Annotated in this window: 60 protein-coding genes and 1 tRNA gene (1 of these 61 running past the window's edge); 29 read left to right on the top strand and 32 right to left on the bottom strand. The window is 56.8% G+C overall.

The genetic code is table 11. The features are described 5' to 3' along the window. Window positions 1-171: 171 nt before the first annotated feature. The gene (locus KO498_RS03510) at window positions 172-705 is read left to right on the top strand and encodes a peroxiredoxin (protein ID WP_215958492.1); all 534 of its coding nucleotides are present in this window, start codon (window positions 172-174) and stop codon (window positions 703-705) included. Window positions 706-816: 111 nt separating this feature from the next. Here the strand turns inward: KO498_RS03510 and KO498_RS03505 are convergent, their stop codons facing one another. After that, on the bottom strand, window positions 817-1,170 hold the full coding sequence (locus KO498_RS03505) for a hypothetical protein (protein WP_215958491.1): 354 nt from the start codon (window positions 1,168-1,170) through the stop codon (window positions 817-819). 411 nt (window positions 1,171-1,581) lie between these two features. Further along, the gene (gene ettA, locus KO498_RS03500; protein ID WP_215958490.1) at window positions 1,582-3,237 is read right to left on the bottom strand and encodes an energy-dependent translational throttle protein EttA; all 1,656 of its coding nucleotides are present in this window, start codon (window positions 3,235-3,237) and stop codon (window positions 1,582-1,584) included. 559 nt (window positions 3,238-3,796) lie between these two features. On the opposite strand from ettA, the gene KO498_RS03495 reads away from it, so the two are divergent. The 3 genes from KO498_RS03495 (at window position 3,797) to KO498_RS03485 (ending at window position 6,928) form a co-directional block, all read left to right on the top strand. Next, window positions 3,797-4,411, top strand: coding sequence for a nicotinate-nucleotide adenylyltransferase (locus tag KO498_RS03495; protein WP_215958489.1), 615 nt, complete (start codon window positions 3,797-3,799; stop codon window positions 4,409-4,411). A 55-nt stretch (window positions 4,412-4,466) separates the two neighbouring features. Then, window positions 4,467-5,990, top strand: coding sequence for a D-alanyl-D-alanine carboxypeptidase/D-alanyl-D-alanine endopeptidase (dacB, locus tag KO498_RS03490; RefSeq protein WP_215958488.1), 1,524 nt, complete (start codon window positions 4,467-4,469; stop codon window positions 5,988-5,990). Window positions 5,991-6,322: 332 nt separating this feature from the next. Continuing rightward, window positions 6,323-6,928 (top strand): methyltransferase family protein, encoded by a 606-nt coding sequence (locus KO498_RS03485; RefSeq protein WP_252731250.1) that lies wholly within the window; start codon window positions 6,323-6,325, stop codon window positions 6,926-6,928. Window positions 6,929-6,933: 5 nt separating this feature from the next. Here the strand turns inward: KO498_RS03485 and KO498_RS03480 are convergent, their stop codons facing one another. Then, the gene (locus tag KO498_RS03480; RefSeq protein WP_215958486.1) at window positions 6,934-7,359 is read right to left on the bottom strand and encodes a tellurite resistance TerB family protein; all 426 of its coding nucleotides are present in this window, start codon (window positions 7,357-7,359) and stop codon (window positions 6,934-6,936) included. A gap of 119 nt (window positions 7,360-7,478) precedes the next feature. On the opposite strand from KO498_RS03480, the gene KO498_RS03475 reads away from it, so the two are divergent. From KO498_RS03475 to KO498_RS03465, 3 genes are all read left to right on the top strand, one after another. Beyond that, window positions 7,479-9,122, top strand: coding sequence for a lysine--tRNA ligase (locus tag KO498_RS03475; RefSeq protein WP_215958485.1), 1,644 nt, complete (start codon window positions 7,479-7,481; stop codon window positions 9,120-9,122). After that, the gene (locus KO498_RS03470) at window positions 9,119-9,868 is read left to right on the top strand and encodes a DUF4336 domain-containing protein (protein WP_215958484.1); all 750 of its coding nucleotides are present in this window, start codon (window positions 9,119-9,121) and stop codon (window positions 9,866-9,868) included. Before KO498_RS03475 ends, KO498_RS03470 begins: the two co-directional genes overlap by 4 nt. A gap of 63 nt (window positions 9,869-9,931) precedes the next feature. Beyond that, window positions 9,932-10,348 carry a DUF4864 domain-containing protein gene (locus KO498_RS03465; RefSeq protein ID WP_252731249.1) on the top strand — a complete coding sequence of 139 codons (417 nt, stop codon included), beginning with the start codon at window positions 9,932-9,934 and terminating at the stop codon, window positions 10,346-10,348. Here the strand turns inward: KO498_RS03465 and KO498_RS03460 are convergent. The 4 genes from KO498_RS03460 to blaOXA form a co-directional block, all read right to left on the bottom strand. After that, window positions 10,323-10,814 (bottom strand): DUF2244 domain-containing protein, encoded by a 492-nt coding sequence (locus KO498_RS03460; protein ID WP_215958483.1) that lies wholly within the window; start codon window positions 10,812-10,814, stop codon window positions 10,323-10,325. The two genes, KO498_RS03465 and KO498_RS03460, sit on opposite strands and share 26 nt — an antisense overlap. A 1-nt stretch (window position 10,815) precedes the next feature. Further along, complete coding sequence (locus KO498_RS03455; RefSeq protein WP_215958482.1) at window positions 10,816-11,382, bottom strand: hypothetical protein; 567 nt, start codon at window positions 11,380-11,382, stop codon at window positions 10,816-10,818. An 82-nt stretch (window positions 11,383-11,464) separates the two neighbouring features. Continuing rightward, window positions 11,465-13,135, bottom strand: a complete 1,671-nt coding sequence (locus KO498_RS03450; protein WP_215958481.1) for a cytochrome c oxidase subunit I — start codon at window positions 13,133-13,135, stop codon at window positions 11,465-11,467. A gap of 178 nt (window positions 13,136-13,313) precedes the next feature. Continuing rightward, window positions 13,314-14,081 carry a class D beta-lactamase gene (gene blaOXA / locus KO498_RS03445; protein WP_215958480.1) on the bottom strand — a complete coding sequence of 256 codons (768 nt, stop codon included), beginning with the start codon at window positions 14,079-14,081 and terminating at the stop codon, window positions 13,314-13,316. A gap of 232 nt (window positions 14,082-14,313) precedes the next feature. Between blaOXA and KO498_RS03440 the strand changes: the two genes are divergently transcribed. Both KO498_RS03440 and KO498_RS03435 read left to right on the top strand, forming a co-directional pair. Then, window positions 14,314-14,670: a DUF1428 domain-containing protein gene (locus tag KO498_RS03440; RefSeq protein WP_215958479.1), complete on the top strand. Its 357-nt coding sequence runs from the start codon at window positions 14,314-14,316 to the stop codon at window positions 14,668-14,670. After that, window positions 14,667-15,203 (top strand): GFA family protein, encoded by a 537-nt coding sequence (locus KO498_RS03435; protein WP_215958478.1) that lies wholly within the window; start codon window positions 14,667-14,669, stop codon window positions 15,201-15,203. Before KO498_RS03440 ends, KO498_RS03435 begins: the two co-directional genes overlap by 4 nt. Window positions 15,204-15,308: 105 nt before the next feature. Here KO498_RS03435 and KO498_RS03430 read toward each other — a convergent pair whose 3' ends face one another. The 3 genes from KO498_RS03430 to KO498_RS03420 are packed head-to-tail and all read right to left on the bottom strand — an operon-like array spanning window position 15,309 to window position 17,409. Next, complete coding sequence (locus tag KO498_RS03430) at window positions 15,309-15,773, bottom strand: c-type cytochrome (protein ID WP_215958477.1); 465 nt, start codon at window positions 15,771-15,773, stop codon at window positions 15,309-15,311. 58 nt (window positions 15,774-15,831) lie between these two features. Continuing rightward, window positions 15,832-16,527: a lipoyl(octanoyl) transferase LipB gene (gene lipB, locus KO498_RS03425; RefSeq protein WP_215958476.1), complete on the bottom strand. Its 696-nt coding sequence runs from the start codon at window positions 16,525-16,527 to the stop codon at window positions 15,832-15,834. A 9-nt stretch (window positions 16,528-16,536) separates the two neighbouring features. Then, window positions 16,537-17,409, bottom strand: coding sequence for a LytTR family DNA-binding domain-containing protein (locus tag KO498_RS03420; RefSeq protein WP_215958475.1), 873 nt, complete (start codon window positions 17,407-17,409; stop codon window positions 16,537-16,539). 12 nt (window positions 17,410-17,421) lie between these two features. On the opposite strand from KO498_RS03420, the gene KO498_RS03415 reads away from it, so the two are divergent. The 3 genes from KO498_RS03415 to KO498_RS03405 all read left to right on the top strand — a co-directional run bounded on the left by KO498_RS03415 (window position 17,422) and on the right by KO498_RS03405 (window position 18,918). Then, complete coding sequence (locus KO498_RS03415) at window positions 17,422-17,898, top strand: DUF2306 domain-containing protein (protein WP_215958474.1); 477 nt, start codon at window positions 17,422-17,424, stop codon at window positions 17,896-17,898. Window positions 17,899-17,993: 95 nt separating this feature from the next. After that, a tRNA-Leu gene (locus tag KO498_RS03410) sits at window positions 17,994-18,080 on the top strand. Between the two features lie 157 nt (window positions 18,081-18,237). Next, window positions 18,238-18,918, top strand: coding sequence for a hypothetical protein (locus tag KO498_RS03405; protein WP_215958473.1), 681 nt, complete (start codon window positions 18,238-18,240; stop codon window positions 18,916-18,918). Here the strand turns inward: KO498_RS03405 and KO498_RS03400 are convergent. The 3 genes from KO498_RS03400 to KO498_RS03390 form a co-directional block, all read right to left on the bottom strand. Further along, window positions 18,868-19,590, bottom strand: a complete 723-nt coding sequence (locus KO498_RS03400) for a helix-turn-helix domain-containing protein (protein ID WP_215958472.1) — start codon at window positions 19,588-19,590, stop codon at window positions 18,868-18,870. The two genes, KO498_RS03405 and KO498_RS03400, sit on opposite strands and share 51 nt — an antisense overlap. 120 nt (window positions 19,591-19,710) lie before the next feature. After that, a complete protein-coding gene (locus KO498_RS03395; protein ID WP_215958471.1) occupies window positions 19,711-20,046 on the bottom strand; it encodes a hypothetical protein in 336 nt (111 codons plus the stop codon). Window positions 20,047-20,367: 321 nt separating this feature from the next. Continuing rightward, window positions 20,368-22,542, bottom strand: coding sequence for a hypothetical protein (locus tag KO498_RS03390; RefSeq protein WP_252731247.1), 2,175 nt, complete (start codon window positions 22,540-22,542; stop codon window positions 20,368-20,370). Window positions 22,543-22,683: 141 nt separating this feature from the next. On the opposite strand from KO498_RS03390, the gene KO498_RS03385 reads away from it, so the two are divergent. Next, window positions 22,684-23,376, top strand: coding sequence for a thiamine diphosphokinase (locus KO498_RS03385; RefSeq protein ID WP_215958470.1), 693 nt, complete (start codon window positions 22,684-22,686; stop codon window positions 23,374-23,376). Here the strand turns inward: KO498_RS03385 and KO498_RS03380 are convergent. The 3 genes from KO498_RS03380 to KO498_RS03370 form a co-directional block, all read right to left on the bottom strand. Continuing rightward, window positions 23,291-24,232, bottom strand: coding sequence for a DMT family transporter (locus KO498_RS03380; protein ID WP_215958469.1), 942 nt, complete (start codon window positions 24,230-24,232; stop codon window positions 23,291-23,293). The genes KO498_RS03385 and KO498_RS03380 overlap by 86 nt on opposite strands. A 152-nt stretch (window positions 24,233-24,384) precedes the next feature. Next, window positions 24,385-25,761: an L-serine ammonia-lyase gene (locus KO498_RS03375; RefSeq protein ID WP_215958468.1), complete on the bottom strand. Its 1,377-nt coding sequence runs from the start codon at window positions 25,759-25,761 to the stop codon at window positions 24,385-24,387. Beyond that, complete coding sequence (locus KO498_RS03370; RefSeq protein WP_215958467.1) at window positions 25,761-26,459, bottom strand: glutathione S-transferase family protein; 699 nt, start codon at window positions 26,457-26,459, stop codon at window positions 25,761-25,763. Before KO498_RS03370 ends, KO498_RS03375 begins: the two co-directional genes overlap by 1 nt. A 244-nt stretch (window positions 26,460-26,703) precedes the next feature. Between KO498_RS03370 and rpiA the strand changes: the two genes are divergently transcribed. The 6 genes from rpiA to KO498_RS03340 all read left to right on the top strand — a co-directional run bounded on the left by rpiA (window position 26,704) and on the right by KO498_RS03340 (window position 32,817). Next, window positions 26,704-27,492: a ribose-5-phosphate isomerase RpiA gene (gene rpiA / locus KO498_RS03365; RefSeq protein ID WP_215958466.1), complete on the top strand. Its 789-nt coding sequence runs from the start codon at window positions 26,704-26,706 to the stop codon at window positions 27,490-27,492. A 10-nt stretch (window positions 27,493-27,502) separates the two neighbouring features. Continuing rightward, on the top strand, window positions 27,503-28,858 hold the full coding sequence (gor, locus tag KO498_RS03360) for a glutathione-disulfide reductase (protein WP_215958465.1): 1,356 nt from the start codon (window positions 27,503-27,505) through the stop codon (window positions 28,856-28,858). 83 nt (window positions 28,859-28,941) lie between these two features. After that, window positions 28,942-30,099 carry an FtsH protease activity modulator HflK gene (gene hflK, locus KO498_RS03355; RefSeq protein ID WP_215958464.1) on the top strand — a complete coding sequence of 386 codons (1,158 nt, stop codon included), beginning with the start codon at window positions 28,942-28,944 and terminating at the stop codon, window positions 30,097-30,099. Further along, window positions 30,099-30,989 (top strand): protease modulator HflC, encoded by an 891-nt coding sequence (hflC, locus tag KO498_RS03350; protein WP_215958463.1) that lies wholly within the window; start codon window positions 30,099-30,101, stop codon window positions 30,987-30,989. The genes hflK and hflC overlap by 1 nt, the downstream gene beginning before the upstream one ends. Next, a complete protein-coding gene (locus KO498_RS03345; RefSeq protein ID WP_215958644.1) occupies window positions 30,989-31,186 on the top strand; it encodes a DUF2065 domain-containing protein in 198 nt (65 codons plus the stop codon). The genes hflC and KO498_RS03345 overlap by 1 nt, the downstream gene beginning before the upstream one ends. Window positions 31,187-31,338: 152 nt before the next feature. Then, a complete protein-coding gene (locus KO498_RS03340) occupies window positions 31,339-32,817 on the top strand; it encodes a Do family serine endopeptidase (RefSeq protein WP_215958462.1) in 1,479 nt (492 codons plus the stop codon). Between the two features lie 66 nt (window positions 32,818-32,883). Here the strand turns inward: KO498_RS03340 and KO498_RS03335 are convergent, their stop codons facing one another. From KO498_RS03335 to KO498_RS03325, 3 genes are all read right to left on the bottom strand, one after another. Beyond that, on the bottom strand, window positions 32,884-33,333 hold the full coding sequence (locus KO498_RS03335) for an RDD family protein (RefSeq protein WP_215958461.1): 450 nt from the start codon (window positions 33,331-33,333) through the stop codon (window positions 32,884-32,886). Between the two features lie 94 nt (window positions 33,334-33,427). Then, complete coding sequence (locus KO498_RS03330) at window positions 33,428-33,868, bottom strand: DUF2852 domain-containing protein (protein WP_215958460.1); 441 nt, start codon at window positions 33,866-33,868, stop codon at window positions 33,428-33,430. A gap of 118 nt (window positions 33,869-33,986) precedes the next feature. Beyond that, window positions 33,987-34,448: a YbaK/EbsC family protein gene (locus KO498_RS03325; protein WP_215958459.1), complete on the bottom strand. Its 462-nt coding sequence runs from the start codon at window positions 34,446-34,448 to the stop codon at window positions 33,987-33,989. Window positions 34,449-34,516: 68 nt separating this feature from the next. On the opposite strand from KO498_RS03325, the gene KO498_RS03320 reads away from it, so the two are divergent. From KO498_RS03320 to KO498_RS03300, 5 genes are all read left to right on the top strand, one after another. Further along, a complete protein-coding gene (locus KO498_RS03320; protein WP_215958458.1) occupies window positions 34,517-37,309 on the top strand; it encodes a glutamine-synthetase adenylyltransferase in 2,793 nt (930 codons plus the stop codon). Then, window positions 37,299-37,574, top strand: a complete 276-nt coding sequence (locus KO498_RS03315) for a hypothetical protein (RefSeq protein ID WP_215958457.1) — start codon at window positions 37,299-37,301, stop codon at window positions 37,572-37,574. Before KO498_RS03320 ends, KO498_RS03315 begins: the two co-directional genes overlap by 11 nt. Window positions 37,575-37,745: 171 nt before the next feature. Further along, the gene (locus KO498_RS03310) at window positions 37,746-38,405 is read left to right on the top strand and encodes a DUF6778 family protein (RefSeq protein WP_215958456.1); all 660 of its coding nucleotides are present in this window, start codon (window positions 37,746-37,748) and stop codon (window positions 38,403-38,405) included. A gap of 39 nt (window positions 38,406-38,444) precedes the next feature. Continuing rightward, complete coding sequence (locus KO498_RS03305; RefSeq protein ID WP_215958455.1) at window positions 38,445-39,641, top strand: RSP_2647 family RNA methyltransferase; 1,197 nt, start codon at window positions 38,445-38,447, stop codon at window positions 39,639-39,641. After that, window positions 39,638-40,186 carry an RSP_2648 family PIN domain-containing protein gene (locus tag KO498_RS03300; protein ID WP_215958454.1) on the top strand — a complete coding sequence of 183 codons (549 nt, stop codon included), beginning with the start codon at window positions 39,638-39,640 and terminating at the stop codon, window positions 40,184-40,186. Before KO498_RS03305 ends, KO498_RS03300 begins: the two co-directional genes overlap by 4 nt. On the opposite strand, the gene KO498_RS03295 is transcribed toward KO498_RS03300, so the two are convergent. Then, window positions 40,183-40,869: a M48 family metallopeptidase gene (locus KO498_RS03295; protein WP_215958643.1), complete on the bottom strand. Its 687-nt coding sequence runs from the start codon at window positions 40,867-40,869 to the stop codon at window positions 40,183-40,185. The genes KO498_RS03300 and KO498_RS03295 overlap by 4 nt on opposite strands. 164 nt (window positions 40,870-41,033) lie before the next feature. Here KO498_RS03295 and KO498_RS03290 point away from each other — a divergent pair, with 164 nt between their 5' ends. Further along, window positions 41,034-41,765 carry a maleate cis-trans isomerase family protein gene (locus KO498_RS03290; protein WP_215958453.1) on the top strand — a complete coding sequence of 244 codons (732 nt, stop codon included), beginning with the start codon at window positions 41,034-41,036 and terminating at the stop codon, window positions 41,763-41,765. Window positions 41,766-41,775: 10 nt separating this feature from the next. Here KO498_RS03290 and KO498_RS03285 read toward each other — a convergent pair whose 3' ends face one another. The 6 genes from KO498_RS03285 to KO498_RS03260 all read right to left on the bottom strand — a co-directional run bounded on the left by KO498_RS03285 (window position 41,776) and on the right by KO498_RS03260 (window position 47,342). Then, window positions 41,776-42,957 (bottom strand): vWA domain-containing protein, encoded by a 1,182-nt coding sequence (locus KO498_RS03285; protein WP_215958452.1) that lies wholly within the window; start codon window positions 42,955-42,957, stop codon window positions 41,776-41,778. 10 nt (window positions 42,958-42,967) lie between these two features. Further along, window positions 42,968-43,132: a hypothetical protein gene (locus tag KO498_RS03280; RefSeq protein WP_215958451.1), complete on the bottom strand. Its 165-nt coding sequence runs from the start codon at window positions 43,130-43,132 to the stop codon at window positions 42,968-42,970. Window positions 43,133-43,157: 25 nt separating this feature from the next. Then, window positions 43,158-44,525 (bottom strand): DUF2927 domain-containing protein, encoded by a 1,368-nt coding sequence (locus tag KO498_RS03275; RefSeq protein ID WP_215958450.1) that lies wholly within the window; start codon window positions 44,523-44,525, stop codon window positions 43,158-43,160. A gap of 353 nt (window positions 44,526-44,878) precedes the next feature. Further along, the gene (locus KO498_RS03270; protein ID WP_252731246.1) at window positions 44,879-45,781 is read right to left on the bottom strand and encodes a lysophospholipid acyltransferase family protein; all 903 of its coding nucleotides are present in this window, start codon (window positions 45,779-45,781) and stop codon (window positions 44,879-44,881) included. Window positions 45,782-45,943: 162 nt separating this feature from the next. After that, window positions 45,944-47,029, bottom strand: coding sequence for a flagellar motor switch protein FliG (locus tag KO498_RS03265; protein WP_252731245.1), 1,086 nt, complete (start codon window positions 47,027-47,029; stop codon window positions 45,944-45,946). A 160-nt stretch (window positions 47,030-47,189) separates the two neighbouring features. Beyond that, window positions 47,190-47,342, bottom strand: coding sequence for an adenylosuccinate lyase (locus KO498_RS03260; RefSeq protein ID WP_215958448.1), 153 nt, complete (start codon window positions 47,340-47,342; stop codon window positions 47,190-47,192). A 181-nt stretch (window positions 47,343-47,523) separates the two neighbouring features. Between KO498_RS03260 and KO498_RS18325 the strand changes: the two genes are divergently transcribed. Next, on the top strand, window positions 47,524-47,652 hold the full coding sequence (locus KO498_RS18325) for a hypothetical protein (RefSeq protein ID WP_289847819.1): 129 nt from the start codon (window positions 47,524-47,526) through the stop codon (window positions 47,650-47,652). A 39-nt stretch (window positions 47,653-47,691) separates the two neighbouring features. Here the strand turns inward: KO498_RS18325 and KO498_RS03255 are convergent, their stop codons facing one another. Together KO498_RS03255 and purB are read right to left on the bottom strand one after the other, a co-directional pair. Then, window positions 47,692-48,672 (bottom strand): hypothetical protein, encoded by a 981-nt coding sequence (locus tag KO498_RS03255; protein WP_215958447.1) that lies wholly within the window; start codon window positions 48,670-48,672, stop codon window positions 47,692-47,694. Window positions 48,673-48,690: 18 nt separating this feature from the next. Next, complete coding sequence (gene purB, locus KO498_RS03250) at window positions 48,691-49,998, bottom strand: adenylosuccinate lyase (RefSeq protein ID WP_215958641.1); 1,308 nt, start codon at window positions 49,996-49,998, stop codon at window positions 48,691-48,693. Between the two features lie 172 nt (window positions 49,999-50,170). Between purB and KO498_RS03245 the strand changes: the two genes are divergently transcribed. The 3 genes from KO498_RS03245 to KO498_RS03235 all read left to right on the top strand — a co-directional run bounded on the left by KO498_RS03245 (window position 50,171) and on the right by KO498_RS03235 (window position 51,501). Beyond that, on the top strand, window positions 50,171-50,320 hold the full coding sequence (locus tag KO498_RS03245; protein WP_215958446.1) for a hypothetical protein: 150 nt from the start codon (window positions 50,171-50,173) through the stop codon (window positions 50,318-50,320). 86 nt (window positions 50,321-50,406) lie between these two features. Then, window positions 50,407-50,835 (top strand): DUF6314 family protein, encoded by a 429-nt coding sequence (locus KO498_RS03240; RefSeq protein WP_215958445.1) that lies wholly within the window; start codon window positions 50,407-50,409, stop codon window positions 50,833-50,835. A 66-nt stretch (window positions 50,836-50,901) separates the two neighbouring features. After that, on the top strand, window positions 50,902-51,501 hold the full coding sequence (locus tag KO498_RS03235; RefSeq protein ID WP_215958444.1) for a biotin transporter BioY: 600 nt from the start codon (window positions 50,902-50,904) through the stop codon (window positions 51,499-51,501). Between the two features lie 239 nt (window positions 51,502-51,740). Here the strand turns inward: KO498_RS03235 and KO498_RS03230 are convergent, their stop codons facing one another. The 4 genes from KO498_RS03230 to KO498_RS03215 all read right to left on the bottom strand — a co-directional run. Then, a complete protein-coding gene (locus tag KO498_RS03230; RefSeq protein WP_215958443.1) occupies window positions 51,741-52,259 on the bottom strand; it encodes a CarD family transcriptional regulator in 519 nt (172 codons plus the stop codon). Window positions 52,260-52,437: 178 nt separating this feature from the next. Beyond that, window positions 52,438-52,776, bottom strand: coding sequence for a ferredoxin FdxA (gene fdxA, locus KO498_RS03225; protein WP_215958442.1), 339 nt, complete (start codon window positions 52,774-52,776; stop codon window positions 52,438-52,440). Window positions 52,777-52,872: 96 nt separating this feature from the next. Continuing rightward, window positions 52,873-53,235, bottom strand: coding sequence for an RNA-binding S4 domain-containing protein (locus KO498_RS03220; RefSeq protein WP_215958441.1), 363 nt, complete (start codon window positions 53,233-53,235; stop codon window positions 52,873-52,875). 3 nt (window positions 53,236-53,238) lie between these two features. Beyond that, on the bottom strand, window positions 53,239-53,813 hold the 3' portion of the coding sequence (locus tag KO498_RS03215) for a helicase-related protein (protein ID WP_215958440.1). It continues 2,164 nt past the right edge of the window; 575 of the gene's 2,739 nt are visible here — the last part of the coding sequence; its start codon lies beyond the right edge, outside the window; the stop codon is at window positions 53,239-53,241.

Raw genomic sequence — 53,813 nt, 5'->3', positions numbered from 1 at the left:
TGCTCATTTATTAGGTAGATGGGGCAGAAAAGAACAGAACGCAGCAGCCGGACTGCGGCAAAATGAAGTGCATTCCGCTTTGGAATTGCACCAGTTTTAGAATCATTATAAGCGAAAAATACCGCCCGATCGGGGTGATATTGCGTAAAAATTCAATGAGGAAACCGAGCGATGAAATCAGGTGTTAAGCTGCCAGACGTAACCTTCAAAACCCGCGTGCGCGACGAGAGCATCGAAGGGCCAAACCCCTACCGTTGGGAAGACAAGACGACCGCCGACTACTTCGCCGGCAAACGTGTTGTGCTGTTCTCGCTGCCGGGCGCTTTCACGCCGACTTGCTCGACATACCAACTGCCCGGTTTCGAGAAAGGCTATGCCGCCTTCAAAGACGCGGGCATCGACGAGATCTATTGCCTGTCGGTGAACGATGCGTTTGTGATGAACAAATGGGCCGAGAGCCAAGGGCTGAAAAACGTCAAAGTCATCCCTGATGGCTCGGGCACGTTCACCCGCAAAATGGGCATGCTTGTCGATAAGGACAACCTCGGCTTTGGCCTGCGCTCATGGCGCTATGCGGCGATCGTCAAGGACGGTGTTGTTGAGCAGTGGTTCGAAGAGCCCGGCCTCGCCGACAACCACGCGGAAGACCCATACGGTGTGTCTTCGCCCGAGAACGTGATGAAAGCGCTGAGCGTTCCTGCTTAAGGGATTTGATCTGAGAGATTGGAAAGGGCCTGCCTGTGAGGGTGGGCCCTTTTTTGTTGTGGGGGGAACCTTAAGTGTTCCGCCCGTGGAACTACGGGCTGCGCCGATGGACTATTTACAAACGGCCGTGGGAACGCCGCGGCCTTTTATGGTGATCAAGCCTTTTCCGTCGACGGAAACGCTCCGCGGTGCATTGGACGAACCTTGAACAAGCTTGCCTTTTTTCGTGCTGCGATAACTGTTTGAGAATTTTTGGCCGCCAACAGTTGCCTTGTATTTGATGCGGCCTTTCGCATCAGCCTTGCTGAAATCGATCGTTACAGGCCGGCCTTCAGATGTGCAGCTAAGGGACTTTCCACTTAGCAAGGCGAGCGCTTCGGGAGCTGCCAGATCTTTGGCAAAGAGCGCGCTGCCAAGTGAAACAGACGTGAGAGTAACGATAGCGAAAACTGCTTTGGTTGTCATTTATTCCATCCTGAAATTTGTAAATCGCACGTCGAGGGTGAACCATTTCCTTGTTGAGTTCAACGGTGATAGCGCGACATTGCGTTCCACGTTTTTGCAACTGTCGGCTTACAAACTTATGCGCAATAGCAGCCAAAGGCTGCCCGCATATCGACGGGCCACCCCTTGGCACGGCGATTTGGTGAAGCTTGTGCGCGACGGTGAGGGCTTACGGGCTTGGCAAGGATAAAGCATCAGGTAGCTGGCGGCGGGTCGCCATGCCGTGGCCCGTCGATTTGCTTTTGGGGTGCCTCAAGCCAAGAGGGCGCGCGAACAGCGAGTTGCACCCCTTGGCTCGGCGAGGCCGAGCAGCCCCCGACCGCCCCCATGGGCGGGGGCTTTACCCCCACCCGCGGTCTGGGGCCGCTCTTTTTATCTGCTGAACTTCTTGTGTTTCAAGCGTTTGGGTTCGAGTGCATCAGCACCAAGACGACGCTTCTTGTCTTCCTCATAATCCGCGAAGTTGCCTTCGAACCACTCGACATGCGCTTCGCCTTCAAAGGCGAGCATGTGGGTGCAGATACGGTCGAGGAAGAAGCGGTCGTGGGAGATGACCACGGCGCAGCCGGCGAATTCGGTTAGGGCGTCTTCGAGGGCGCGGAGCGTTTCAACGTCAAGGTCGTTTGTCGGTTCATCGAGGAGCAGCACGTTGCCGCCTTCCTTGAGCAGCCGAGCCATGTGGACGCGGTTGCGCTCGCCGCCTGACAACAGCGAGAGCTTTTTCTGCTGGTCGCCGCCTTTGAAGTTGAACGCGGAGCAATAGGCGCGCGAGTTCACTTCGGCGTCACCGAGCACGATGATGTCGTTGCCGCCGGAGATCGCCTCCCAGACGGTGGCGTTGTCGTCGAGGTCGTCGCGGGACTGGTCAACATAGGAAAGATCAACCGTGTCGCCATAGGTGACAGTGCCTTCGTCGGGCTTTTCCTGACCTGTAAACATTTTGAACAGCGTTGATTTACCGGCGCCGTTGGGGCCGATGACACCAACGATGCCGCCCGGTGGGAGGGAGAACGTCAGGTCTTCAACCAAGAGCTTGTCGCCCATCGCTTTTTTGAGGCCCTCAACTTCAATGACCTTGTCACCAAGGCGCGGGCCATTGGGGATAACGATCTGGGCACGCGAGAGCTTTTCGCGCTCGGACTGGCCTGCGAGATCGTTGTAGGCGTTGATCCGGGCCTTTTGCTTGGCTTGGCGGGCTTTCTGGCCCTGGCGCATCCACTCAAGCTCGCGCTCAAGCGTCTTTTGCTTTGACTTGTCGTCCTTGGCTTCGCGCTCAAGGCGCTTGGCTTTTTGCTCGAGCCACGCAGAATAGTTGCCCTCGTAGGGAATGCCGCGGCCACGGTCGAGTTCAAGTATCCAGCTGGTGATATCATCAAGGAAGTAGCGGTCGTGGGTGACGCAAAGGATGGTGCCTTTGTAGTCCATCAGGTGCTGCTGGAGCCATGCGATCGTCTCGGCGTCAAGGTGGTTTGTCGGTTCATCGAGCAAGAGCATGTCAGGCGCTTCGAGCAGCAGTTTGCAAAGGGCAACGCGGCGGGCTTCACCGCCAGAGAGGCTTTTCACATCCGCGTCGTCGGGGGGGCAGCGCAGGGCTTCCATCGCCACGTCGATCTGGCTGTCGAGATCCCAGAGGTTCTCGGCGTCGATCTGGTCTTGCAGCGAAGCCATCTCTTCGGCGGTTTCGTCGGAGTAGTTCATCGCCAGATCATTGTAGCGGTCGAGCTTGGCCTTTTTGGCCGCCACGCCGAGCATCACGTTGCCGCGCACATCAAGCGTTTCGTCAAGCTTTGGCTCCTGCGGAAGGTAGCCAACCTTGGCGCCCTCGGCGTGCCATGCTTCACCGGTGAACTCGGTGTCGAGCCCCGCCATGATCTTCATCAGGGTTGATTTACCCGAGCCGTTGACACCCACGACACCGATTTTGACACCGGGGAGGAAGTTCAGGTGGATGTTTTCAAAACACTTCTTGCCGCCTGGATATGTCTTTGAGACACCCTGCATGTGGTAAACGTATTGGTAAGCAGCCATTGGAGACCTCGTCTGATGGGTGTGAAACTGTTGACGGGTGATAGCCTTTGGCGGGCGCGGGGGCAATGGACGCTTATGAAGTTTTAGCCTTGTAAGGTGCCAACTGAGTGCGCAATCTAGAGTGGTGTACTGGTTTGGAGAATTTTTTTGGCACTAATTCGTAAATTCATTGCCGAAAATCCAGACGTTGCTGCAAAAATCTTTTGAAAATTCATTGATTGGTTTGCAGCGAGTTTTTGAAATTTCAATTCGGCATAACGTTCCGTCGCTGGGTAACGTCAGCTCTCTTGCGGAACAGCTTACAGGCATGCGGGATTAAATTGCGGCTCTTTCACCAATCAACGATCAGCTCATCGAAGCCCTTGTAGCTTGGTCCGATGACGGTGATATCGGGTTGCACAAGCTACGACTTCAAGCTTTGCTTAGAGATATGAACCATTTTGTTGCTCAAGCTTGTGCTCTAGCAGACGAAGTGAAGAACGAGCTTCTCGAGCGTAGCTAGGTAGCCCAAGAAACTAGCCGCGTTGACTTAAGCGCGTTGTCTGGCGAAAACGGGCGTATGAAACACGGGATGCCATATGTGCCGGAAGGCCGCGTGATCGGGCTGTTGGGCGGATCGTTTGATCCGGCGCATGCGGGGCATGTGCATATCACCCGCGAGGCGCTCAAGCGGTTCGGGCTTGATGAGGTTTGGTGGCTGGTGAGCCCCGGCAACCCGTTGAAAGCGCGAGGGCCAGCGGGGTTTGAGCGGCGGATGAAACGGGCGCGGGAGGTGATGCAGCACCCGCGGGTGCGGATTTCCGATTTTGAGCAGCGCAGTGGGACGCGGTATACGGCCGAGACAATAAAGGCGTTGATCGTGGCTTATCCGCAGGCGCGGTTTGTCTGGCTGATGGGAGCGGACAATCTTGTGCAGTTTGCGCAGTGGCAAGATTGGCAATGGATCATGGAGACGGTGCCGGTTGGGGTGCTCGCGCGGCCCGGGCAGCGCGGTGCCGCGCGAGGGGCTAAGGCTGCCGAGGCCTATAAGCGCTATCAGATGCGCGCATCAAGGGCGGGTTTGCTTGGCCGTTCAGAGGCGCCTGCGTGGTGCTTTGTGAATGTGCCGATGGTCGATTTGTCCTCAAGCCAGATCAGACAGAGCGGCAATTGGCCGAACGACAAGAAAGGCTGACAAGTTACGCGTTTGTGTGCTTGCCGAGCTTGTAGGGATGCGCTTAAATCAGCTGATGAAGTATAGGTTTTCAAAACGGCTTTTTCTAAGCGGTGTGGCGTCTTTGATCGGCGCTGCGGCGGCTGCAAAAGCCCCTGCACGCAGTTTGCGGCCGCAGATGCGGCCCGGTGGTGGCGGTGCAGCGCGGGGCGCAGCGCAAGCGAAGTCGGCTGCACCAGCCGCGCCAAAGATCACCAGTGCGGCGGAGTTGATCAAGCAAGCCAAGCTTGGCGGGCGTGTCGGATTTGCTGTGGCGGATGCCAAGACGGGGCTGATCCTGGAGAGCGGCAACGGCAGCAAAGGCCAACCACCTGCAAGTGTGACCAAAGCCGTGACAGCACTGTATGCGCTGGATGTGCTTGGCAACGGGCACCGGTTTTTTACGGAGTTGCACGCTGTCGGCAAGATAAGCGGCGGAGTGCTGAAGGGTGACCTTGTGCTCAAGGGCGGGGGCGATCCGACGCTGAGCACCGACAGGCTGGCACTCCTTGCGGCCTCGCTCAAAAAGTCCGGTGTTAAAGAGGTGCGCGGTAAGTTTATTGTTGATGGAACAAATCTTCCGCAGATTGACAGAATCGACAAGGACCAGCCTGATCATGTTGGATATAATCCTGCGATTTCAGGGATTTGCCTTAACTACAACCGCGTGCACTTTGAGTGGAAAAACACCGGCGGCAAGTGGGCGACGACGATGGATGCGCGTTCGGCCAAATACCGGCCGGAAGTGAGCTTTGCCACGGTGCGGATCGCCGCGCGCGAGCAGCCGGTTTACACCTATCAAAGCAAGGGCGGCAAAGACATCTGGACCGTCGCGCAGGGCGCGCTTGGCAAAGGTGGCTCGCGCTGGCTTCCGGTGCGCCAACCGGAGATTTACGCAGGCGAGGTGTTTCGAACATTTGCCCGCTCACAGGGCATCGTGCTGAAAGCGCCGCAAACTGACAAGGGGCGCGCGGGCACGGTGATCGCGCGTCAGCAAAGCGTCGAGCTGCGCAAAATTTGCCAGGGGTTCCTGAAGTATTCCAACAACCTGACAGCCGAGATGGTCGGCCTCGCAGCGACAAAGGCTCGCAAGGGGAAGGTTGCCTCGGTGAAGGCGAGCGCCAGCGAGATGAACCGCTGGGCCGGCGCAAAGCTGGGCATGAAGCAGAGCAAGTTTGTCGATCACTCGGGGCTTGGCGATGCCTCAAGAGCTACGGCGAAAGACATGGCTTTGGCGCTGGTCAAGGCGCGGGGTGTGATTGCGCCGATTCTGAAGCCGATCGCCATGCGAAACAAAGACGGCAAGGTGAACAAAAATCACCCGATAAAGGTGAACGCCAAAACCGGCACGCTCAACTTTGTTTCGGCCTTGGCGGGGTATGCACGTGCGGCAGACGGCACGGTGATGAGCTTTGCCATTTTCGCCGCCGACACCGACAAACGCGCCAAGATCAAACGCGGAGACCGCGATCGCCCGCAAGGCACGCGAAGCTGGAACGGCCGCGCCAAAGGGCTGCAGCAAAGGCTGATTGAACGCTGGGGCGCGCTCTACGGCAGTTGAGCAAAAGCGTTTGCCACATGTTAAAGGCGAGATGGTTTATCAGTCGCTGATCACAACCCTCATGTTTCTGAGCCCGACATTGCGCGTCATCTTGAAAAGCACCGCGGTGTCCACTTGCCTTTGCGGGCTGTCGACACCTGCTAAATGTAGCATGTGCTTGCCGTTCGAGTAGACACGCAAGGGTTTTTCTTACTTTTTTAATGTCTGCCCTGAGTGAAGAAACGGCTGCAATCCGCTCTTGAAAAAGAATGCGCTGGTTTGGGGCGGCGTTCGGGCTTAAGCCGTCTGCACAATAGAAGAAGGGAATACTCGTGAACTCTGCAGTAAAACCCATGAATCAGAAAATCCGTATCTATGCTTTGAGAGTATATTTTATTGTCGCTATGGCGGCAGTGATTTTCACCCAGTCGGAATGGCAAGCTCTGGAAGGGATATGGGAGCTCCCGTTTGAGATCATTGAAGTGACAGGTATACTGCTGGTGGTTGCCGGAGTTCTCGGACGGTTCTGGGCTATTCTCTATATTGGTGGACGCAAGAACCAAGAGGTGATGCAGTTCGGGCCGTATTCGATCTGCCGTCATCCGTTGTATTTATTCTCAACCCTCGGCGCGCTGGGCTTTGGCCTGATGCTGGGCAGCTTGGTTTTGACGGTGTTGATAGGCGGCGGAATTTACTTGATCCTGTCCATGACAGCTGCGCGAGAAGAGGCATTTCTGAGGGCCGAGTTTGGCACGCAGTACGAGGATTACGCCGCACGTGTGCCGCGCATTTGGCCGAATACAGAGCTTTTCAAAACGCCTCGCACGGCGGTTTTTGACACAGAAACCCTGCGTGGAAACCTGCTTGATGCCTTTGTTTTTCTTGCGTTAATCCCGCTGGCGGAGTTGGTCGAATACATGCATGAAGTGCTGCACTTTCCGACAATCCCGATTTGGTAGCTGCCTCAGAGTGTGAGATGACGCGCACGCGCACCACGTTCGATGCCGGCGGCGTGCAGGCGGTCGATCTCTAGCTCGTAGCGGATCTCTTCGAGGAGGCGCAGCTCTGGCTCGGCCAGGGTTCCGTCAGCAGCAGCCACATCACAGGCCAGAGCATAGGCGGTTTCATAGAGCGTTTCCGGCAGGCTCTCGCGCACAAGGCCAAAGAGGGCATCAAGCCCCTCTTCCTGCTCAAACAGGTCAAACACGGTTTGCGCCGTGCGGTTCATGCGATCAATGTCATATTCGGCGAAAACCGGCAGCATATTGACGGCGCTTTCGATTTTGACCAGCTCGACGGTTCGGATGTTCTCGTCAGAGGCGGAAACCGCGATCATCACGGCAACCAAGCAGTCTTGGGCCGACATCGTGTGTGACAGTGTGGTGTTCATCTGATTGCATCCTATCGCGGTTTTGTTGCAGTGCAGAATATTGACCAAATGCCCGCTTGCCAATAAGAGATGCGGGTTAGGCCTGCGTAATTTGCGCGCGCCTCGTTTGGAGAGAAGACATGTCTGATATGCGCGATGCAGCGATGCAATCAAAAGCCTGGCCCTTTGAAGAAGCGCGCCGGCTGCTCAAACGCTATCAGAAGGGCGCGCCAGAGAAGGGTTATGTGCTGTTTGAGACAGGCTACGGCCCCTCGGGTTTGCCGCATATCGGCACGTTTGGCGAAGTTGCGCGCACCACGATGATCCAACGCGCTTTTGAAGTGATCTCTGATATCCCGACCAAGCTTGTGTGCTTTTCGGATGACCTTGACGGGATGCGCAAAGTGCCGAGCAATGTGCCAAACTCCGAGAGCCTTGAGCCGCACTTGCAACTGCCGCTGACCAAAGTGCCAGACCCGTTTGGCACCCATGAGAGCTTTGGCCACCACAACAACGCCATGCTGCGCCGCTTCCTTGATACCTTCGGGTTCAAGTATGAGTTCTACTCGGCAACCGAGTTTTACGGCACAGGCCAGTTTGACGAAGTGCTCAAGCGCGCGGTTGAAAAGTATGATGAGATCATGGCTGTGATGCTCAAGTCGCTGCGCGAAGAGCGGCGGCAGACTTATTCTATCTTCCTGCCGATGCACCCTGAGACGGGGCGCGTGCTTTATGTGCCGATGAAGTCGGTCAATGCTGCTGATCACACAATCACCTTTGATGATGAGGATGGTCGCGAGTGGACTGTGCCTGTAACCGGCGGCAATGTTAAGTTGCAGTGGAAACCCGACTTTGGCGCCAGATGGGCGGCGCTTGAGGTGGACTTTGAGATGTATGGCAAAGACCACAGCACAAACACGCCGATCTATGACAACATCTGTCGCATCTTGGGCTGGCGCGCGCCGGAGCACTTCTCTTATGAGCTGTTCCTCGACGAGAACGGCCAGAAGATTTCTAAAACGTCCGGCAACGGTGTGTCGATTGATAAGTGGCTGACTTATGCCAGCGCCGAGAGCCTGAGCTACTTCATGTATCTCAAGCCCAAAACCGCCAAGCGCATGCATTTTGATGTGATCCCCAAGGCAATGGACGAATATGCGCAGCAGCTTGCCGCGTATCACAAGCAAGACATCAAAGCGCAGCTCAACAACCCTGTGTGGCATATTCACGGCGGTGATGTTCCGCAGTCGGATATGGTTGTGCCGTTCAGCATGTTGCTCAACTTGGCCTCGGTTGCGAGTGCTGAGGACAAAGACGCGCTTTGGGGGTATATCAACCGCTATGCGCCTGAAGCGAGTGCCGAGAACAACCCGCAACTTGACGCGGCTGCGGGCTATGCTGTGCGCTATTACCAAGACTTCGTTAAGCCTGCGCGGGTGTTCCGTGCGCCGTCTGATCAGGAACGTGCGGCGATGCAAGACCTGGTGCGCGGCTTTAAGGACGGGGCTGTTGCCAAGGCGATGATCGAGCAGAAAAACGCCGCGATGGGCAAGGACGAGCCAGTGGCCGAGCTTGATATGAGCAGCGGCGAAGACTTGCAATCAATCGTTTTTGCTGTCGGCAAGAACCACGGGTTCGAGAACCTGCGCGAGTGGTTTGCCGCGCTTTATGAGGTGCTGATGGGCGCCTCACAAGGCCCGCGCTTTGGCAGCTTTGCCGCGCTTTACGGCGTTGACGAAACCATCACCTTGATCGAGCAGGGGCTTAACGGCGAGTTGGCGTGAAACACACCGGATACGAGCCGCTGAACACGCTAAAGCCACTCGCCGACGACATCTGGCTGATTGATGCGCCGCATGTGAAGTTCTATGGCCTGCCGTTCTCGACACGCTGTGTGGTGGTGCGGTTGGCGAGCGGCGGACTTTGGGTGCATTCGCCGACGATGTTGACAGAGGAGCTCAAGGCCGAGTTGGCCGCACTTGGCCCTGTCGAGCACCTGATTGCGCCGAACTGGATACATTACGTCTCGGTCAAAGACTGGCAAGCGGCTTACCCTGAAGCTGTGGCTTGGGCCGCGCCGGGGGTTGTCGCACGCGCGGCGAGCCGCAATGTGGAGATTGCGTTTGATCATGATCTGGGTGCCGAGGCGGAAGCGGTTTGGGCTGGCGAGATTGGTCAGCTGATTGTGACGGGGAGCAAAGTGCACTCGGAGGCGGTGTTCTTTCATCAAAGCTCATGCACGCTGATCCTGACTGATCTCATAGAGAACTTTGAAGCCAGCAAGATGCCGCTTTGGCTGGGCCCGCTGATGTGGCTTGGCGGGGTTTTGGCGCCCAACGGAGGCATGCCGCGTGACATGCGCGCGAGCTTTGGCAAGCACAAAGACGTGCTGCGCGGGCATATCATGACGATGCTAACATGGGCTCCCGAGCGGGTGATTGTCTCGCATGGGGCATGGTTTGAGCACGACGGTGCAGCAGAATTGCGCCGTGCGTTTGACTGGCTTGGGCTCTCTGAAGAAGGCTCGTAACGGGTTTGTGAGCAGCGATGCCGGTGTTCTCGTCTATGCTCAAAGAGCAGGAGGAGAACGACGATGCGGAAGTTTCTACTGACAATGATACTGGTGTTTGGTTTTGGTATGAGCGTTCAGACCCACACAGCGCAGGCCGATGACGCCGCGATCCAGGAGGTTATCACCGCCCAGATAGACGCATTTAGGGCCGACGACTTGGACAAGGCGTTCTCTTTTGCCAGTCCGATGATCAAAGAGATTTTTGGCACCGCTGACAACTTCGGGCTGATGGTGCGGCAGAGCTATCCTATGGTGTGGCGGCCCGAACGCGTGACGTTTGGTGACAGCCAGACGCAGGGAGCTACAATTTGGCAAAAGGTCTTGTTCCGAGATGCCGAGGGTAAGTTGTTCAAGTTCAACTACGAAATGATCAGGGCCGGCGGCGGCTGGCAAATCAACTCGGTGAGCCCGCTTACACTGCCGGAGTTGTCGGTTTAAGCGCGGTTTTGAGCTCGCCAATGAGCTGCTTGCGTTCGTCTTCCGAGAGGAAGCTTCCGAGTTCAACCTCGCGGCCATTGCCTGCCAGCGTGATATAATGCGGCACGGGGCCGTCTTTGACGTAAATCTGCGCGCGCGCCCAATGAGTGTTGCACTCCCATGTGAGCGGGGGGCCTTTGGGCGGCGTGTGGGTGAGGGTGACTTGTTCGGCTGTGATGTGCAGAACCTCGCGCGCGTCGCCGGTGCGATAGGTGTGCATGAAGGCCCAGTAGAGGCCCGAAAGGGTGAGCAGCACAAAAGGCAGCATCCCCCACAACAGCGATGTGCCGATGAGGCCAAAGAGCGGGATCATGGCGAAAAGGAAGATTGACAGGAACACGATAGCAAAACCGCGAATTGGCAGGCTGCGGTGGGGGCGCAATGTAAGTGTTTCGGCTTTGCTTGTGCGGCTCCAGCTGTATGGCATGTCAGCCCCGCAGGCGTTTGACGAGCGAGACAAAGAGCTGCGCAATGAAGCCGAGAAGCGCGAGGCAGAACACGGCAAGGCCTGCAACACCGATGATGCCCGCCGTCTTGACGGAGGCAGCGGCGAACTCCCATTTCAGCATACCGCTGATGTAAGGGATCGCGATCAGCACGAGTTCGGGGCCGGACGCAAACAGCGCAAGCGGCGCCGCGAGCCAGCCAGTGAAGCGTGCAAAGAAGAGTGCCGATTTGCGGTTTTGTAGCCAGACGAGCAAAGCGCAGACGGCAAGGAGGGCTGCAGTAACGAAAGGCACGGCGGGGTCAACTTGAACCGTGATTGCCGAGTTACCCTTCTCCTCACCTAACAAGAGTGTTGTGGTCGTGAGCCAAGACGTTTTGCTGGCTTTGCCGAGGGCGTATTCGGCCACAAGGATATATGCGGACGTTGCCGCCAGAATTGCTGCCAAGGTGAGGTAGATACGCAGAGCCGATGTGCTGCGTTTTGCCAACCACAACCCGACAAGTGGCGCGGCGAGGCAGAGTAAAAAGCTGAGGCTCGGGGTATACATGGCGCGGGCTGTTCCGGGTTTGAAATGAAACGGGGCCCCAGATTTCTCTGGAGCCCCGGGTTAGTTTGATCAGAACTCCGGCTTAGTGCGCGTGGCCCTTGTCCCAGTCTTCCTGCTTTGGAAGCTGCTCAAAGGTGTGCTCTGGAGGCGGCGAAGGCAGCGTCCATTCGAGCGTGTCTGCGAACTCGTTCCAGTAGTTGTTCTCGGTCACTTTTGCGCCGCGGAACAGTGTGTAGAACACGATGCAGAAGAACAGGATGAACGATGAGAACGACAGGAGCGCGCCCCAGCTTGAGATGTAGTTCCAGTAGGCGAAGGCTTCCGGATAGTCGATGTAGCGACGTGGCATACCTTGGCGACCCAGGAAGTGTTGTGGGAAGAAGGTTACGTTGACGCCGATGAAGAACATCCAGAAGTGCACCTTGCCCCAGAATTCAGGGTATTGGCGGCCAGTCATCTTACCGATGTAGAAGTAGATACCGGCAAAGATAGTGAAGGCCGCGCCCATCGACATCGTGTAGTGGAAGTGCGCCACAACGTAGTAGGTGTCGTGGTAGGCACGGTCGATGCCGGCTTGTGACAGGGTGATGCCTGTTACGCCGCCGATGGTGAAGAGCACCAAAAAGCCGATGGCAAAGAGCATTGGCGTTTTGAACTCAAGCGAGCCGCCCCACATTGTCGCGATCCATGAGAAGATCTTAATGCCTGTCGGCACGGCGATCGTCATGGTGGCGAGCATGAAGTAGCTCTGCTGTTGAAGCGACATGCCGACTGTATACATGTGGTGCGCCCAGACAACGAAGCCGAGGCCGCCGATGGCGATCAAGGCCCAGACCATTGGCAGATAGCCAAACACCGGCTTGCGCGAGAACGTTGCGAAGATGTGTGAGACAAGGCCAAAGCCCGGCAGAACCACGATGTAAACTTCAGGGTGCCCGAAGAACCAGAGGATGTGCTGATACAAGATCGGATCGCCGCCGCCTGCTGGATCAAAGAAGGTTGTGCCAAAGTTACGGTCTGTCAGCAGCATGGTGATCGCGCCAGCCAGAACAGGCAGAGCGAGAAGGATGAGCCATGCAGTGATGAAGATCGACCATGCAAAGAGCGGCACTTTGAACAGTGTCATGCCCGGTGCGCGCATGTTGAGGAATGTGGTGATCATGTTGATCGCGCCAAGGATTGATGACGCGCCGGAGACGTGAACCGCGAAGATCGCGAGATCCATCGACATGCCAGCTTCCGAGGTTGAGAGCGGCGGATAAAGCACCCAGCCAACGCCAGAACCGAGCTGATCATTGCCGCCAGGCGCAAGCATTGAGGCAACGCCAAGCGCCACACCGGCAACATACATCCAGAACGAAAGGTTGTTCATCCGCGGGAAGGCCATGTCAGGCGCGCCGATTTGCAGCGGCATGAAGTAGTTACCAAAGCCGCCGAACAGCGCCGGAATAACCACAAAGAACATCATCAGAACGCCATGATAGGTGATCAAAACGTTCCAGAGGTGGCCGTTCGGGGTGCATTCTCCGCCATTGTCAAACAGGCGGAAGCCTTCGAGACACATGTATTGAACACCCGGTTCCATGAGCTCGAGGCGCATGAAGACGGTGAAAGACACCGCAATCAGGCCAACAAGGGCTGAGACGATGAGGTAAAGTAGGCCAATATCTTTGTGGTTTGTCGACAGGAACCAGCGCGTAAAGAACGTGCGGTTGTCTTCGTGATCGTGGCCGTGAATGGCTGCGTCTGCCATGCTGTGCCTCCCTTGGGTGCAAGTATTGAGAATGCCAGCGAAGATTCCATAAGAATCCCTGCAAGCACGGTGTATCACTTCACGTTTTAGAATGTGTAACCGAGCGGGGCAATGTCAGAGTTTGATCGAGATCAACATTTATTGTCGCACCCCTTGTAAAACCGAGCCGAAATACTGGCTATGGCGCGGCTTTACGCATCAGCGCGTCAAACTCGGCCAAGAACCCGTCGCGCGTGCGGAGTCCGCCGGATCGTTTGTGGCGCGATTGGTCTTGCCGAAGCCGTGCAAAGACAACCTGTCTGCCGCTCCGTTCGGCCCAACCGACATACCAGCTCCAGCCGCGCGCGTAATCAAACTTGCCATTCGCCTTGCGCGGGAAGGCGGTTCCTGTTTTGCCAAACACCAGCCATTTGTCGGCTGTGGTGTGCGAGGCCGTGATCTTGCGGGTGTTTTCAATCGCGTCTCGGGAGAGGGGAAGCTCGCCTGCCAACATGCGCGACAAAAAGGTAACCTGCTCGCGCGGCGATATTTGCAGCGAGGATGTGAGCCATGCACGTGAGAGGCCGTTTGCTTTGCCGGGGTCGCCGCTAAAGTCAGCGTTGCCATAGCCAAATGCCTTTGCGTAATGCTCAAGCTTTGCTTTGCCGATCAGCGGGGTGATCTGCTGGGAATACCAAACCACCGAATAGCGCATCCAACGGTGGGGCGTTGTGGCTTGTGTCCAGTTTTTGCCGCCCCAAGCGGGGTAATCAGGCTTGTAGGGCAGTTTCGGCAGTTCAGGGCTTTGTAGCACGCCAGTTTCAAACCCTATCAACGCGAGAGCGAGTTTGAAGGTTGAAGCGGGTGTAGTGCGTTGATCGCAGTCACCTGTTTCGTGAAGGGCGCCTACAGTCGGCTCGATGATCAAGGTGCATATTGTGCGCGCATGAGCAGGGGCTGCAAACACGAAGAACGCTGCACAGAAAAGTGAAAGCCTGGGACGTGAAAGTCTGGTTGGCATGGCATCAAACTCGCGTTTGTTAGGGTACTGATAGCAATGGCAAAGAGCGGCGTTTTGATCAATGTCTATTGCCGCGCACTAGCAAACTTTGCTTATGCAGCTTGTTGTGGTTTCATAGGTTGATTGACGCCACTGTGGCACGACACAAGACTGCGGCACGACACAAGGGAGAGACAGCATGAGCTATATCAGCGGGTTTGTTGCGGCGGTTAAGACCGATCGCAAAGATGAGTATGTCGGGTTTGCGCGCAAAGCGTGGCCGCTGTTCAAGAAGCACGGCGCAGTGCGGATGGTTGAAAACTGGGGCGGTGATGTGCCTGATGGCGAGATCACATCCTTTCCCATGGCTGTGAAGCTGGGAGAGGGCGAGACAGTTGTGTTCAGCTGGATCGAATGGCCGGACAAAACCACCAGCGATGCTTGCAACGCTTCGATGCAGACAGACCCCGCTTGGGAAGCAATGGGCGAGATGCCCTTTGACGGCAAACGGATGATCTTTGGCGGCTTTGAAACGCTGTTGGATATGCAAGGATGAGCGACGTGACCAAACTTGCCTGCCAATGCGGCGCGCTGCAAATGGAAGTGCAGGGTGCGCCGATTTGTGTGACCGAGTGCCTTTGTGACAGTTGCCGCGCGGCGAGTGACCGGCTTGAACGGCTGGAAGGTTCACCCGAGCTTTTGACAAGCTACGGTGCCACCTGCTGTGCTGAATACCGCAAAGACAGGCTGCGGTTTCTGGCAGGGCAAGAAAACTTGCGAGACTTTCGCCTTACTCCGGCTTCCGGTACACGGCGGGTCGTGGCGATATGCTGCAATACGCCGGTGTTCATCGAGGCCAAAGGTGGACATTGGGTGAGTCTTTACGCGGTGCTTTGGCCCGAGGGAGACATGCCACCGGTGCAGCTTCGCACAATGGTCGGTGATCTTGCTGATGCCACGAACGTTCCCGACGATGTGCCAAACCACAACAAGTTCGCAGCCAAGTTCATGTGGCGGCTGCTGACATCGTGGGTCGCGATGGGTTTTCGCAACCCCAAGATTGAAACACATGGAACGCTCAAGGCTTAAAGTGCAGTTGCGCAGCGTTGCAGTGAGGCCCAACGAAAAACGCCCCAGACTTTGCTGAGGCGTTTTGCTGTTAACTTATGTCAGATCAGATCAGATCAGATCAGATCACTCGCTTGCGGCGGGTTCTTCTGTTGTTTCGGCTTCGGCCTCTGGTGCGGCTTCTTCCATGACCGGGCCAACACTTGCGAGGTAGGCGGCAACATCTTCGCCACCTTTCTTGAGCTTGAAGCTCATCTTGGACTTGGGATCGTAACCATTGTCACCGAGCCATGCTTTCGGATCGACGGAATAAGCCGCGAGCGTTTCTTCAGTCCAGACAAACTCGGCTTCGGCGGCTTCGGTAAGGCCTTTGCTATACTTGAAGCCTTCTTGCGAGCCTGCAACGCGACCGATAACACCGTAAAGGTTCGGGCCGGTTTTGCCGCCTTTGAAGATAACTTCGTCCTCGGATGCGATCGTGTGGCAGGCCTTACATCTCTTGAAGACCTTTTCACCTTTTTCAACATCGCCCTCGGCGAATGCAGGAAGGGCAAGAGCGGCCAGAGCGGTTGCAGTAAGAAGCGTTTTCATATCATGAACCTCGGGTTACAGTTTTTTCATTGCCTAATGTATAGGCAGACCATGACTGCTACAAGCCAGATGGCGCGGTTAGATTGTCGCAGCTAAAAGCGGAACGTGCCTCAAATACACCGTCAAATGTCAGGCGCAGAGCGGCGTCGAGGTCATCCATGTTAACGGGCAGACCGAGGTCAACCAGCGAGGTGATGCCATGTTCGGTGATGCCGCAGGGCACGATGCCGGTGAAATGCTCCAAGTCCGGCTCGAGGTTGATCGAGATGCCATGAAAGCTGATCCACTTGCGCAGACGAATGCCGATTGCGGCGATCTTGTCTTCTTGCAACTGCCCTGTCGCGGTGAGGGGCTTGTCACCCCGCTCAACCCAAACACCAACACGGCCTGCGCGGATGTGGCCTTCAACGTTGAACTCGGCGAGGGTGTTGATCACCCATGTCTCCAAGTCTCGCACAAAACAGCGCACATCGCGACCACGCTCGGCGACATTGAGCATCACGTAGACAACGCGCTGGCCGGGGCCGTGGTAGGTGTATTGCCCTCCGCGACGGGCCTCATGCACGGGAAAGCGCTCGGGGTCTACCAGATCAGCGGGCTTGGCTGAAGTGCCCGCGGTGTAGAGCGGTGGATGCTCAAGCAACCAAATGCACTCGGCCTCGGTGCCATCAGCGATACCGGCGACACGCGCCTCCATAAAGGCCAACGCCTCGGCGTAGTCGGTCAGCCCGTCGGTCACTTTCCATTCGATCATTGCACGTCCTTACTGCGGTAAAAGCCCAGCTTGCTTAAGAGCCGGAATATAGCTGCGGGAGGCGGGAATGTCGCGCCCGTCTTTAAGCGCAATACGTGCCTTGTCACCTTCGCGGGTGACATTGCTGATCTGTGCAAAAGCAACCCAATGCGAGCGATGCACCTGCATGCCGGTATTGCGGCCGGTTTCCTTGATGGCATCTGAGAGGCGCATGAGCAACAGCGAGGCGCCCTTGGTTGTTATGACTTCAACATAGTGATCCTGCACCGCAAGCGACACCAAAGCCCCGCGCTTGGCGAGCTCAAGTCGTTGCAAAAGGGCAGGCGGGGCCGTGGCGCTATCGTCGGCGGTATCAGCGGATGCATGATTTGACGTGTAGTGCAGCGCCAGTGCGATGATCGCCGCCGTGACAAAGACCGAAAACGCCAGCCCAGTGATGTAGGCAGGATCCGTCGGCGCGAGGCCAAAGGCCAGCCAGTTGAGCAGCACCACAAGCAGCGTGACGCTTACGGCCGTGCCAACCGCCGCCGTGAGAGGGGCAAGCCAAACCGGCGTGGCATTGCGAAACCGCTCTGACATGTAAGCCGATACATAGCCGCCAAGCGCAAAGGTGAGCGGCGCGGTGAACGCCCAGTAAGCAAGGCGCGGCGCGAAACTCATGCTGGTATGGGTGCCAAATGGGCCAGAGACCGCCAGCAACAAAGCCACAGCCGCGAGCCCGACAACAAAGCGTGTCTCGGTAAAGTAGCGCCGCGTTTCACGAAGCGCGTAATGCGAGGGGCTGGTGTTCACGTAGTTTCCTAGCATTTCGCCACAAGCGCGGCTGACAGAGGGCTCGGCCTGTCTTAGCCCATTTTCACGGCCAATTCCAAGCCAAGACAAAGGAGCTTTCAGATGAGTTTTCAACCAATCCTTGAGGCAAACCCGGCGATACAGTTGCATCTTGCGGCTGCGCTGGCCTCTGTCGCCCTGACACCGGTGATGCTGATGCGCCGCAAGGGTGACCGTCTGCACAAAGCCCTCGGGAGGCTCTGGGTGGTTGCGATGGCGGCAACGGCGTTGAGCTCGTTCTGGATCAGCACAATCAAGCTTTGGGGGGCTTGGAGCCCGATTCACATTCTGTCGGTGATCACGTTGATTTCGCTGGTTCTGGCGGTGAGGCGGGCGCGGGCGGGCGACATTCGCGGCCATAAAGCCTCACTGATCGGCGCGATCCTCGGCTTGCTTGGCGCGGGGCTGTTTACCCTCGTTCCCGGGCGCATCCTGTCACGCACACTGCTTGCGGGCAATGAAACCTTGGGGTTCTGGGCCATATTCAGCCTCGGTGTGCTGGGGTTGATCGTGCTGATAAGGCGCTGGCGGCTGCTTTGAAAACATACCGCCAAGAATAATTCTGCCCGCAGGCTTATTTGCTCTTCACATCTGCTTGGCCTCAGGCTATCACGCCGTTCACCAAGTCAAGACATGCGGTCGTGGCGGAATTGGTAGACGCGCAGCGTTGAGGTCGCTGTGAGGTAACACTCGTGAGGGTTCGAGTCCCTCCGACCGCACCACTCTCTTTGTAAGATGAGTATCGACTTTGCCCTCTGAGGATTATCGCTCATTCCCGCGCACAACCCGAGCTTGTGGTTGAAAGTAGCGGCCTTCTGTTGCATCAAGTTTGAAAAGTAAAAGCATTTTTAGGCAGAGCAGATACTTACGATGTTTCAAATGAAGTTAACCACCCGAGCTGCGCAGCATTTGGCGAAGCTCAAGGCGCTTGGCTTTGATGTGCTGGCAACCGATGACTTTGCTGAAATTGAAGAGTTGGTGCAGCAAACCGGCAAGCCCTTTCGCTCACCGATGTTTGACACCCGTCGCAACGACTTTACCGAGGGGCGGGCATTCTGGCTGTTTCTCAAGCTTGATGGCGAAATCGTTGGCGGGCTGGCTGCGCAGCTTATCGGACTTGGGCAAGAGAGCTTTGAGCATTACATCGCCCGTTCGACCAACGCGCAGTATGGTATCGAAGCTGATCTGGAACATGTTGCTCGGCCGCTGAACGACCGGCTGAGAGGTGACTTGATCTACCTGGGCGATTTGCACATCTCTGATGCCGCGCGTGGCAAACGGCAGGTTCTGCGCGAGTATGTGCGGCTTTGCGTCATACTTTCAGCGATGACCTGGCCTTCGTTTGATTGGGTCTTTGCGCATATCCCTTATCAGCACCGCTCGCTTCAGGATGTCTACGGATTTGCCTCCATCACGCACGGGGCTTTCACATGGGGCGCCTCTGCGCCGTTTCTACGCACCAATGATATGGCGGTAATCTACCACGCCAAAGCCGACTTGTTGCACAGCTTACTCATTGATGATCCGGATGAGGCGGCAAAAAACAAGCGTAAAGGGTGATCCCTTGGTGTCCCGCACGCCGGCCATGAGCTTGCGATAGCTGCCTCTGATCTCGGCCCCGTTTTTTTGCGCGACAAAGGGCTGATCGGTGACGGTATACTTCTGCGGTTCGATGGCCTTATGGGACAATCTGATTTGAGCAACATTGTCGGGGTCAAAGCGCTCATAATAGTCTTTGAGGTCTGTCTCACGCGAGAATCCGAGAAGTTGCGCAGCGAGGCTTTGTTTGCCGACTGCAAAGGGCTGCGCCATGATGTCCCCTTCTTCTAGCGGGTGATAGATATCAACCCTGTCTTTAAGCCAATCAAATTCGGTCAAGCGAAAGTCGACATGCACAAGCCAGTCAAGCACGTCGTCGATGCTTATGTTAATGCCTTGATTTATAAGCGCTTTGCTTTGCTCATTGAAAGAGCGCTCAAGTGTTAGCATCATTTGGTCGGGGGCCGGCCCGGCGGTGTTCGGGGCAAACTGAAACACCGGTTGCTGATCAGAAAAGAAACTCAGCGGTATGTTGAGTGCGCGTGAGAGCTTGTCGATCGTGGAAAAAGGTATAGGCCTGTTGTGGGCGATCTGGGCATGCAACGTCGAGTATTTTAACCCCGCAGCTTGGCAGGCGGCGCGCAGGGTGACGTTCTTGAGTTTACACAAATGTGTAATTTTGTCAGGGATCATGGCCTCTGTTTCCACATATGTAGATATTTTTACACAAGTTTTGACAGCTTGCAGCATTTTGCGCAACCTTCACCTTTATTTCTGCGAGTAAGGCGCGACTGGGGATGGAGAACCGAAAAACTATCGAGGCTTGGGTGAGTGAGGATGATCCGCTTCGTCAGCAAGCGCTCGGGCGTAGGCTTCGAGTTGAGCTTTTAGCAAAGGCGGTAGTCCGGAGTAGAGCTGCGCTATCTGAATATGGCCTGACAATGCAGGATCACCCAAAAGCTGATCAAGACTAGTGCCAAGGCTCTGCGCGATACGCGCGGCTTCGTCAACACTGAGTGTTATGGTGTCGCCGTCGATCAATGACGCAAGGCGCGCTAGCGGCACATCGGCGGCAACGGCGACTTGCTCAAGCGGTTGATCAGTTTGTGTCAGGGCGCGCAAAAATGCGTCTCGAAAAATCGTAGGCATGACGCGTGTTAACAGCGATTTGCGGCCATTTTATGAACCGTTGGCCCTTTACCGCGACATGATGCATGAGCCGCGCTTGACCGTAATAATCGGCGACGGCGAGGTGCTGCACGAGCCCCGGGCGTTAGAGATTGGTCGCGCAGGAAAACAACTCCATGCACGATTCCATGCGCGATTCTCCTTTTGAGCGAGACTGAGCGAGGCTATGTAAGGCGATCACACAGAAGGCAACAAAAAGGGGCGCCCGCGAGGGGCGCCCTAGTTTGAGCAGTCAAGAGTCTCGGATGAGACTCAGGGGAAAATTCTTGAAAAGCTAAAGTCTTAGGCGTCAGCCGCGCGGGCTGCTGTAGGGCGATAGGAAATGTCCTCGGCCGCTTCAAAACGGCCGCCGCCGAGTTTGCGGATCTTGCCCTCACGCAGCAGTTGACCAAACGAGCGCAACCGGTCTTCGCGGGCTGTGTCGGCGTGCTCGGTGGCATTGAGCTTTGACATAAGCTGCGGACGTGAAAACTGCTCGTGGCCTTCAACAAAGGCCATGAACGACGCTGCGGCTTCAAGCACTTCACCAAGATTATAGGCGCCGACTTCGTCGATATAGTCAGCAAACTCGGTGTCTTGCGCAGGAGACCCAACCGGCGCAACTGTTGTTGTTGCGGCGCGGATGCGGCGTGGGCGCACAGGTGCTTTGGACACGGGCGTATCAATCCGTTGTTCTGCAACCAGTTTAAGCGGCGCGGCCGGACGGGCGGTGTGGGCTTTGGCGGCGGGGCGGCGCGGACGCACGGCTGTTTCCAGATCATCACGGTAAACTTCCGTGTCGCGGCCGTCGGCACCAAGATCACCACCGGCACCGCGTTCGGCTTCGGTTGCGGCAACCGCGGCGCGCAAATGAGCGATGGCATTGCGGCGGCCTTTGCCCGTTTCGTCCTGAAGCTGGCTGTTGGTTTCCTCAAGAATGCGGCCCATTTGGGCATCGGTGCTCTCATTGAGGCGGTCGCTTCGGCGTGGCTTTTCGGCTTCTGTTGGTTGTTCGTCGGCAGGCTGCTCGTCAGAGAACATGTTGCCTGCGGTGTCTTCGCCGTCTGCTTCGGCGGCAAGGATGCCGACGTTTTCTTCAACGTCGTCTTCAAGCTCGTCCTCAAGCTCCGATATGGCTTCAACAGCGCCCTTATCTTCGTGGCCAAAGGCTTCAGCAAGTTCGGCTTCAACTTCAGCCAACTCCTGGCGCAGTTCAGCTTCCTCATCGGCGCTCAGGCTTGAGGCAGGCGTAATATCATCTGCGTCGTCATTGGCATCGTCACCGTCGTCACCCTCTTCGATGTAACCATCAGCAACGGCAGCTTCGAAATCGGCTCGTTTCATCTTGATGACACGGGCGCGCAGCGGTGCTGCTTTCGGTGCTGCTTCAGCAACGGTTTCCTCGGCTTCGATCTCGTCGTCGTAAGTTTCGTCGTAGCTGTCATCGTCCTCGGTAGCGGCTGTCATTTTGCCAAGCAGAGCAGCAATGTCATCATCATCATCATCTTCTTCTTCGGCAACAGGCGCATCGTCAACTACAGCTACTGGTGTCAGGGCGTCTTCGTCCTGATCTGCCTCGCCAAGCAGTTCTGAAAGGTCGTCACTTGGCTCAAAGAACGGCTCGTTTGCGTCTTCGTCGTCATGCAACATGTCGCTGGCATGCTCGTCTTCCGAGAAGTCGCTTTCGTCGCCGGTCTTTGAAACAACATCGCGAATGCGCTGGAGTTTTGCGGCAACGCTGTCTGGATCAGCAGCTGCTTTCGGGGCTTGCGGTTCAACCTCGGTGATCGCTTCAACTTCGGCCTCAACGACTTCCTCAACAACTTCTGGTGTGATCTCGTCAGGCGTGATCGCATCGGTGGTGTCGGCAACACTTTCGGCAACCAGTGCCGAGAGGCCGGAAATGTCGATATCTGAAGCTGGTTTGGATTCTGCTACAGGCTCGGAAACGGGCTCGGAAACAGGCTCGGAAGCTACCGGCGCCGGGGCAACTGGTGCTTCGCTCACTTCGGCAGTTGCCGTTTCTACAGGTGTTTCTTCAATCTCTTGGGCCACAAGCGGAGCGGCCTGTTCGGCGACTTCTTCAACAGCAACCTCGGGTTTGGCCTCCGGCTCTGGCTGCATTTCTGGCTGCGTTTCTGTCTGGGCTTCTGGCTGCGCTTCTGCCAGGGTCTCTGCCTGTGGCTCACCCTCAGGTGCCTTCGCTGCGACAGGAAGAATAGAACCGGCATCGGCTTTAAGAACGAAAGTGTTGTCTTCACGATGGGCCTCAACACGCCGCGAAATTTCTCGTTCGGCGATGCGCGCCAGCATTTCGGCATCGGGGCTGGGGGGCTCGGCACCGAAATAGCGGTCATCAGAGGCCAGATCACGGAAATACTCCGCAATGGCTTTCATTGTGCCAAAAGAATCGTCAAAGCCTTCCAATGTGCACGAGAAGGTGCCGTAGGAAACTGTAAGAATCTTGTTGTTAACCATGTTATTGCTCGCCACAGAATTTTTTATGTTGGAACAGTTAATGACGGCCGAGATGGTCGAAAGGTGACCGAATGTAAGATTTTAAGCGTATCATTTGGTGTCAACATTGTGTTTCGTTTCTTCAATTAAGGTAAAACTGCCATGATTCCCGCTATTGTCCACGATTCGGAACCAGTATTGCTGGTTGGTGGAGGAAAACACCGGAAAAAGGCCTTTGAGCTTGCGCACGAGTATAGCAGAAAGCTTGTTGCCGCCGACAGTGGAGCCAACTGGCTTGTTAAGCATAACCACATGCCAGACATGGTGATCGGTGACTTTGATTCAATATCCTCCGCCGTTAAAGCCAAGATAGACCCAAGCCGTACATTCTTGGTTAGCCGCCAAGATGACACCGATTTCGAGAAATGCCTGAGCCGGATCAGCGCGCCGTTGGTGCTCGGGGTCGGCTTTACAGGCGGGCGGATTGACCATCAGCTGGCAGCGTATCATGGGCTGATGCGCTTTGCGGCGCAGCGCTGTATTCTTATAGGCGCGCATGACATCGCCTTTCTGGCACCAGCCGAGGCAAGGTTTGATCTGCCGGTCGGAATGCGCTTTTCGCTGTATCCTTTGGCGCCGTTGCAGGCGCGTTCAAAGGGGCTGCGCTGGCCGCTTGACGGGCTGACACTTGCAGCGGGTGCGTTGATCGGCACTTCAAATGAAGTGAGCGGGCCGGTGACGCTAAGCTGTGATGTCGCTGCCGGTTTGGTTATTCTGCCGCTGTCTGCCTTGCCGGCTGCTGTTGCCGGTTTGCGGGCTGCCGGCGGTGCTTGGCCCGCTCGACAAACAGAATAAAGAGCCCGGCGGAAATGGTGACCGCCATGCCGAGGATCGCCAGCGGGTTGGGCCAGTCGGCAAACACCAATAGCCCGACGAGCCCGGCCAGCGGGATTTCCACATACTGCACCGGCGTTACCGTGGCCGAGGGTGCAAAGCGCAGCGACCATGTCATCAGCAGGTGCGCCAGTGTGCCCGCTATGCCGACGCCGATTATCAGGCTCCACTCATAGGCCGAAGGAGAGGGCCATTGCACGATAGGCAACGATACGAATTGCCCTAGAAACAGCGGCGGCAAGAGTAGGCCCAAAGCCATGAGGCCGGAGACGAACTGCAAACCGATCGGGTCGGTTTCCTGCGCAATGTGACGGGTGATCAGCATAAAGAACGAGAATGTAACAGCGACTCCGAGCGGCAATAACGCCGGCCAACCGACCGCTGCAAAACTGGGTTGCACCACAAGAAGTGTGCCGAGAAATCCGACAAGGCAGGCGGCAAAGCGCATGATGCCGACGTCTTCACCAAGCAGCAGCCGGCCCAGCAGCAAGTTGATGAAGGGCAACACAAAGGCAATGGCGATTGCATCGGCCAATGGAATGTATTGCAGGGCGGTAAACATAAAGCCGATGCCGGTGATATGCAGCAAGGTGCGCAAAAAGCAAAACCATGTGGCGCGTGGCGACAGCCGCCAGGGCCGCACACCAAGGGCAATGAACGGGAAGAGAAGGATGACCTGCACCAGAAAGCGCAGGAACAACATCGCGCCGAGTGGCATGGTTTGGCCGATGAGCTTTGCAAAAGCGTCACCGATCGGGGCGACAATGCAAAAGCCGAGCATCAAAGCGATGCCGAGGAGGGGGCGGTCAGCTGACATTCCGGCAGGCTAGCGAGAGTCTCGCGACTTGGCAATCATGCGATGAGAGTGGCGGCGGCAATACGCCTTTAAGTTGTTTTTCTTGAGAGGCTATTCGACCTGCGAGTGCCACGGACAGAAGGGAACATTGAAGCCCGATTTTAATGCCTTACTCAGCAGTTAGGCACGTTGACAGCAAGCCCGCCCAGCGACGTTTCTTTATACTTCTCGCTCATATCGAGGCCGGTTTGGCGCATTGTCTCAATACAAGCATCTAGCGGCACGAGGTGTGTGCCGTCGCCGCGCAAAGCCAGCGAGGCCGCGGAAACCGCCTTGATCGCACCGAGGCCGTTGCGTTCGATACAAGGCACTTGAACGAGTCCTTTGACGGGGTCACATGTCATGCCCAAATGATGCTCAAGCGCGATCTCGGCTGCGTTCTCGACTTGCTCTGGGGTGCCGCCCATGACAGCACAGAGACCAGCGGCGGCCATTGCTGCGGCGCTCCCGACTTCCGCCTGACATCCGGCTTCGGCCCCCGAGATAGACGCGTTGAACTTGACCAGCCCGCCGATTGCGGCCGCGGTGAGCAGAAAATCTTCAACGCGGTCTTCCGAGGCACTTGGCACATGATCGAGCCAATAGCGGATCACCGCTGGCATGACGCCTGCTGCACCGTTGGTTGGTGCCGTCACGACTTGCCCACCAGCGGCGTTCTCCTCGTTGACGGCCATTGCATAGGTGCTCATCCAGTCGTTGATCGTATGCGGCGCGCTTTGGTTCATGCCGCGCTCCGCAAGCAGCGCGTCATAGATGCCCTTGGCGCGGCGCTTCACCATAAGGCCACCGGGCAACTCACCGTCGGTGTGCAGCCCGCGCTCGATACAGTCATTCATGACCTGCCAGAGACGCGCGGTGCCAGATTTCAAGTTCTCCGGCCCGCCGCGTGCCACTTCGTTGTCGCGTTTCATCTGGGCGATGGTTTTGCCCGAGGTCTTGCACATAGCGAGCATCTCGTCGGCAGATTTGAACGGATAGGGAATAGGTGTGCCGTCATCATCGGTCGCTTTACCCTCGGCGAGTTCGGCTTCTGTCAGAACAAATCCGCCGCCGATAGAGTAATATGTTTCGCTCAGCGTTACGTCGCCCTGCGCATCGGTGGCCATCAAGACCATGCCGTTGGCGTGGCCTGCAAGCGCTGGGCCGTAGTCAAACAGGAGGTCTTGTTTGGGGTTGAACACCAGCGGCGGCAGGTCGGGCGGGGTGATCATCCCGGTGCTGCGGATGCCCTCAAGCGTGGCTTCGGCGGCGTCTGCTTCGTAGGTTTCGGGCGAAAAGCCGGCGAGCCCCAGTATGGTGGCGCGGTCGGTTGCGTGGCCGATGCCGGTGAATGCAAGGCTCCCGTGAAGTGTGCCGCGTAGGCCGTGAAACTGAAACGGTGAGGCGCGCATCCTGTCAAGAAACCGCGCGGCAGCGACCATAGGCCCCATCGTATGTGACGACGAGGGCCCGATGCCGATTTTGAACATATCAAACACAGAGAGAAACATTAGGTTGCCGATCCTTCTGGCGGGGTGGCGTAGCGCGGTTTGCTAAAGGGTGTCGCGCCGAGGCCTTCCGCTTTGATAGCGCGCGCGACAGAACTGCGGAGTTCGATCCGCGTCGCAAGAGCGTGCAAATGCGGCGTCTCGTTGAGCGAGAACCACTTTGTGCTCGAGGCCGGATAGAGCGCCATCCAGCGCAGGAGCGTGACGACATACAAGTCGAGCACTGTGACGGTCGCGGAGTTAAACCAGCTGTGGCCTTCGCCAGCCAGTGCATCAAGCTTGCTCAGGTGCGCCTTGAGGCTCACTTGCAAGCCGCGGCGCAGCTTGGTGCAGTCAGCCAGATCAGCACCGATGTATTTGTCAGGGTAAAACATCATCCGCATTTCGGTGTGGACGGTGTTGGATATGAAGAACAGCCACTTGAGAAACTCGCCTCGCTGGCGGCTTTGGGGGGCTGGGGCAAGGGCGTTGTGCTGCTCGGAGAGCCAGAGCAGGATCGCACCGGTTTCAAACACCGCGCCTTGCGGTGTTTCCAGCGTCGGAATCAGGCCGTTAGGGTTGATCGCCAGATAGGCTGGTGCGCGCTGGGCGTCTTTGGAGCGTTCAACCAGCACGGCGTCATAAGCCAGCCCGAGCTCTTCAAGTGCGAGGCGGATGATCAGCGAGGCGTTGTCAGGGGCGTAATGCAGGCGGTATGTCATGGGGCCATAGATAGGCGTATTCCCCGCGATTCAGAACATGAAAAACGACAGAAGAAGAACGGGGGCGCGTATTTATCACCGCGTTCGCCGAGGTATCTGCGTCGGACATATGCTAGGGGTTGGCCCGAATGGTCTCTGCATGGTCTCCGCGCGATAGCGCGAAGTGGCTAAAACCCTCTCGCACCTTGCTGACAAATTTCCTATAAGGCCACAGGGGATATTTGTGACGATTTGCGAGGCTGCCATGAGCGGAGAACTTTCACCGATAGATAAGGCCAAATTTGTTGCCGCCAAGCGCGCGGCCGAGTTCGTTGAAGACGGCATGCGCGTTGGTCTGGGCACTGGCAGCACAGCCGCTTGGCTGGTGCGTTGTCTTGGTGACATGGTCGAAAAAGACGGCCTCAAGATCAAGGGTGTTCCGACGAGCAGACGCACAGCCGAGCTGGCGCGCAATGTCGGCATTGATGTGATCAGCCTTGATGAGGCGCGCTGGCTTGACCTCACAATAGACGGCGCCGACGAGTTTGACCGCGAGCTGACACTGATCAAAGGCGGTGGCGGAGCTCTGTTGCAAGAAAAGATCGTCGCAACCGCTTCTGACCAGATGATCGTCATTGCGGATGTGGGCAAGCAGGTCGAGCGGCTGGGAGCCTTCCCGCTGCCTGTCGAGATTATCCCGTTTGGCTGGCAAACCACCCGCGCGCTGATCGAGGAAACACTGGTGAGCCTTGATGTGCTTGGCCGCGAGACCACACTCAGGATGAACGGCTCGGTGCCCTATGTCACCGACGAGGGCAACCATATCCTAGATTTGCACTTGGGCCGTATCGGCAATGCGCGGCAAATGGGCCAGATCATGAACCAGATCCCCGGAGTGGTTGAAAACGGCTTGTTCATAGACATCTGTGACAAGGTCGTTGTCGGCTACGGCGACGGCAAAGTCGAGATCCGCGACATCAACGCTGGTACCGTCGAGTTGGATCGACTCGACTTCATGGAAGAAGACAACCTGTTTACGGATTTGATGAGCTAAGGAACTGATGATGAGCTTTGACTACGATTTATTTGTTATTGGCGGTGGCTCGGGCGGGGTGCGTGCAGCGCGTGTTGCAGCGCAGGGCGGGGCAAAAGTGGCCTTGGCCGAGGAGGACCGTTACGGAGGCACCTGCGTTATTCGCGGATGCGTGCCCAAAAAGCTGATGGTGTTTGCCAGCGAGTTCCCGGATGCGATCGCCGATGCGGCTGAATACGGATGGACCGTGCATGCTGGCGGCTTTGACTGGTCGGCGTTCAAGACCAAACTGCATGCCGAGCTTGACCGCTTGGAAAACGTCTATCGCGGCATTCTCAAGAACAATGGCGTGGAGACATATGATGCGCGCGCCAAGGTGATCGGAGCGCATGAAGTCGAGCTTTCTGACGGCACGCGCAAGAGTGCTAAACACATATTGCTGGCGATGGGCGGACGGCCGGTGTTGCCTGATCAGGAGGGTGCCGAACTTGGTATTACTTCAAATGACATCTTCCATCTTGATGAACTGCCCAAGAAGATATTGATCATCGGCGGTGGTTATATCGCTTGCGAATTTGCCTGTATCCTTAACGGTTTGGGCGTTGACGTAACGCAGTATTACCGTGGAGCTCAAATTTTGCGCGGCTTTGACGGAGAGGCCCGCGGGCACGTCTCTGACGAGATGATCAGCAATGGCATCAAGTTGCATCTTGGCACGAATATTGCACAGATGACGCGCGGTGAGGGCGGTATCGACGTGACCGCGACCAACGGCGATACGCAGATGTTTGATCAGGTGATGTTTGCCACCGGACGCGCACCAAACACCGATGACATGGGGCTTGAGGCGGTTGGTATCGAACTTGGCCGCAAAGGCGAGGTTTTGGTCGATGACTATAGCCAAACCAAAGTGCCGAGCATTTACGCGATTGGCGATGTGACCGACCGCGTGAACCTGACGCCTGTCGCCATACGCGAGGGTATGGCCTTTGTTGAAACCGTGTTTAACGGCAACCCGACACCTGTTGACCATGAGCTTATCCCGACGGCGATCTTTACGCAGCCGGAGATGGGCACTGTTGGCCTTAGCGAGGAAGATGCGCGCGAGCAGGAGCCTATCGAAGTTTACAGCACCTCCTTCAAGCCCATGCAAACAGCCTTTGCAGGGCGTTCTGGCCGCGTCCTGATGAAGTTGATCGTGTCTAAAGCCAACCGCAAGGTGCTTGGCTGTCATATCGTGGCACCCGGTGCTGGCGAAATGATCCAGCTCGCCGGTATCGCTGTGAAGATGGGCGCAACCAAAGAAGACTTTGATCGCACAGTTGCGGTTCATCCGACAATGAGCGAAGAGCTTGTCACAATGAAAGAGCCACAAATCAGACAGTAGCCGTGTAAGGGTTGAAACCTGCGGCGAGAACCACAAGTTAGACAGTAACGTCTATTAGACTTTAAAAGAGAGGAATGCTTTAAATGGCAGGCAATTCTGGCGGCCCATGGGGCGGCGGCGGAAATGACGGAGACGATCAAGGCGAAGACGACCGTAAAAAGCGCCCGAACGGCGGGCGTGAGAACGGTGGCAACGAGCCGCAGATCCCCGAGATCGACGAGTTGGTCAAGAAAGGCCAAGAACAGCTGCGCGTCCTGATGGGCGGCCGTGGCAAAGGCAGCGGTAACGGTGGCGGCAACGGACGTGGGCAAGGGCCTGTCGGACCTGGCCTCAACCGCGGCACTGTCGGGCTTGGTTTGCTGGTGGTTTTCGGGCTTTGGCTTTTCCAGAGCTTCTACACCGTGAAGCCGGAAGAGCAATCAGTCGAGCTGTTTCTGGGGGAATGTAACAGCCCTTGCATCGGAACACCCGGCCTGAACTTTGCGCCATGGCCCATCGTGACTTACGAGATCATTCCGGTGACGCGTGAAACCATCGAGGATATCGGCGGTGGCACGGGATCGGAAGCGGGCCTGATGCAGACAGGTGACGAGAACATTGTCGACATCGACTTTCAGGTTGTCTGGAACATCAACAATGCCGAAGAATACCTGTTTAACCTGCGCGACCCTAAAGCAACGATCAGAGCCGTTTCGGAATCAGCCATGCGCGAGATCATCGCCCAAAGCGAGCTGGCGCCGATCCTCAACCGCGACCGTGGCTCTATTGAAGCGCAACTCGAAACGCTGATCCAGTCAACACTCGACAGCTACAGAAGCGGCGTGACGATCGTGCGCGCGAACTTTGACAAGGCCGATCCGCCCGCCGAAGTTATCGCCAGCTTCTTTGCCGTGCAGTCGGCGGCGCAAGAGCGTGACAAACTTGAAAAGCAAGCCGACGCCTATGCCAACAAAGTGCTCGCCGCCGCGCGTGGTGAGTCCGCACAGGTGCTTGAGGAAGCCGAAGGTTACCGCGCGCGCGTTGTCAACGAGGCCGAAGGTGAAGCCAGCCGCTTTACCGCGGTTCTGAGCGAGTATCAGAAAGCCCCTCAAGTGACACGCAAACGCCTTTACCTCGAGATGATGGAAGACGTGCTTGGCGATGTCGACAAGATCATCCTTGGAGGTGACGAGAGCCAAGGCATCGTGCCCTACCTGCCGCTCAACGAGCTGCGCAAAAACCAAGCCGGAGGCAACAACTGATGCGGACATCTACATATATTCTGCCAGTTATCGTTCTGGCTATCGCTGCGATCCTGTCGTCGGTCTTTATCGTCGACGAGCGGGAGAAAGCGCTTGTGCTGCAATTCGGGCGCGTGGTTTCGATCAAGGAACAGCCGGGCCTCGCGTTCAAGATCCCGCTTATGCAGGAAGTCGTGCGTTACGACGACCGGATCCTGAGCCGTGATGTCACGCAGTTCCAGATCACCCCATCTGATGACCGCCGCCTCGAAGTGAACGCCTTCGCGCGCTACCGTATCGCTGATGTCGAGCGGTTCCGCCAAGCGACTGCTGCGGGCGGGGATGTTGCGATCGAAGTCGCAGGCCGCCGCCTTGACAGTATCTTGCGCTCAAAAACCCGCGAGGTTCTGGGTTCGGTTACGTCAAACGACATTCTGTCGTCTGACCGTGCCGCGCTGATGCTGCGTATTCGCAACGGGGCTATTTCTGACGCCCGTGCGCTGGGCCTCGATATCATCGACGTGCGCCTCAAACGCACCGACCTGCCTGATGCCAACCTTGCAGCGACATTTGGCCGTATGCAGGCCGAGCGTGAACGTGAAGCGGCGGACGAGATTGCCCGTGGTAACGAGGCCGCGCAACGTGTGCGTGCTCAGGCCGACAGAACACAGGTCGAGATCGTATCTGACGCCAAGCGCAAAGCCGAGATCACCCGCGGTGAAGCCGACGCCAAGCGCAACGCTATCTTTGCAAAAGCCTTTGGTGCGGATGAGGAATTCTTTGAGTTCTATCGCTCGCTCAACGCCTACCGCAAAGCGCTCAAGGGCAGCAACTCGTCGATGGTGATGTCACCTGACAGCGAGTTCTTTAACTACCTGAACAGTGAAACAGGCGAGTCAGCACGACAGTGATAGCGGCTGACATATTGCTGGCCTTCGGGCTGGTACTGATACTGGAGGGGCTGGTCTATGTGCTGGCCCCTTCGCTTGTTGAGCACCTGCTTGCAGCGCTGCGTGATATGCCACACGAAACCCGCCGCAAGCTCGGAGCTGTAAGCGCCGTCTTGGGGCTGGTTTTGGTTTATTGCGCTAAAGTGCTCGGCGCCTAGGGCGGTTTTTCGCTTAATTCCCGCCTGTTCACACTCCATTTACCAAAAAGTGAGCACAGTAGCGGTTGCCAAGCGCGACAGCAGGTTTACATTTAGTCCAAGAGCAGCTTGGGGGCACCCAAAGCAGCCTTGCCAGATAAAGGAGTATCGGCATGAGGACCCAAACAATCGCGCAAACTATTGAAACCGGTGAACGCCAAAGCCGAACGATGCGTACATTAGCGCTTTTGGTGCTAAGCGTCGCGCTGATCTTGGCCCAAACGTTTGCCGCTAAGGCGCGCCCCGAGAGCTTTGCTGACCTCGCCGAGTCAGTAAGCCCCGCCGTTGTGAACATTACCACGACAACGATGGTTGCGCGCGGCACCGGCCCAGGGGCGATCGTTCCTGAAGGCAGCCCGTTTGAAGACCTGTTCCCCGACTTTCAAAACCGCGATGACAACGGCGAGCGCGCGCGGCGTTCTTCGGCGCTTGGATCAGGCTTTGTGATCAGCGAAGACGGATTTATCGTAACAAACAACCACGTCATCGAGGGCGCAGACGAGATCGTCATCGAGTTCTTCTCGGGTGAAGAACTTGAGGCAGAGCTCGTGGGCACTGACAAAAAGACCGACATTGCCCTGTTGAAGGTGAAGAGCGACAAGCCGCTGCCGTTTGTGCCGTTTGGCAACTCAGACAGCGCCCGCGTGGGCGACTGGGTTATGGCAGTTGGTAACCCGCTGGGGCAGGGGTTTTCTGTCAGCGCTGGCATCGTGAGCCAACGCAACCGCGCGCTGCAAGGCGCTTATGACGACTACATCCAGACCGATGCTGCCATCAACCGCGGCAACTCCGGTGGCCCGCTGTTTAACATGGCCGGTGAGGTTGTTGGCGTAAACACCGCGATCCTGAGCCCCAATGGTGGCTCGATTGGCATCGGCTTTTCGATGGCCTCGAACGTGGTTGTCCGCGTCGTTGACCAGCTGCGCGAATACGGCGAAACCCGTCGCGGTTGGCTTGGTGTACGCATTCAAGACGTAACGGATGATGTCGCAGAAGCCATCGGCCTCGAAAAGACAGCAGGCGCGCTTGTAACCGATGTGCCCGACGGCCCCTCCAAGGACGCAGGCATGCTCGCAGGTGATGTCATCATGAGTTTCGCAGGTAATGAAGTGAGCGACACCCGCGGCCTCGTGCGTTCGGTTGGCAATGCCGATGTCGGCAAAACCGTGCGTGTGGTTGTTTTCCGTGAAGGAAAGACCCAGACGCTGAAGGTAACGCTTGGGCGCCGTGAAGAGGCTGAAGGCGTCGTGCCTGCCGCCCAAACCGAGGAAAGTGCGCCAACCCAAGAGCCTGCGACTACGCAGATGCTCGGCCTGACACTTTCGCCGGTGAGCGACGAATTGCGCGAGCAACTCGAGCTTTCCGCAACGGCCACAGGGCTTGTGGTTACAGAGGTTGATGAAGCCGCAGAGGCCTTTGAAAAGGGGCTGCGAGCGGGCGATGTGATCACCGAGGCAGGGCAGCAGAAGCTTGCAAGCGCAGCTGACTTGCAAGCGCAGGTCGATACCGCCAAGGAAGCTGGCCGCAAGTCGTTGTTGCTCTTGGTGCGTCGCGCTGGTGAACCCCGGTTCGTTGCCCTTTCGCTCGACTAGAATTTGCGAACAACAAAGTCTGAACGGCCGCCCTTCATCAGGCGGCCGTTTTCAGTTTGAAACCACTCAGCGGCGCGCCCGCCGGTTAAGGGCGACTGTACCAAGCGCCATGTCACTTAGGCCCTGGCCACGCTCTGATGTGACCATCAGAACCACCGAGACCAGCTGCAAAAGCGGGAAGCCGAAGGAAAGGGCCAGCCCGAAGGTGTGCATGAGCGCTTCGTTTGAAGTTATCTTTTCACCCTGCGCATTGCGAAGCTCGATCGCAGTGAGGCGCATGCCCGGTGTTGCTGCGCCGTTTGAAAGGGTTACAAACCGGTAGATAAAGCTGACAATGAAATACAAAAGCGGCAAGAAAAACAGCCCGGTAAAGGCCGTGAAAGGCACGATCACAACGACCAGAACAACGATAAGCGCCACGTCAACCAGCCATGCAAGAAAGCGCTTGAGTGGCACATCGGCGTAGAACTCCGGCTGATAATGCGGGTCGGGCAAGGCCCAGGTTTGGTCTGACATTTTGTCCTCTTTCATAAAACTGCCCCCGCATGTTGCAGGGGCAGGTCGCGTGGTAGGCCGGATATTAGCCTCTGGGCAAGTCGCTGCAAACGGCTTATGCGTCTTCTTTTTTGTCTTCTTCATGCGCGGCCTTAGCGGCTTTAGCGCGTTCATCCATGAAGTCGTCAAATTCCGACTTGTCCTTGGCCTCACGCAGGCGCTGAAGGAAAGCTTCAAAGTTACCTTGCTCTTCTTCGAGGCGACGCAGGGTTTCTGACTTGTAAGCGTCAAAGGCGCTGTTGCCTGATGAGCGAGTGGCCCGGAACTTTGTGTCACGACGCGCGTGGCGGTGGCTGCAAGATTTTCCAAACATACGTTTACTCCAGATCATGTAAAAGAGAAGGGCGAGGCCGACAGGCCAGAGAAAGACAAACCCGAGCACCATGGCAGCGATCCAGGCGCCTTTGCCTTTGTGGTCAAGCCACGCCTCTGCCCGCGTGAACCACCCCTCGTGCATGTTGTTTTGCATGGGGCCGTTTTGGGCTGCGATTGTCATATAGGTCTCCTTGAGTGTTGGTTGCGGTTCAATGTGAATGCCTTTCACATTACTTAAGATCACCATGCAGGAGCGCAATTGCAAGAGGCAATGTAAATGTTTTTAACATTATCTGGTTTTATGAAGTAAAATCAGATACCTGTGCGCCGGAAATCTGTTGAATTCGCTCGGGTGAAAGGGAGAATACATGTCGCGGTGTGCCAGCGGCGGCCCATACCAGACTGAAATCAGACAAGCGCGGATCAAAGAAAGCCTTGATCGGGTTGATATGCGCGATCGGAGCGACGCCGCCGATCGCAAAACCGGTTTGGGCACGCACCAGAGCAGCGTCGGCTTTACCCAAGGCCTCGCCCGCCAAGCTTGATGCTTTGGCGGGGTCAACCTTGTTGCCACCGGCTGTGATGAACAACAGGGCCTTTCCAGAGGTTTCGCCGCGAAAGATGATCGACTTCGCGATCTGGTCAACGTCACAGTCAAGCTCGGCGGCGGCCAATGCAGCAGTGCGTGCCTCGCCGGTTTCCCGAACCTCGGCGGTTTCGTTTTCAAGGGCCACGCGCACACGTTTCAGACTTTTGGACATGGTATTTTCTTTCACCTCACAGCGCAGCAGCGATTGACGAGGCCCAAGGCAGAGCGCATCGTCTTTGTATGGAATTTGCACGAAAAATCACCCGGCTGCCAAGGCCCTATGATGCCCAACGCGGAACCGAAGCGCGGGGGCTGTTCCCTGAGTTGTCAAACGAGATGGCTGATCTGGTTGAAGGTGCCGCAGGGTGTAGCCCCTATTTGAGCGGGCTTATGGCGCGCGAGCGTGACTGGCTGGTTGAGGCTGTTGAAGCGCATGACAAAGCCTTGCCATCCGAGTTCGAGCGCCTGCGCAGTGTTGCTGCTGCCGAGTTGCCTAGCGCTTTGCGTCAGGGCAAGCGGCGTGTTGCGCTTTTGTCAGGGTTGGCTGATCTGGCAGGCGTCTGGCAGCTTGAAGACGTCACCGGTGCGCTCACCGACTTTGCCGATCTGTCCGTCAACCTTGCCTTGCGTGCCACCGTCGGCGCGGAGATCGCCCGCGGAAAACTGCCGCAAGCCACTGAAGCAGACCTTGATGATGCAGGCGGAATGTTTGCGATCGCAATGGGCAAAATGGGTGCGCATGAGCTTAACTACAGCTCTGATATCGACTTGATATGCATGTTCGACGAGAGCCGCTTTGCGCCCGACGACTTTCACGAAGCGCGTTCCAGCTTTGTGCGCGCAACCCGCAAGATGAGCGCGATGTTGAGCGAACTCACGGGCGAGGGTTACGTGTTTCGCACCGACTTGCGGTTGCGACCAGACCCTTCCGTAACGCCTGTATGCATCGCTGCCGAAGCCGCCGAGCGATACTATGAAAGCCTTGGTCGCACATGGGAACGCGCAGCCTATATCAAGGCGCGGATATCGGCGGGTGACACTGCTGCTGGCGAGCGGTTCTTGAACGTTTTGAAGCCATTCGTATGGCGTAAACACCTTGATTTCGCCGCGATCCAAGATGCACACGACATGCGTCTGCGCATCCGCGAGCACAAAGGGCTTGGCGGCAAGATGGTGCTTGAGGGCCACAACATGAAGCTCGGGCGTGGCGGCATTCGAGAGATCGAGTTTTTCACGCAAACGCGACAGCTGATCGCGGGCGGGCGCGACCCGAGCCTGCGATTGCGAGGCACTGTTCCGGCGCTTGCACGGCTCGCCGAGCAAGACTGGCTGCCTGTCGACACTGCCAACACACTTGCCACACATTACCGCGCGCATCGTGAAGTCGAGCACCGCGTGCAGATGATCGCAGATGCACAAACGCATTTGCTGCCCAACTCGGTGGAGGGTATGGCGCAACTGGCCGCTTTTATGGGCGAAGACCTGAGCGATTTACAAAGCAAACTGACGGCACGGCTGGAGGAAGTGCATGAGCTCACCGAGGGCTTTTTTGCCCACGACGAAGCCGCGCCAAAGCCGGTTGAAACCGAGCTTGATTTAGACGTAATCAAGCGCTGGCACACCTACCCGGCGTTGCGCTCGGAGCGCGGCACGAAAATATTCAACCGCCTCAAGCCGGATGTGTTGCACCGGCTTTCAAAGGCCGCCGACCCGCATCAGGCGCTGTTGGCGTTTGACGGCTTTCTTGCGGGGCTACCTGCGGGTGTGCAGCTTTTTTCGCTGTTTGAAGCCAACCCGCAACTGGTTGATTTGCTGATAGATATTGTCAGCACCTCGCCCGAGCTTGCGACGCATCTGTCACACCATAGCTCCGTTTTTGACGCGGTTATTGGCGGTGATTTCTGGGCCGACTGGCCCGGGCTGGAGGTGCTAACAGTCGAGCTTGAAGCGATGCTTGCCGCAGAACCCGACTATGAGCGCAAACTTGATCTGACGCGGCGTTGGGCGAAGGAGTGGCACTTTCGCGTCGGGGTGCATTTCTTGCGTGGCCACAGTGACGCTGTGCAAGCGGGGCAGCAGTATGCTCAACTTGCCGAGGCCACGCTTAAGGCGCTTTTCCCCGAGGTGCAGGCGCATTTTGCAACCAAACACGGCCCGCCGCCCGGGCTTGGTGCTGCAGTCATCGGCATGGGCTCACTCGGGGCGCGGCGCTTAACGTCGTCGTCTGATCTTGACATTATCGTGGTCTATGAGCCGCAGGATGTTGAAACATCCGAGGGCCGCCGCCCACTGGCCACGCGCGCCTACTATGCCCGTTTGACACAGGCTCTGGTGACAGCGCTCAGCGCGCCAATGTCGGAGGGCAAGCTTTATGAGGTTGATATGCGGTTGCGGCCATCAGGCAACAAAGGGCCGGTCGCAACGTCATGGCGTGCGTTTCAGGACTATCAGAGAAACGAGGCCTGGCTCTGGGAGCATCTGGCGATGGTGCGAGCACGCCCCATTTGCGGGCTGCAAAGCCTGGCTGCCGACTTCGAGAGTTTTCGTGACACGCTCTTGGATGACAAGGGTAAAGACACCGCGCGCACATTGACGGGCACCGCCGACATGCGCGTCAAAATCGCAGCGGCCAAAGCGCCGGCAGGCATATGGGATGCCAAGATAGGCGCCGGACGTTTGCAAGACATTGAACTCTTCTCGCAGGCAGCAGTCTTGCAGGCCGGTGCCGGAACAACCGGAATTGAAACCGGGCTGGAAACGCTGGCCACCTCTGGGCTGACATCTGAGAGCGAAAGCAAAACGGTCGCTGCAACTTACGAACTGCTGTGGACGATCAACCTGACCACCCGTTTTCTAAGCAACCGCCCGTTTGACGCTGAGAGCGCAAGCGAAGGCGCGCAGGCATTGTTGCTGCATCATACGGGGGCTAACAGCATAGAGGAGCTTGCCAAGACGCTGCATGCCGGTATTGATAAGGCAGGCATGGTTATTAACCAAGCTCTCGCGACAGAAGGGGCCCCCGATGAAGGGTGATATCAACGATCCGAAGGCGCTGATCAGAGAGGCGTATAACATCGAGGGCATCACAGCTTCCGAGTGTCGCTCGGTGTTTCTTGATTGGGCCCTGAGCCTGCCCGAAGAACTTGACCAGAAGGCCACGATTGCGCTGTTGCTGGCGCAATATAGCAGCGAAGAGGGGGCCGAGAGTCACCCGATGACGCAGGTGCTTCAAGATGGCCTTGAAACCATGACCAACGTGCGCCGGCGTGGTGGTTGGCGTGGGCGGCGCAACTCTTAACTCACTGAAATAAAATGGTTTCCTGACTTGGTAGCTGCCTTGGCAACGCGCCTAAGGCATGCTTTTACCTACAAGTTGCCTAAAAGTTGTCTTAATTGAACGTCACTCCCTGTGGTGAGCAGACAAGGGCAAAAGCCCGACATAAGGGCAAAATGCCCACAGGAGAATGACATGAAACTGATGAGAACAGCTCTGGTTGCCGTTTTGGTAATGAGTGTGAGCGGTTGTGCAGCGCTAGATGTTGCCACCCGCAACGCGACAGTCGACCTGTCAAAGGACGCGCAAAAGCTTGGACAGATTGTCGAAATTTCTGATGTGCAGGTGCATGTGCCGCAATCTTTGGAAGCTTCGGAGGCCGAGCTATACTACCCCACTGCCGACATTGTCTGGCGCGGTGATGCTCCCGGCGACCGCCATCAGCAGGTGAAGTCGATCTTTGAAACCAGCGCTATCAGTGCCAGCGCAGACCTTAGCGGCCAAACCAAAGCCCGCCTCGAGATTGATGTGCAGCGCTTTCATGCTCTGACAAACAAAGCGCGTTACACTGTTGGCGGCACGCATTCGATCAACTTTGTCCTCAGCCTCAAAGATCCGGTGACAGGTGTTGACATGATCGAACCACGCCAGATCAAAGCCGAGTTCCCAGCCTATGGCGGGCAGGATGCCGTCGAGGCTGACGCGCGTGGCGAAACGCAAAAGAACCGGATCACCGCGCATCTTTCCAAGGTGATCAGAACCCAACTGGCCGAAAGCGTCGGAGGCGACACAACCATGGTAAGCCGCAATGTCGCGATGCTACCGGCCACAGCGGATGAAGTTAGCGCCGACTAAGGCTTTCAAAGCCATAGCGAAATGATGTAAGGGGGCGGTATGACAACGCCCCCTTATCCCGTTCTTCGCCTCAAACCCAAAGCCGACGCTCGCAAGATACGTCATGGCGCTCCTTGGGTCTTTGACAATGAGCTCGTGCTTGACCGCCGCTCAAAAAACATCCCCGCTGGTGCGATTGCCCTGCTTGAAGACAACGATCATGCCCCGCTCGGGCTGGTTGGGGTCAACACCGGCTCGCGCATCACCGGACGGATGCTTGAACGGGATGCGAACATACCGATCGACACGGCTTGGTTTCAGGCCCGCCTGACACGGGCGCTGGCCCTGCGCGAGCGGCTGTATGACGCGCCGTTCTACCGCCTTGTGCATGCCGAATCCGACGGCCTCCCTGGCGTGGTGATAGACCGCTTCGGTGACACGGTGGTGTTGCAACCTAACGCCGCTTGGGCCGAGGTGAAATTACCAGAACTCACAGAGGCTTTGCTGAGCCTTGAAGGCGTTACAACCGTTCTGAAAAACGCCGGTGGCCGCGCGCGCGGGCTTGAAGGCCTTGACGATGTGAACGCTGTGCTCGCCGGAAAAGCGCCGGATGCACCGCTGCCCGTGGTGATGAACGGCGCGACTTACATGGCCGACTTAACTGGCGGGCAAAAAACCGGCCTGTTCTATGACCAACGTGACAACCATGCCTTTGCCGCCAAGCTCGCGCAGGGCGCTGATGTGCTTGATGTGTTCAGCCATGTCGGCGGTTTTGCCCTTGCGGCTTTGGCCAATGGCGCGGCGTCAGCTCTCGCGGTTGACGGCTCTGCCGCAGCACTGGAGTTGGCCGCAGCAGGCGCAAAAGCCAGCGGTACAGGTGACAAGTTTGAAACCCTCACCGGTGACGCCTTTGACACGCTCGCAAGCCTTGGCGCCGAAGGCCGCAAGTTTGACGTTGTGGTCTGCGATCCTCCTGCATTTGCCCCCAACAAAAAGGCTCTGGATGCTGGCCTGCGCGCCTACGAGCGCATCGCGCGCCTTGCCGCTGGCTTGGTGAAAGACGGCGGATATCTCGTGGTTTGCTCCTGCTCACACGCGGCTGATTTGGCAAAATTCCGCGCCGCTTCATCACGCGGCATCGGCCGAGCAGGGCGGCAAAGCCAGCTGTTGCGCACCGGTTTTGCAGGCCCAGACCACCCTCTCATGCCGCAACTGGCTGAAAGCGGCTACCTCAAAGCGCTCTACTACCGGCTTTGAAGGCCCTACTCGACACCTGCGTTCTCTACCCGACGGTGATGCGCGAGATGCTCTTGGGTGTCGCTGACGCGGGCGCCTTCCTGCCGTTCTGGTCGAAAGGTATTGAGGGCGAATGGGCCCATACCGCCGAAAAGCACGGGGCAGGGGGCGGCCTCTTTGTGCATGGTGAGTTGGCGTTGCTCAATGCGCGCTGGCCCAAGGCGCGCGTGCAGTTTGGTGCGGCGCTCGAGCAGCGGTTGTGGCTGCCTGATGCCGGTGACATTCATGTTCTGGCCGCGGCTGTTGCCAGCTCGGCAGATGTGATCATCACCCTGAACAAAAAGGATTTTCCGGCAAATGTCCTGTCGGAAGAAGGCCTGAGCCGCGCTGACCCTGACACATTTTTGCGCGGCATTTGGGCAGCAGATCCAGTGCTTGTCGAGCCTGTTGCACTTAAGGTTTTAGCCAAGGCGCGCAGCTTTGAAGGCAGCGACTGGACAATGCGCGGATTGCTCAAAAAGGCGCGCTTACCGCGGCTCGGAAAAGCGCTCGAGACGCTTGGCTAGCTCTGTGACCAACGGTCTTCCAACGCCCGCAAAGCTGCAATTCTCTCGCTGGTTTTGGGGTGACTGAGCAACCACGCAGGCGGCTTGCCAGCAACCGCACCTGTCAGATGTTCCAGCTTTTCAAACATAGCAATTTGCGGCGCGACACCAAAGCCAGCCTTGCTCATCAAGGCGGCGGCATATTCGTCGGCCTCATACTCGTCTTTGCGTGACAACCGCGCGGCGAGCAGGCTGGTAACAGAGCGGGCGATCCACGGCCCGATGCCGGGAATAAACCGTGAAATCACCGCGCCAAGCGCCATGCGCAACGCGTTTTGGCCGGAGAAGTCGATCATCCTGCGCCGCGAATGCCCGAGCGCGACATGGCCCAACTCATGAGCAATGACCGAGGCCAACTCTTCGTCGCTGACTTCACCTGCTTTGAACTTGTCATAAAAGCCGCGGGTGATGAATATCTCTCCGTTGGGAGCGGCAAGCCCGTTGACTGGTGAAATTTCGTAAATCTTCACAATGACTTGCGGAATTTGCAAGGCAGCAGCTAGTCGCTCAAGCATAGGCTCGAACGCAGGGTCGCGCAGACGTTTTGACTTGGCTTTAAGCTCTTTAACCGTTTGCCAAGCAGAGAACTTGTAAACAAAGTAGCCGTAAACAAGCGGCAGAATAATGGGCAGAAGTTTAAACATATGCATGATATGGTGCGTGCCGTGAAACCACGCAAGCTTTACTCGCATCAAGTGCAGAAAGTTCGGCGGCAAAGCAGGCTGCAATATGCGTGACAGCGGCGTTCGACATGTGGTTAGGTTGGGCAAGATCAGCTAACTGCTTGCGTCACATGAGGGGCCTGACAATGGCACTGCCATACAGCTTGGATCACCGCGCAGATGCCACAAAACTCGGCCTGATCGTGCTTTCAACCGATGAAACGCTTGAAAACGAGGCGCGGCAAGTGCTTGCTGGGCGCGACGTCCGCCTCGTGCATACGCGCATAATGGCTGAGCCTGAGGTTACGCCTGCCGCTCTTGAAAAAATGAAAAACCGCCTGCCAGCTGCAACGGAGTTGCTTCCCATCGGGCTTGATGCGATTGGCTATGCCTGCACTTCGGCTGCAACTGTTATCGGCCCCGGGCGTGTGGCGGAACTGGTGCAAAAGCGGCATGTCGGAGCGCAAGTTAGCAACCCGATCACTGCTGTAATGGCTGCTTTGAGCGCTCTGAACGCGCGCAAAATTGCTCTCGTGACTCCCTATGTGAAAGAAGTGAATGCGCCAATGAAAGCTCTGTTGCGTGACAATCATTTCAGCATTGTCAGCGAGGGGGCATTTGAGCAATCCGACGACAAAACCGTCGCGCAGATATCAGAAACCTCGACACTGAAGGCGATTGTCGAAGTGGCAAACAGCGAGTGTGATGCAGTGTTCGTGAGCTGCACAAACCTGCGCAGTTTTGGCATTATCGAGCAGGCCGAGCGAGCCGTCGGGCGGCCTGTTGTCTCGTCAAACCAAGCCCTTCTCTGGCATATGCTGCGGCTTTCCAAGGTGCAGAGCACCGGCTGGGGGCCGGGGCAACTCTTTAAATTATAACAGATATTTTCTAGATCAGCTCGCGCATGCCTTTGCTGATACCATCGAGTGTCATTGGAACCATACGGTTTTCGAACTGCTTTTGAATCATGCTGATCGACTGTGTATAGGGCCAGTGCTGCTCGGGCAGGGGGTTGATCCAGATGTGATTTGGCCACTGCTCTCGCGCACGCTCAAGCCAGACAGAGCCGGCTTCTGCGTTCCAATGCTCATTCGCGCCGCCGGGGTAGGCGATCTCATAAGGGCTCATCGAAGCGTCGCCGACAAAGATACATTTGTAGTCGGGGCCGTAGGTGCGCAGCACCTCCCATGTCGGGGTTTGTGCGTCCCAGCGGCGGGCATTGTCGCGCCAAACGCCTTCATAAAGGCAGTTATGGAAATAGAAATGTTCCATATGTTTGAACTCGGAACGTGCCGCTGAAAACAGCTCTTCAACCAGCTTGATGTAGGGGTCCATCGAGCCGCCGATGTCTAAAAACAGCAGTACTTTAACCGCATTGCGCCGCTCGGGGCGGGTTTTTACGTCAAGGTAGCCGTGCTCGGCTGTGGCGCGGATAGTGCCGTCGAGGTCTAGCTCGTCATGTGCACCGTCGCGCGCCCAGGCCCGCAGACGTTTGAGCGCGACCTTGATATTGCGGGTGCCAAGCTCGACATTGCCATCAAGGTTTTTGAACTCGCGCTTGTCCCATACCTTGACCGCACGTTGGTGACGGCTTTCGGCTTGGCCAATGCGCACGCCCTCGGGGTTGTAGCCATAGGCGCCAAACGGCGAAGTGCCAGCTGTGCCGACCCATTTGTTGCCGCCTTGGTGCCGGCCCTCTTGCTCCTTGAGGCGCTCTTTGAGTGTTTCCATGAGCTTGTCAAAACCGCCCATCGCCTCGATCTCGGCTTTCTCTTCTGCGCTCAAGTGCTTCTCGGCCATCTTCTCAAGCCAGTCAGCAGGGATGTCGACAGCCTCAAGCACATCACCGAGTTTGATATCGTCAAGCCCTTGAAATGTTGCAGCAAATGCGCGGTCGTAGCGGTCAAGGTGACGCTCGTCTTTGACCATCGCCACACGCCCGAGCACGTAAAATGCCTCGATGTCATAAGTGACAAGCCCCGCCTTGACGGCTTCAAGAAAGGTCAGGTACTCGCGCAGAGAGACAGGGATGTTGGCTTCACGCAGGTTCTCAAAGAAAGGCAGAAACATCTGACGATCCCTACATGAACCGCAATATCGCGATGTTTGCAAACAGACCGAGCATCGCGAAAATGAGGCCAAAAGCGCCAGCATATTGCAGCATATCAAGCATTTTGCCATTAGCTTTACGTGCCCGCAATGCCCCGATAAAGGCACCGATAAGCGATGCAATTGCTACAAACATTATGCTCTTCCCGCGTTAGCGCCGTTTAACCTCGTGTCGGGCTAAGCGCTGCGATTTCGCGCATCTTTGCACGCACTGCCCAGTCCGAACCAAAGCCGTAACGCGCCCAGCCAAGACTGTCCAGCCTGACATGCCGCGCTTCTGAAGAACGCCCCGTCAACTCGAGCGCTTCAGCGCGCAACAGCATCAGGGTGCTGAGCAGGGCGGCATTTTCGTGGCGTCTGGCAACATGAATCGCCGGGTTCACAAGCGAAAGCGCACGCACTCCGTTACCTTGGCTGAGGGCATGCGAGGCCAGCTGCGAAGCGATATAGGCGCGGTGCAAGCCGGTGTTCGGCGTGCGGGCGTAAAACTGATCGGCAGCTTGAAACTGCTTCAACGCTTCCGCGGAGTTGGTTTGCGATGCGATCCGCCCCATGGCGTAATGTGCAAAGGCGCGACGGTGATCTTGCCAGCCAAAAGCGCGTGAAATGTCGAGCGCCTTTTGCGCCGCCTTACGGCGTTGCGGCATGCTAGAACCCGGGCCAAGCGCAGTTTGAACGGCAGTGATATAGCTGCGTGGTGTTGGAGCCGTGCGTTGCGGTGAAATGTTTTCACCGGCAGGGTTGAGCCGCGCGAGAACTGTCGGCAGAACAGCCGCAACCTGGCGTTTGCTCATTCCGGTGCGCAACTCGGGGGCGTAATATGCCCGCAAAATCAGCATATCAAAGCCAGTCAGAACAGTGTGAATGTTGTCGTCGTTAAAAACACTGTCAGGCAAGCGATAAAGATCATTCAGTGGCCCGATCGCTTGGGCAAGCTCTTCATGCAGACAATCGCGAACTTCCTGCGGGCTTGCGTCATTCGGAACAAAAATCGCCAGTTTTTCACGGTTGCGAAGCAGGGCCCAGTTGGTTTTCGCGGTGCGCCGCGCGGCTTTATACTCGGAAATGTCCGAAATATTGGGCACAACAAAACAAGCTGCCGACGGCAGGCTCTTGCGGATTTCGGCGCGGCTGACGGCTTGCACCGTGATGTTGGCGTCACTCGCACGGGTGAGTGAGACATTGAGGCCCGCCTCGGTTTTCATGCGGTAGATAAGGCGTGTCAGATCAGGCAGCAACGATGCGGGTGGAGCCCCCGTCAACCGCACGCTGATAGGGTGCTCAAACCGCGTCAGCGCCGGCAGTTCACGGCCCGATTCCAAGTTAAACGACAGCTCAAGAAAATCGCGGGCGATGTCACGGTTGGAGCGTGTCGGGCGCGTCGGCTGCGTTGAGGTGAAAACTTTCAGAGGCGGCAAGCCGGTTGGGGCGACGGTGTCCTGCACAAAGCCCCGTGAGGCAGTGTCAGACATATTGCCGGGCATACAGCCCACGAGTGACATCAAAAGCGGTAACACGACCTTGCGCATCAAAAGCCCTCCAACATAGAGAAGCACAGAATATGCGCTGGATGTTCGAGGTGCGTGACAAGAGCTAGCGCTCCCGTCTGCACACACTCATGTGTAGCAAGCGAATAGGTCGTCATTGTCAGGTTCTGCCTCGGTCTTATTCTTTGAGCAGACTTGTCGCTGCCCTTCCTGACTTGGTTAAGGATGAATTGGGGCGAAAAAGTGACAATTTGAATTGGCAAGGGAGTGGGAGTGTGGATATCTCTGAAAATTCAGCAAATACAATGCGTTGCGGTATTGTCTTTACGCAACACTAGGCCTAAACTTTTTGAAGACGTTCACGGATATCGCGCTTGTGCGGCCTGAAGACCGGCTCAACCCGAAGAAGATTTTGACTGTGCGGGTTTGCGCCGGGCCTTCCAGCGGCGGTGTATCCAGAACCATTGTCCGGGATACTCGCGAACCAGTGACTCAAGCCCGTCATTAACGGCCTGGGTCATGGTTTGGGCGTCCGAGTGGGCTATTTCGGCTTGCACAATGATCTCGAAGTCCAGACCGTTTTCGCACCGCGAGGCATAAACAGGGATCAGCGCGGCATCGTATTTCAATGCCAGCTCCGCAGTGATCAGCGAAGTCAGCGCCGGTTTGCCAAAGAAATCCAGCTCCTCACCGGCCCCGAAACTGAGATCGGTCAGGATGCCTAACACCCCGCCTTTGCGCAGATGTTTGACGATCTGCATCATCCCGCGCTTGCCCTGCTCGAACATCGGCTCTCCGATTTGTGAGATGGCGCGCACATAATGGGCGTTAAAGTAGGGGTTGCGCATCGGCCTGTAGAGCGCGCCCATGTTGTGGCCGCGCGCGATGAGAGCTGCGCGCACCGCGTCGTAGTTGCCGAAGTGTCCGGTCACCAAAATTACTGGGCGGCCCTCAGCGCGGGCCTCTTCAAGCGCGTCATACCCGGGGCCGGAAACCGGTGCGGCGACTGCGTGTTTCTTGAAGGCCTCGCCTGAGTAGATCTCAATTAGCGTGCGACCAAAGTTGTCGGGAACCGCGAGGCTGATCTCACGGGCTTTATCTTCTGATATATCAGGCAGAACGTGCGCAAGGTTGTCACGTATGCGGCGGCGCCAGCCTGCAATTGGCGCAAGTAGTCGCGAAACAACCCAGCCCATAGCAGGAACGCGCCAGCGATACGGCAGCAGCATAGTGAGTAAGATCAACCCGCGAAACACGAGGTTCGCTATGAAGTAGCGGGCAGTTCTGAGTGGTGTCATCGGTTTGGGGGCCATCGCGGCATCGCTCTCGGTTTTCCGAAGGTTTCGCGATGCCAGACATAAAGCCCCACCGCAACAATCACAAGCGCGCCAACTATTTTGTCCGCTGGTTGTGGGGATTGTTCTGTAAGAGCCGGAAATGATGCCCAGAGGAAAAGAGGGTTAGCTAGAAGTGTCTTCTTCGCTCACTTCTTCAAGGATCAGCTCAAGCTCGCCACGCGCCGTCAGCTCGCCGATACCGGCAACCAGAAGGTTCATAGCAGCTTCGCCATCCTTTGCTTTCACTGCGCCTTTTTCGCTGATCTCTTCGCGCAGCCCTTCGCCCATCCGCTTGGATATATTGCCAAGGATATACTCTGCCGCGGCGTCAAGCTCAGCGTCGCCCGAGGCCTTGGCAAAGGCAAGTGCTGTGAGCAAGTCGTCGGCGTCAACTTCGCGGATAATTTTGGGCACATCGACAGGCCCGACACGTGCCGGAATATGCACAAAGGTAAAAATCGCACGTCGCAGTTTTTGCGAGAAGGCAGCGTCGTCTTCCTCAAGCCCGCTAAGCACTTCGTCTCGTGTGCCCGAGGCCGAAATGTTGAGAATAGCACCGAGCCTTTCGACAGGGTCTTCCTCAAAAGCGCGGGGCGCTTCGGTTTCAAATTGGGCGGCAAGCGACAGGCCTATTCTGTCAACAGCTTCTGGGGTGACTTTGCCTGTGAGCGACACAGCATAGGTGATCTTTCGGGCGCGCGGGCCGGGCAGCTTTGCCAACAGGTCGGCAGCCTTTGAAACCGGAAGCTTGGAGAGCAGAACAGCGGCAACTTCAGTGCTCTCCTCTTCGACAATCGGCAAGAGCTTTTCTAGATCGAGCGCGCGAATGCGCTCCCAGGGATCACCTATCTGGCGCACGCCGGCTTCTTTGCGCAGGCGTGCAGCCGTCTGAGGCGAGATACGCCCCTCAAGTGCTGCCAAGGCCTCGGCAAGGCCTTGAGGAAAGGTAAGGCCCATCTTTTCGATCTCGGCGGCAAACTCTGATAGCACGCTGGCCAAAGTATCGCGATCAATGTAGCGCATATCGCTCATTTGCTGGGCAAGCATTGTCTGGCTTGCATCCGTGAGCCTCTCAAGCGGCACATCCGCGCCCTCGTTGAGCAAGAACCGCACGATCACAGCGGCTTTTTGCTTTGATGAAAGCTGATGCGCTCCAATAGTCTTGGGCTGTTGACTCTTCTGTGGGGTGATCTGGGCGAGTTGCTGCAACTGCGGGGCTCCTGAAAAACAAACCCCAAGCGGGCTTGCCTATCAGACACTAGCCCCCACAGGCTAAGAAAGCCTTTCGAGCAAAGCCCAAAAGCAGGCAGAAAACGTAATTTTCGCCGTAACTTAACGGGAGTTTAGCGAAAATTGTTCCTAAACCGATCTAACTGTTGATGATCGGCGTGCAGGTGCCCGTCGCGCTGTCATAGGTGCTGCCAGCGGCACAGCTCATCGCGGCATCATGGCCCTTGTTACACATGGCAGACCCAACGCTGGCGCTACAGATGAAGGCGGTCGTCAGAATGAACTTGGTCATTAGGCTATCCTCTTCTGTTGTAAATGGAGGATAGCACAGTTTGGTGTTTGTGCCAAATGGGGTGGCTGATCTGTCGCCTGCTGTCAGGTGTGTTTTCCCACTTTACCCACATGGTTGACCGCTGGTGAGCTTCTAAACTGGGTCAACCAGCAATTCGCTGGCAGCTTAAAAGGAGACATCCATGTCAGACAAAACAGATGCCGACAACCACGCCAACCAGATCAACCCGAACAATGACGCGTATTGGGAGTCGCGCGGATACGAAGGGCGGCTTGAGGATTGGGAGGATCACATCGACAACCCCAAGTAAACGCCGATCTTGTGCGTAAAGCGCGACGTTGGCCCGACCTTAGAGTTGGGCCAACAGGGAATCGTAAACATATTGATGCGCCATGTCGGGGTTGGAAACCGCAGGATAGTTGCGCAATAACTTGGCGGATTTTGAAACCAGCAGAACGAACAGCGCGCCGAACTCTGCCTGGTGCCTTTCTTCGGAGTTACTCTCGAAATCCAGACTGTCAACTATGCCCAACACAGCACGATAGGGTGGGATGACAGTAGCTGCGAAATAGCGGTGAGCCTCGCGCACAGCGCTTTCGTCATTGCCGAACACTTTGCTAATAAAACCCATCTTTTCAGGCGTGTCGCTTTGTTCCATGCGGCGCTGTAACCAAGTCGCAAACGATCTCATGGGATCAACTTTTCCGTCAGTGGCGGTGAAGAGTTGGGTTAGGATTGCTGGAATCTTGTTAGGGGTGAGCTCGTAGCTTTCCGCCGAAAATACCGCGGCGAAAGAAACAACACCGAATGTTTCCAGTAGCGCTTCGGCAGCCTCGGTTTGGGGGCTTTCCTGCTCGAGGAGTTCGGCTATGGGCACAAAAAACTCAGGCGCTTTGGCTTCGTTGTTTTGCCTGAGCTCCTTCGCCAGCCCGTGTGCACCCGCTTTTGTGAAACAGGCGCTGAGTGTTTCGGACGCCTTAATAAGCTGGCGTAAGTGCTCTCGCGTGTGCTTGCGCGTGTCAGGCAGGCTTTTTGCCAAAAATGCCCAAAGGCACTCTGAAGCCAGCTGCGCATCGAGGCTAACGGAGCCATCGACGCCGTTCAGTGCCGCAAGCGTGGCTTCCTGCGTGGCTCCGTAGTGTTCGAAAATAGCGGCAAAAAGTGTGACAACGCGCCTGTGCGAGACAGTCTTGCCGCGCAGCAGATCGCGAAGGATGCGGTGTTCGGCAGCATTGCCACCCGCCTCGCGCACTTCGATGCCGAGCAGGATCAGGCCGACAGACCCTTTGCCTGCCAAACGGGCGAGGGTGTGAATATCGGGTAGAAACATAGCGCTGCGATCGAAATTTCAGCCCTCGCCAAACACCCGCGCAAAGATCGTATCGACGTGCTTGGTGTGATACTCCATGTCGAACTTCTCTTTGATAGCGTCCTCACCAAGAGCTGCTACAACCTCGGCGTCAGCCAGCAAAAGCTCTTGGAAATCAAGGCGTTCTTCCCAGACTTTAAGCGCATTGCGTTGCACCATCGAGTAGGCGTCTTCGCGCGACACACCCGCTTGCGTGAGGGCGAGCAAAACGCGCTGCGACATCACGAGGCCCGGAAACTTGTTCATATTGTCGAGCATGTTGTCAGGGAAGATCAGCATTTTCTCAACAACACCCGTCAGGCGGGCGAGGGCGAAATCAAGCGTGATCGTGGCATCAGGGCCAATGGCGCGCTCAACGGAAGAGTGCGAAATATCGCGCTCATGCCAGAGCGCCACATTTTCCATTGCCGGAATAACGGCCATGCGCACGAGGCGCGCGAGGCCAGTGAGGTTTTCTGTCAGCACGGGGTTTTTCTTGTGCGGCATCGCTGACGAGCCCTTCTGGCCCATCGAGAAGAACTCGGCGCCTTCCAGAACTTCGGTGCGCTGCATGTGGCGGATCTCGATGGCGACGTTTTCGATGCTCGAGGCAATCACACCGAGCACAGAGAAGAACATCGCGTTGCGATCTCGCGGAATAACCTGCGTGCTGATCGGCTCGGGCGTGAGGCCAAGCTGCTTGCAAACATGCTCTTCAACGCGCGGGTCGATGTTGGCAAAGGTGCCAACCGCACCCGAGATCGCTCCCGTTGCAACCTCTTCACGCACAGCACGTAGGCGTGCAAGGTTGCGGTCCATCTCGGCGTAAAAGCGGGCAAATGTCAGGCCCATGGTTGTCGGCTCGGCGTGAATGCCGTGCGAGCGGCCAACGCGCACTGTCATCTTGTGTTCCATCGCACGGGTCTTGAGTGCTGCGAGCAGCTTTTCCATATCGGCGATCAAGATATCTGACGCGCGAACCAGCTGCACATTCAGACAGGTATCAAGCACATCCGAGCTGGTCATGCCTTGGTGCACAAAGCGCGCCTCGTCAGAGCCGACGTGCTCGGCAAGATGTGTGAGAAAGGCGATGACATCATGCTTGGTCACAGCTTCGATCTCGTCGATGCGGGCGACGTCAAACTCGACATCCTTGGCCTTCCACACCGCTTCAGCGTTCTCACGCGGGATCACGCCAATATCGGCCATCGCGTCACAAGCGTGTGCCTCGATCTCATACCAGATTTTGAATTTGGTCGCAGCGGACCAAATAGAGACCATTTCAGGGCGGGAGTAACGCTCGATCATGTTGACGCTTTCGTGGGTTAGGGGTTGGGTTGCGGCGGTTCTAAACTGTGCCACGGGCAACCTCAAGCCGCGAGCAAAACTAATAGGGCGCTCTATGACTGTCACGCGCTTGTGTAGTGCGAGTGATGCAATCAGACAGTAGTGTTAAGGTGTCGCAGCTTTGGAGAAACAGATGAAACACCTCGCAATTGTGCTCATAGTCTCAAGCTTCACTTTCGGGCAGACCCAAGCGGTGTCTGCCGGCACTGAAGATGGCATGAGCAGCACTCCAAAGACGGGCAGCATGAGCACAAGCACCCACCAATGCGGTGAGGGGCGTTAGGCGAGACGCTCTAGCGATACCAGCTTGCAAAACTACGCTAGCGGCGACTAACTGAACGGGCCTCATACAAGCGAATAGCCTGCCAGATGACCGAACCGCAAACGTCCCCCCATCCAGTCGAGCGACACCTTGGCGAGTTTGAAGGCCTCTGGCGCCTTAACCGCCGGATCAAACCCGCCAATGGGCCAGAAGGGCAGTTTGACGGCCGCGCTGAGTGGGTTCGCAAAGATACAGGGCTGGCCTATGTCGAGCAGGGGGTGCTGACACTTGAGGGCCAGCCACCAATGCAAGCCGAGCGCCGCTACTTCTGGGATGCCGAGCTCAATGTCTACTTTGAAGACGGGCGCTTCTTTCACCAGGTGCCGCGCCTTGGCGGCGCCACAGCGCATTGGTGTGATCCTGATCAATACAATGTGAGTTATGATTTCGCCTCATGGCCGGTTTTTGAGGTGTGCTGGAAAGTTCGTGGCCCTCGCAAAGATTATGAAATGATTACACGGTATGTTCGCAATTAGAGCATTCCGGCTTGCGAAGCTCACCTCGCTAGTGCAGAAATGCTGCAACAATTGGAGGAATACCCTATGGCCACGGCCCTTTCGAACAAAGTTCTCACAGAAACATTCGGCGCAGACACAGGCGCGGCCCTTTGGGCAAAGCGCGCGGTGCTGGTGATTGCAGGGGTCATGCTGCTGGCAATCTCTGCAAAGATCGCTGTGCCAATGTGGCCCGTTCCGATCACCATGGGCACTTTTGCTGTGCTGACACTCGGCGCGGCTTACGGCCCGCGCCTCGGCCTTGCGACAATCGCGGCTTACATGCTGGTCGGCGTGATGGGCTTTGACGTTTTCGCAGGCTCTTCCGCCGAGGCACACGGCCTTACTTATATGATGGGCGGCACAGGCGGCTATTTGGTTGGCTATGTGCTGGCGACAGTCGCACTCGGGGCTTTTGCCCGCGCCGGATGGGACCGCTCGGCACCCAAAATGGCTGCGGCGATGTTGGTTGGCAATGCGCTGATCTATGTTCCCGGCCTGATCTGGCTCGGCATGCTCTACGGCTTTGACAAACCGATCCTCGCTTGGGGCCTTACACCCTTCCTGATCGGCGACGCGGTTAAGCTGGCCTTGGCGGCAGTTTTGCTTCCAGCGGCTTGGAAACTGGTTGGTCGCGCACGCGGCTAAAACCCTCTGCAAATTGAAGTGAAGGCGTTGTTGCGAAAGTGACAGCGCCTTTTTTGTTAACCTTTCAGGTCTGCCTTAAATTTGTCTGCACGCGTTATGCACTGCGGTATGCACGGGTTTATGCACGCAATAGGCCTAATGACAGGTTAACCTTAACATGCAGGATTGGACTGATCGACCAGCAACAAAAAAGGCCGCGCTCTGGTGAGCACGGCCCGCTTTTTGTGGGTTTGGCTGGCTTAAGCGGCGGCCGCGGCGCGGCTGACCAAGACATCGTCAATCTGCTTGGCCGCGGCGAGTTCGTCGCCGCCAGCAACCGCAGAAACTTCACGTGTCAGGCGCTCAAGCGCGGCTTCATAAAGCTGCCGTTCCGAGTAGCTCTGCTCGCGCTGATCATCGGAGCGGTGCAAGTCGCGCACCACTTCAGCAATGGCGATAAGGTCGCCCGAGTTGATCTTTTGCTCATACTCCTGAGCGCGGCGCGACCACATGGCGCGTTTGACTTTGGCCTTGCCACGTAAGGTTTTCATAGCCTGGGCCACAACATCAGGGCTGGAAAGCCCGCGCATTCCGACTTCGGTTGCCTTGTTGGTTGGCACGCGCAGTGTCATTTTGTCTTTCTCAAACGAGATCACGAAGAGCTCAAGCTCAAAGCCCGCAACTTCCTGCTTTTCGATCGAAACGACCTGTCCAACACCATGGGCGGGGTAGACAACATATTCATTGGCCCGAAAATCGAGCTTCTTTGACTTGCTCATGCAGCAGTTCCTTACGTTTGTGATACGGCCAAATTCAACAAAACAAGACACAAAAACACCCAGCGAGGCCAAGGCCTTGATGGGTGGTGCTATGGTTGGGTTAGGCTTTTTTCTTCATTTCTATAGACAGTATAGCACGAATCGACCCCAAAAGAAAGCGGAGCAAAACCGACGCGTATTAGCCGCCTTCGCCAGGGGCTTCGGAGAAGTATTTCTCAAGCTTGCCTTCTTCACCGTCGCGTTCTTCTGCCTCGGGAAGTTGGTCTTTCTTGGTAATGATCACCGGCCACATTTCCGAGTATTTGCGGTTGAACTCAACCCACTTTTCCGTGCCTGCGTCTGTATCAGGGCGGATGGCGTCGGCAGGGCACTCGGGCTCGCAAACGCCACAGTCGATGCATTCGTCAGGGTGGATAACCAACATGTTTTCACCCTCATAGAAACAATCTACGGGGCAAACCTCAACGCAGTCGGTGTATTTGCAGGCGATGCAGGCGTCATTGACGATATAGGTCATGCTGGTGTCTCTAAGTTGGGCTTTCTTGGGGGTCAGCTAATCGTTTTTCACCGATCAATCAAGCGGCAGCGGTGACGCAGGCAATGGTTTGACGTTTTAGTGATCACTGTCTTTGAAAGCCTCAAGATCGCGACGGTCTTTCTTGGTAGGGCGCGGGCCGGTTCGCGCTGGCTCGGGCGGGCGGTCTTCGCGAGGCGGCGTCATGTCTAGATAGAGCGCCTGAGCTTCAGGCGCAGGGCCGCGCCGAGAGCCAAGCGCGACGATTTTGACCACGCGAATTATATCGCCCTGTGGGAAAGTGAGAACGTCTTCCAAAGTGACGGCATGGGCAGGTTTGTGAACCTTGTTCCCGTTCACCCGCACATGCCCGCCGCTAACTTGCTTGGCTGACAGTGAGCGAGTCTTGAAGAACCGCGCGTGCCAGAGCCATTTGTCGAGGCGGAGCTTTTCACTGCTCAAGGATTAGTCCTTTTTGGCGAGCCCCATAAGCGCTGCGGCGAAGGGGTTGTCCGGGTCGATCTTGTCCTTCTTTGGCGGACGAGATTGGAAGTTTTGCGCACCCTGAGGCTTGCCGCGCGGTTTGCCTTTGCCGCGTGGCTTTCCGTCAGCTTTTCCGCGTGGTTTGCCAGCAGGCTTAGCGCCTTGCGGACGGGCGTTGCCACGGTTGCCACCCCACGTAAAGGTGTAGAATACTTCCATTTCAGGCTCGGCTGGTTCGGCGGGCGTTTCAGGAGCCTCAGAAGGAGCTTCTGCAGCAGCCTCTTCAGGCGCGGGCGCGTCTGCCTCGGCAGGTTTTTCGACCTCGGCTGGGGCCGGAGCCGCCTTAACCTTCACGCGCTCGCCTTTTTCGGCTTTGTAGCCAAGGCCTTGCATAAGGTCAGCAAACTGCTCAAGCGTCATGCCGGTGATCGAGAGCATGTCGGCTTTGCCTTCAAAGCCACCGCGGCTGTCTTCAGAGCGCAGCATGTCGGCGAGGCGTTCGAGCATGTCGATACGAATTGCGCGCTCACCTGCATTGCGATAGCCGGCCATGGTGT

It is taken from the genome of Lentibacter algarum, from assembly GCF_018860975.1.
Taxonomy (GTDB): Bacteria; Pseudomonadota; Alphaproteobacteria; order Rhodobacterales; family Rhodobacteraceae; genus Lentibacter; species Lentibacter algarum_A.
The sequence above is the reverse complement of the archived record's forward strand: the minus strand, read 5'-3'. Positions and strand labels throughout refer to the sequence as shown.

Bases quoted from the DNA above. Each gene is read 5' to 3' on its own strand.
- KO498_RS03320 (WP_215958458.1), top strand. From the start codon at position 34,517: ATGGAATTTGCACGAAAAATCACCCGGCTGCCAAGGCCCTATGATGCC.
- KO498_RS03400 (WP_215958472.1), bottom strand. From the start codon at position 19,590: ATGATCCCTGACAAAATTACACATTTGTGTAAACTCAAGAACGTCACC.
- KO498_RS03475 (WP_215958485.1), top strand. From the start codon at position 7,479: ATGTCTGATATGCGCGATGCAGCGATGCAATCAAAAGCCTGGCCCTTT.
- KO498_RS03495 (WP_215958489.1), top strand. From the start codon at position 3,797: ATGAAACACGGGATGCCATATGTGCCGGAAGGCCGCGTGATCGGGCTG.
- KO498_RS03245 (WP_215958446.1), top strand. From the start codon at position 50,171: ATGAAACACCTCGCAATTGTGCTCATAGTCTCAAGCTTCACTTTCGGG.
- KO498_RS03240 (WP_215958445.1), top strand. From the start codon at position 50,407: ATGACCGAACCGCAAACGTCCCCCCATCCAGTCGAGCGACACCTTGGC.
- KO498_RS03390 (WP_252731247.1), bottom strand. From the start codon at position 22,542: ATGGTTAACAACAAGATTCTTACAGTTTCCTACGGCACCTTCTCGTGC.
- KO498_RS03480 (WP_215958486.1), bottom strand. From the start codon at position 7,359: ATGAACACCACACTGTCACACACGATGTCGGCCCAAGACTGCTTGGTT.
- KO498_RS03505 (WP_215958491.1), bottom strand. From the start codon at position 1,170: ATGACAACCAAAGCAGTTTTCGCTATCGTTACTCTCACGTCTGTTTCA.
- KO498_RS03370 (WP_215958467.1), bottom strand. From the start codon at position 26,459: ATGACATACCGCCTGCATTACGCCCCTGACAACGCCTCGCTGATCATC.
- gor (WP_215958465.1), top strand. From the start codon at position 27,503: ATGAGCTTTGACTACGATTTATTTGTTATTGGCGGTGGCTCGGGCGGG.
- KO498_RS03375 (WP_215958468.1), bottom strand. From the start codon at position 25,761: ATGTTTCTCTCTGTGTTTGATATGTTCAAAATCGGCATCGGGCCCTCG.
- hflK (WP_215958464.1), top strand. From the start codon at position 28,942: ATGGCAGGCAATTCTGGCGGCCCATGGGGCGGCGGCGGAAATGACGGA.
- rpiA (WP_215958466.1), top strand. From the start codon at position 26,704: ATGAGCGGAGAACTTTCACCGATAGATAAGGCCAAATTTGTTGCCGCC.
- lipB (WP_215958476.1), bottom strand. From the start codon at position 16,527: ATGATCGAATGGAAAGTGACCGACGGGCTGACCGACTACGCCGAGGCG.
- KO498_RS03280 (WP_215958451.1), bottom strand. From the start codon at position 43,132: ATGTTTGTAGCAATTGCATCGCTTATCGGTGCCTTTATCGGGGCATTG.
- KO498_RS03455 (WP_215958482.1), bottom strand. From the start codon at position 11,382: ATGTATACCCCGAGCCTCAGCTTTTTACTCTGCCTCGCCGCGCCACTT.
- KO498_RS03340 (WP_215958462.1), top strand. From the start codon at position 31,339: ATGAGGACCCAAACAATCGCGCAAACTATTGAAACCGGTGAACGCCAA.
- KO498_RS03330 (WP_215958460.1), bottom strand. From the start codon at position 33,868: ATGACAATCGCAGCCCAAAACGGCCCCATGCAAAACAACATGCACGAG.
- KO498_RS03230 (WP_215958443.1), bottom strand. From the start codon at position 52,259: ATGAGCAAGTCAAAGAAGCTCGATTTTCGGGCCAATGAATATGTTGTC.
- KO498_RS18325 (WP_289847819.1), top strand. From the start codon at position 47,524: ATGTCAGACAAAACAGATGCCGACAACCACGCCAACCAGATCAACCCG.
- purB (WP_215958641.1), bottom strand. From the start codon at position 49,998: ATGATCGAGCGTTACTCCCGCCCTGAAATGGTCTCTATTTGGTCCGCT.
- KO498_RS03450 (WP_215958481.1), bottom strand. From the start codon at position 13,135: ATGGCAGACGCAGCCATTCACGGCCACGATCACGAAGACAACCGCACG.
- KO498_RS03295 (WP_215958643.1), bottom strand. From the start codon at position 40,869: ATGTTTAAACTTCTGCCCATTATTCTGCCGCTTGTTTACGGCTACTTT.
- KO498_RS03310 (WP_215958456.1), top strand. From the start codon at position 37,746: ATGAAACTGATGAGAACAGCTCTGGTTGCCGTTTTGGTAATGAGTGTG.
- KO498_RS03510 (WP_215958492.1), top strand. From the start codon at position 172: ATGAAATCAGGTGTTAAGCTGCCAGACGTAACCTTCAAAACCCGCGTG.
- KO498_RS03460 (WP_215958483.1), bottom strand. From the start codon at position 10,814: ATGCCATACAGCTGGAGCCGCACAAGCAAAGCCGAAACACTTACATTG.
- KO498_RS03255 (WP_215958447.1), bottom strand. From the start codon at position 48,672: ATGTTTCTACCCGATATTCACACCCTCGCCCGTTTGGCAGGCAAAGGG.
- KO498_RS03415 (WP_215958474.1), top strand. From the start codon at position 17,422: ATGAGTTTTCAACCAATCCTTGAGGCAAACCCGGCGATACAGTTGCAT.
- KO498_RS03430 (WP_215958477.1), bottom strand. From the start codon at position 15,773: ATGAAAACGCTTCTTACTGCAACCGCTCTGGCCGCTCTTGCCCTTCCT.
- KO498_RS03465 (WP_252731249.1), top strand. From the start codon at position 9,932: ATGCGGAAGTTTCTACTGACAATGATACTGGTGTTTGGTTTTGGTATG.
- KO498_RS03285 (WP_215958452.1), bottom strand. From the start codon at position 42,957: ATGTTTCTGCCTTTCTTTGAGAACCTGCGTGAAGCCAACATCCCTGTC.
- KO498_RS03485 (WP_252731250.1), top strand. From the start codon at position 6,323: ATGAATCAGAAAATCCGTATCTATGCTTTGAGAGTATATTTTATTGTC.
- KO498_RS03290 (WP_215958453.1), top strand. From the start codon at position 41,034: ATGGCACTGCCATACAGCTTGGATCACCGCGCAGATGCCACAAAACTC.
- KO498_RS03325 (WP_215958459.1), bottom strand. From the start codon at position 34,448: ATGTCCAAAAGTCTGAAACGTGTGCGCGTGGCCCTTGAAAACGAAACC.
- KO498_RS03335 (WP_215958461.1), bottom strand. From the start codon at position 33,333: ATGTCAGACCAAACCTGGGCCTTGCCCGACCCGCATTATCAGCCGGAG.
- KO498_RS03275 (WP_215958450.1), bottom strand. From the start codon at position 44,525: ATGCGCAAGGTCGTGTTACCGCTTTTGATGTCACTCGTGGGCTGTATG.
- hflC (WP_215958463.1), top strand. From the start codon at position 30,099: ATGCGGACATCTACATATATTCTGCCAGTTATCGTTCTGGCTATCGCT.
- KO498_RS03395 (WP_215958471.1), bottom strand. From the start codon at position 20,046: ATGCCTACGATTTTTCGAGACGCATTTTTGCGCGCCCTGACACAAACT.
- fdxA (WP_215958442.1), bottom strand. From the start codon at position 52,776: ATGACCTATATCGTCAATGACGCCTGCATCGCCTGCAAATACACCGAC.
- KO498_RS03380 (WP_215958469.1), bottom strand. From the start codon at position 24,232: ATGTCAGCTGACCGCCCCCTCCTCGGCATCGCTTTGATGCTCGGCTTT.
- ettA (WP_215958490.1), bottom strand. From the start codon at position 3,237: ATGGCTGCTTACCAATACGTTTACCACATGCAGGGTGTCTCAAAGACA.
- KO498_RS03260 (WP_215958448.1), bottom strand. From the start codon at position 47,342: ATGACCAAGTTCATTCTGACGACCGCCTTCATCTGTAGCGCCAGCGTT.
- KO498_RS03405 (WP_215958473.1), top strand. From the start codon at position 18,238: ATGAAGTTAACCACCCGAGCTGCGCAGCATTTGGCGAAGCTCAAGGCG.
- KO498_RS03385 (WP_215958470.1), top strand. From the start codon at position 22,684: ATGATTCCCGCTATTGTCCACGATTCGGAACCAGTATTGCTGGTTGGT.
- KO498_RS03435 (WP_215958478.1), top strand. From the start codon at position 14,667: ATGAGCGACGTGACCAAACTTGCCTGCCAATGCGGCGCGCTGCAAATG.
- dacB (WP_215958488.1), top strand. From the start codon at position 4,467: ATGAAGTATAGGTTTTCAAAACGGCTTTTTCTAAGCGGTGTGGCGTCT.
- KO498_RS03440 (WP_215958479.1), top strand. From the start codon at position 14,314: ATGAGCTATATCAGCGGGTTTGTTGCGGCGGTTAAGACCGATCGCAAA.
- KO498_RS03305 (WP_215958455.1), top strand. From the start codon at position 38,445: ATGACAACGCCCCCTTATCCCGTTCTTCGCCTCAAACCCAAAGCCGAC.
- KO498_RS03270 (WP_252731246.1), bottom strand. From the start codon at position 45,781: ATGACACCACTCAGAACTGCCCGCTACTTCATAGCGAACCTCGTGTTT.
- KO498_RS03315 (WP_215958457.1), top strand. From the start codon at position 37,299: ATGAAGGGTGATATCAACGATCCGAAGGCGCTGATCAGAGAGGCGTAT.
- KO498_RS03235 (WP_215958444.1), top strand. From the start codon at position 50,902: ATGGCCACGGCCCTTTCGAACAAAGTTCTCACAGAAACATTCGGCGCA.